Annotated in this window: 47 protein-coding genes and 3 pseudogenes (1 of these 50 running past the window's edge); 19 read left to right on the top strand and 31 right to left on the bottom strand. The window is 66.3% G+C overall.

Going from position 1 to position 57671, the window contains the following annotated elements:
• Nucleotides 1–432, top strand: partial view of a TlpA disulfide reductase family protein gene (locus VFJ08_RS02440; protein ID WP_324994794.1) — the 3' portion only. It extends 417 nt beyond the left edge of the window; the window shows 432 of its 849 coding nt (coding positions 418–849); its start codon lies off the left edge, out of view; its stop codon occupies nt 430–432.
• Nucleotides 429–1205, top strand: a complete 777-nt coding sequence (gene dsbG / locus VFJ08_RS02435; protein ID WP_324994792.1) for a thiol:disulfide interchange protein DsbG — start codon at nt 429–431, stop codon at nt 1203–1205. The genes VFJ08_RS02440 and dsbG overlap by 4 nt, the downstream gene beginning before the upstream one ends.
• A 26-nt stretch (nt 1206–1231) precedes the next feature.
• On the opposite strand, the pseudogene VFJ08_RS02430 reads toward dsbG, so the two are convergent.
• The 3 genes and pseudogenes from VFJ08_RS02430 to VFJ08_RS02420 form a co-directional block, all read right to left on the bottom strand.
• A pseudogene (locus VFJ08_RS02430) lies at nt 1232–2083 on the bottom strand (MBL fold metallo-hydrolase); the annotation flags it as partial.
• A gap of 87 nt (nt 2084–2170) precedes the next feature.
• Complete coding sequence (ssb, locus tag VFJ08_RS02425) at nt 2171–2686, bottom strand: single-stranded DNA-binding protein (protein WP_324994789.1); 516 nt, start codon at nt 2684–2686, stop codon at nt 2171–2173.
• Between the two features lie 157 nt (nt 2687–2843).
• Nucleotides 2844–4214, bottom strand: a complete 1371-nt coding sequence (locus tag VFJ08_RS02420) for an MFS transporter (RefSeq protein WP_324994787.1) — start codon at nt 4212–4214, stop codon at nt 2844–2846.
• Nucleotides 4215–4674: 460 nt separating this feature from the next.
• On the opposite strand from VFJ08_RS02420, the gene uvrA reads away from it, so the two are divergent.
• Entirely contained in the window at nt 4675–7623 is a 2949-nt protein-coding gene (gene uvrA / locus VFJ08_RS02415) for an excinuclease ABC subunit UvrA (protein WP_324994785.1), read from the top strand.
• 33 nt (nt 7624–7656) lie between these two features.
• On the opposite strand, the gene VFJ08_RS02410 is transcribed toward uvrA, so the two are convergent.
• From VFJ08_RS02410 to rluD, 3 genes are all read right to left on the bottom strand, one after another.
• A complete protein-coding gene (locus VFJ08_RS02410) occupies nt 7657–9600 on the bottom strand; it encodes a PKD domain-containing protein (protein ID WP_324994783.1) in 1944 nt (647 codons plus the stop codon).
• An 84-nt stretch (nt 9601–9684) separates the two neighbouring features.
• Nucleotides 9685–10428, bottom strand: coding sequence for a peptidoglycan editing factor PgeF (pgeF, locus tag VFJ08_RS02405; protein ID WP_324994781.1), 744 nt, complete (start codon nt 10426–10428; stop codon nt 9685–9687).
• Nucleotides 10425–11399, bottom strand: a complete 975-nt coding sequence (gene rluD / locus VFJ08_RS02400; protein WP_414707034.1) for a 23S rRNA pseudouridine(1911/1915/1917) synthase RluD — start codon at nt 11397–11399, stop codon at nt 10425–10427. The genes pgeF and rluD overlap by 4 nt, the downstream gene beginning before the upstream one ends.
• 145 nt (nt 11400–11544) lie before the next feature.
• Between rluD and VFJ08_RS02395 the strand changes: the two genes are divergently transcribed.
• Nucleotides 11545–12459 carry an outer membrane protein assembly factor BamD gene (locus tag VFJ08_RS02395; protein WP_324994776.1) on the top strand — a complete coding sequence of 305 codons (915 nt, stop codon included), beginning with the start codon at nt 11545–11547 and terminating at the stop codon, nt 12457–12459.
• 7 nt (nt 12460–12466) lie between these two features.
• Here the strand turns inward: VFJ08_RS02395 and VFJ08_RS02390 are convergent, their stop codons facing one another.
• From VFJ08_RS02390 to sucC, 4 genes are all read right to left on the bottom strand, one after another.
• Nucleotides 12467–12913 carry a GFA family protein gene (locus VFJ08_RS02390; RefSeq protein WP_324994774.1) on the bottom strand — a complete coding sequence of 149 codons (447 nt, stop codon included), beginning with the start codon at nt 12911–12913 and terminating at the stop codon, nt 12467–12469.
• Nucleotides 12914–12969: 56 nt separating this feature from the next.
• Nucleotides 12970–13398, bottom strand: a complete 429-nt coding sequence (locus VFJ08_RS02385; protein WP_324994772.1) for a GFA family protein — start codon at nt 13396–13398, stop codon at nt 12970–12972.
• Nucleotides 13399–13992: 594 nt separating this feature from the next.
• Nucleotides 13993–14862 (bottom strand): succinate--CoA ligase subunit alpha, encoded by an 870-nt coding sequence (sucD, locus tag VFJ08_RS02380; RefSeq protein ID WP_324994770.1) that lies wholly within the window; start codon nt 14860–14862, stop codon nt 13993–13995.
• Nucleotides 14863–14915: 53 nt separating this feature from the next.
• On the bottom strand, nt 14916–16079 hold the full coding sequence (gene sucC / locus VFJ08_RS02375; RefSeq protein ID WP_324994768.1) for an ADP-forming succinate--CoA ligase subunit beta: 1164 nt from the start codon (nt 16077–16079) through the stop codon (nt 14916–14918).
• 182 nt (nt 16080–16261) lie between these two features.
• Here sucC and VFJ08_RS02370 point away from each other — a divergent pair, with 182 nt between their 5' ends.
• The 8 genes from VFJ08_RS02370 (at nt 16262) to VFJ08_RS02335 (ending at nt 23470) form a co-directional block, all read left to right on the top strand.
• The gene (locus VFJ08_RS02370) at nt 16262–16504 is read left to right on the top strand and encodes a hypothetical protein (RefSeq protein WP_324994766.1); all 243 of its coding nucleotides are present in this window, start codon (nt 16262–16264) and stop codon (nt 16502–16504) included.
• Entirely contained in the window at nt 16501–18102 is a 1602-nt protein-coding gene (locus VFJ08_RS02365) for a sensor histidine kinase (RefSeq protein WP_324994764.1), read from the top strand. Before VFJ08_RS02370 ends, VFJ08_RS02365 begins: the two co-directional genes overlap by 4 nt.
• Nucleotides 18099–19478 (top strand): sigma-54 dependent transcriptional regulator, encoded by a 1380-nt coding sequence (locus tag VFJ08_RS02360; RefSeq protein ID WP_324994762.1) that lies wholly within the window; start codon nt 18099–18101, stop codon nt 19476–19478. The genes VFJ08_RS02365 and VFJ08_RS02360 overlap by 4 nt, the downstream gene beginning before the upstream one ends.
• A 41-nt stretch (nt 19479–19519) precedes the next feature.
• Nucleotides 19520–20746 carry a type II secretion system F family protein gene (locus VFJ08_RS02355; RefSeq protein WP_324994760.1) on the top strand — a complete coding sequence of 409 codons (1227 nt, stop codon included), beginning with the start codon at nt 19520–19522 and terminating at the stop codon, nt 20744–20746.
• Nucleotides 20746–21621, top strand: coding sequence for an A24 family peptidase (locus VFJ08_RS02350; RefSeq protein WP_324994758.1), 876 nt, complete (start codon nt 20746–20748; stop codon nt 21619–21621). Before VFJ08_RS02355 ends, VFJ08_RS02350 begins: the two co-directional genes overlap by 1 nt.
• Nucleotides 21622–21715: 94 nt before the next feature.
• Entirely contained in the window at nt 21716–22357 is a 642-nt protein-coding gene (gene coaE, locus VFJ08_RS02345; protein WP_324994756.1) for a dephospho-CoA kinase, read from the top strand.
• 98 nt (nt 22358–22455) lie between these two features.
• Nucleotides 22456–23226 carry a cell division protein ZapD gene (gene zapD, locus VFJ08_RS02340; RefSeq protein ID WP_324994754.1) on the top strand — a complete coding sequence of 257 codons (771 nt, stop codon included), beginning with the start codon at nt 22456–22458 and terminating at the stop codon, nt 23224–23226.
• A gap of 28 nt (nt 23227–23254) precedes the next feature.
• Entirely contained in the window at nt 23255–23470 is a 216-nt protein-coding gene (locus tag VFJ08_RS02335; RefSeq protein WP_324994752.1) for a DNA gyrase inhibitor YacG, read from the top strand.
• A gap of 182 nt (nt 23471–23652) precedes the next feature.
• Here the strand turns inward: VFJ08_RS02335 and VFJ08_RS02330 are convergent, their stop codons facing one another.
• The 3 genes from VFJ08_RS02330 to secA form a co-directional block, all read right to left on the bottom strand.
• The gene (locus tag VFJ08_RS02330; RefSeq protein ID WP_324994750.1) at nt 23653–24609 is read right to left on the bottom strand and encodes a Nudix family hydrolase; all 957 of its coding nucleotides are present in this window, start codon (nt 24607–24609) and stop codon (nt 23653–23655) included.
• Between the two features lie 124 nt (nt 24610–24733).
• Nucleotides 24734–25945 carry a bifunctional glutamate N-acetyltransferase/amino-acid acetyltransferase ArgJ gene (gene argJ, locus VFJ08_RS02325; protein ID WP_324994748.1) on the bottom strand — a complete coding sequence of 404 codons (1212 nt, stop codon included), beginning with the start codon at nt 25943–25945 and terminating at the stop codon, nt 24734–24736.
• 48 nt (nt 25946–25993) lie between these two features.
• Nucleotides 25994–28831: a preprotein translocase subunit SecA gene (secA, locus tag VFJ08_RS02320; protein ID WP_324994746.1), complete on the bottom strand. Its 2838-nt coding sequence runs from the start codon at nt 28829–28831 to the stop codon at nt 25994–25996.
• Between the two features lie 223 nt (nt 28832–29054).
• Between secA and VFJ08_RS02315 the strand changes: the two genes are divergently transcribed.
• Complete coding sequence (locus tag VFJ08_RS02315; RefSeq protein ID WP_324994744.1) at nt 29055–29447, top strand: DUF721 domain-containing protein; 393 nt, start codon at nt 29055–29057, stop codon at nt 29445–29447.
• Nucleotides 29448–29475: 28 nt separating this feature from the next.
• Here VFJ08_RS02315 and VFJ08_RS02310 read toward each other — a convergent pair whose 3' ends face one another.
• Nucleotides 29476–31188 carry an ABC transporter ATP-binding protein gene (locus tag VFJ08_RS02310; protein ID WP_324994742.1) on the bottom strand — a complete coding sequence of 571 codons (1713 nt, stop codon included), beginning with the start codon at nt 31186–31188 and terminating at the stop codon, nt 29476–29478.
• A gap of 149 nt (nt 31189–31337) precedes the next feature.
• Between VFJ08_RS02310 and VFJ08_RS02305 the strand changes: the two genes are divergently transcribed.
• The gene (locus tag VFJ08_RS02305) at nt 31338–32354 is read left to right on the top strand and encodes a glycosyltransferase family 2 protein (RefSeq protein WP_324994740.1); all 1017 of its coding nucleotides are present in this window, start codon (nt 31338–31340) and stop codon (nt 32352–32354) included.
• Nucleotides 32351–33568, top strand: coding sequence for a glycosyltransferase (locus VFJ08_RS02300; RefSeq protein ID WP_324994738.1), 1218 nt, complete (start codon nt 32351–32353; stop codon nt 33566–33568). The genes VFJ08_RS02305 and VFJ08_RS02300 overlap by 4 nt, the downstream gene beginning before the upstream one ends.
• Before the next feature lie 250 nt (nt 33569–33818).
• On the opposite strand, the gene VFJ08_RS02295 is transcribed toward VFJ08_RS02300, so the two are convergent.
• The 11 genes and pseudogenes from VFJ08_RS02295 to VFJ08_RS02255 form a co-directional block, all read right to left on the bottom strand.
• Nucleotides 33819–34826 (bottom strand): hypothetical protein, encoded by a 1008-nt coding sequence (locus tag VFJ08_RS02295; RefSeq protein ID WP_324994736.1) that lies wholly within the window; start codon nt 34824–34826, stop codon nt 33819–33821.
• Entirely contained in the window at nt 34819–35541 is a 723-nt protein-coding gene (locus VFJ08_RS02290) for a hypothetical protein (RefSeq protein ID WP_324994734.1), read from the bottom strand. Before VFJ08_RS02290 ends, VFJ08_RS02295 begins: the two co-directional genes overlap by 8 nt.
• 30 nt (nt 35542–35571) lie before the next feature.
• Nucleotides 35572–36648: a mitochondrial fission ELM1 family protein gene (locus VFJ08_RS02285; protein ID WP_324994733.1), complete on the bottom strand. Its 1077-nt coding sequence runs from the start codon at nt 36646–36648 to the stop codon at nt 35572–35574.
• The gene (locus tag VFJ08_RS02280) at nt 36638–39067 is read right to left on the bottom strand and encodes an ELM1/GtrOC1 family putative glycosyltransferase (RefSeq protein WP_324994731.1); all 2430 of its coding nucleotides are present in this window, start codon (nt 39065–39067) and stop codon (nt 36638–36640) included. The genes VFJ08_RS02285 and VFJ08_RS02280 overlap by 11 nt, the downstream gene beginning before the upstream one ends.
• 62 nt (nt 39068–39129) lie before the next feature.
• Nucleotides 39130–40068 (bottom strand): hypothetical protein, encoded by a 939-nt coding sequence (locus tag VFJ08_RS02275; RefSeq protein WP_324994728.1) that lies wholly within the window; start codon nt 40066–40068, stop codon nt 39130–39132.
• 137 nt (nt 40069–40205) lie between these two features.
• Nucleotides 40206–40976 carry an aspartyl/asparaginyl beta-hydroxylase domain-containing protein gene (locus VFJ08_RS02270; RefSeq protein ID WP_324994727.1) on the bottom strand — a complete coding sequence of 257 codons (771 nt, stop codon included), beginning with the start codon at nt 40974–40976 and terminating at the stop codon, nt 40206–40208.
• 32 nt (nt 40977–41008) lie between these two features.
• Entirely contained in the window at nt 41009–41788 is a 780-nt protein-coding gene (locus VFJ08_RS02265) for an SDR family NAD(P)-dependent oxidoreductase (RefSeq protein WP_324994725.1), read from the bottom strand.
• 59 nt (nt 41789–41847) lie between these two features.
• Nucleotides 41848–43026 (bottom strand): annotated as a pseudogene (gene spt / locus VFJ08_RS15690) (serine palmitoyltransferase); the annotation flags it as partial.
• An 11-nt stretch (nt 43027–43037) separates the two neighbouring features.
• Nucleotides 43038–43157, bottom strand: a complete 120-nt coding sequence (locus VFJ08_RS15685; protein ID WP_349256937.1) for a hypothetical protein — start codon at nt 43155–43157, stop codon at nt 43038–43040.
• A gap of 391 nt (nt 43158–43548) precedes the next feature.
• Nucleotides 43549–44232 (bottom strand): annotated as a pseudogene (locus VFJ08_RS15680) (NAD-dependent epimerase/dehydratase family protein); the annotation flags it as partial.
• A 6-nt stretch (nt 44233–44238) separates the two neighbouring features.
• Nucleotides 44239–46020, bottom strand: a complete 1782-nt coding sequence (locus tag VFJ08_RS02255; protein WP_324994721.1) for a fatty acyl-AMP ligase — start codon at nt 46018–46020, stop codon at nt 44239–44241.
• Nucleotides 46021–46558: 538 nt separating this feature from the next.
• Here VFJ08_RS02255 and VFJ08_RS02250 point away from each other — a divergent pair.
• The 4 genes from VFJ08_RS02250 (at nt 46559) to VFJ08_RS02235 (ending at nt 50586) form a co-directional block, all read left to right on the top strand.
• A complete protein-coding gene (locus VFJ08_RS02250; RefSeq protein ID WP_324994719.1) occupies nt 46559–47707 on the top strand; it encodes an N-acetyltransferase in 1149 nt (382 codons plus the stop codon).
• Nucleotides 47704–48534 carry a nucleotidyltransferase family protein gene (locus tag VFJ08_RS02245; RefSeq protein ID WP_324994717.1) on the top strand — a complete coding sequence of 277 codons (831 nt, stop codon included), beginning with the start codon at nt 47704–47706 and terminating at the stop codon, nt 48532–48534. The genes VFJ08_RS02250 and VFJ08_RS02245 overlap by 4 nt, the downstream gene beginning before the upstream one ends.
• A gap of 89 nt (nt 48535–48623) precedes the next feature.
• Nucleotides 48624–49628, top strand: coding sequence for a diacylglycerol kinase family protein (locus VFJ08_RS02240; RefSeq protein WP_324994715.1), 1005 nt, complete (start codon nt 48624–48626; stop codon nt 49626–49628).
• Nucleotides 49629–49635: 7 nt separating this feature from the next.
• Nucleotides 49636–50586: a hypothetical protein gene (locus VFJ08_RS02235; protein ID WP_324994713.1), complete on the top strand. Its 951-nt coding sequence runs from the start codon at nt 49636–49638 to the stop codon at nt 50584–50586.
• Between the two features lie 54 nt (nt 50587–50640).
• Here the strand turns inward: VFJ08_RS02235 and lpxC are convergent, their stop codons facing one another.
• The 6 genes from lpxC to murG all read right to left on the bottom strand — a co-directional run bounded on the left by lpxC (nt 50641) and on the right by murG (nt 57669).
• Entirely contained in the window at nt 50641–51570 is a 930-nt protein-coding gene (gene lpxC, locus VFJ08_RS02230; RefSeq protein WP_324994711.1) for a UDP-3-O-acyl-N-acetylglucosamine deacetylase, read from the bottom strand.
• A gap of 264 nt (nt 51571–51834) precedes the next feature.
• Nucleotides 51835–52986 carry a cell division protein FtsZ gene (ftsZ, locus tag VFJ08_RS02225; RefSeq protein WP_324994709.1) on the bottom strand — a complete coding sequence of 384 codons (1152 nt, stop codon included), beginning with the start codon at nt 52984–52986 and terminating at the stop codon, nt 51835–51837.
• Between the two features lie 85 nt (nt 52987–53071).
• Nucleotides 53072–54307, bottom strand: coding sequence for a cell division protein FtsA (gene ftsA / locus VFJ08_RS02220; RefSeq protein WP_324994707.1), 1236 nt, complete (start codon nt 54305–54307; stop codon nt 53072–53074).
• Nucleotides 54304–55041 (bottom strand): cell division protein FtsQ/DivIB, encoded by a 738-nt coding sequence (locus VFJ08_RS02215; RefSeq protein WP_324994705.1) that lies wholly within the window; start codon nt 55039–55041, stop codon nt 54304–54306. The genes ftsA and VFJ08_RS02215 overlap by 4 nt, the downstream gene beginning before the upstream one ends.
• Nucleotides 55042–55153: 112 nt before the next feature.
• The gene (gene murC / locus VFJ08_RS02210) at nt 55154–56548 is read right to left on the bottom strand and encodes a UDP-N-acetylmuramate--L-alanine ligase (RefSeq protein ID WP_349256936.1); all 1395 of its coding nucleotides are present in this window, start codon (nt 56546–56548) and stop codon (nt 55154–55156) included.
• A gap of 56 nt (nt 56549–56604) precedes the next feature.
• On the bottom strand, nt 56605–57669 hold the full coding sequence (gene murG, locus VFJ08_RS02205) for an undecaprenyldiphospho-muramoylpentapeptide beta-N-acetylglucosaminyltransferase (protein WP_349256934.1): 1065 nt from the start codon (nt 57667–57669) through the stop codon (nt 56605–56607).
• Nucleotides 57670–57671: the final 2 nt, after the last annotated feature.

Below are 57671 nucleotides of genomic sequence, written 5' to 3'. Positions count from 1 at the left end.
GCCACCCTGCAGGCACTCGACGGGCGGACCACCACGCTGGACGCGCTCGCCCGGGCCTGGCCCGGCGCGCCGATGGTGGTCAATCTCTGGGCGAGCTGGTGCCCGCCGTGCCGTGCCGAAATGCCGATGTTGACCGCGGCACAGCGCGAACATCCGGAGGTGATCTTCGTATTTGCCAATCAGGGCGAATCGCCGGCGACGATCCGGCATTTCCTGCGCACCGAATCGCTGACGCCCGAGCATGTGCTGGTCGATCCCGGCCGGCGGATCGCGCGGGCCGTCAACGCCCAGGCATTCCCGACGACGCTGTTCTTCAACGCCCAGGGGCGCCTGGCGGCGCGTCACCTCGGAATGCTGTCCCGAGCCACGCTCGCCCGCGCGCTCGATCGCCTGTCATCCGATACCGTAGCCGAGGAATCCAAGATCCAATGAAAGTACTGTTACCTGCCCTTCTGGCCTGCCTGGTCGCCGTTTCGTTCACGACCGCGGGTGCCGCCGACAAAAACGACACGCCCGCGCCCATCAAGGCACTGAAAAAACAAGGCCTGACTCTGCACGGCACGTTCGCCGCCCCCGCGGGCATGACCGGCTATGCCGCGAGCTATCGGGGGCATCCGATCGCGATCTATCTGCTGCCGGGCGGCCGGAAAGCGCTCGTCGGCTCGCTCATCGATGGCCAGGGCCGGGATCTGAGCGCCGAGCCGTTGCAGCGGCTGGTCGTCGGCCCGAGCCGTCAGAAAGCCTGGGCGAAGCTGAAAAAGGCGACCTGGGTCGCGGACGGTTCCGACCAGGCCGAGCGCGTGATCTATATGTTCACGGACCCCAACTGCCCCTACTGCCACCGGTTCTGGCAGGCCGCACGGCCCTGGGTGAAAGCCGGCAAGATCCAGATCCGGCATGTGCTGGTGGGCCTGCTCAAACCCAGCAGCCTGCCCAAGGCCGCGGCGATTCTCGCGGCGGACGATCCAAGCGCGGCCCTGGATCGATCCGAGCGCCACTATGACGATGGCGGCATTACGCCGCTGAACGATCCGCCGGCCGGTCTTGCAAAGAAAATCAAACAGAACACCGATCTGATGAAATCACTCGGGCTGTTCGCCACGCCGACGCTGTTCTATCGCGACGCCGACGGCGACATCGCGATCAAACAAGGCCTGCCTCGAGGCGACGCACTGACCGACGTCATGGGCTCGCCGCGTCCGTAATGGGCGCGAATCAGCCTACTGGTGGCTCAGAATTGATTCACGGGAATCTTGAGATAACAACGCCCATTGTCCTCGGCCGGCGGCAGACGCCCGCCGCGAACGTTGACCTGGAGCGCTGCCAGCATCAGCGTCGGCAGCGGCAGTTCGGCGTCCCGCAATTCGCGCAAGACCACGTAGGCGTCTTCGTCGACGTTCTGCAGATGTGGATTGTGCGCGCGCTGCTGAGCGACCGTCGATTCCCACTGCGGCCCGCGTCCGCGGGGCTGATAGTCGTGGCCGGTGAACAGGCGGGTGTCGTCGGGCAAATCGAGGATTTGCTGGATCGAACGATACAGCGTGCGCGCGTCGCCGCCGGGAAAATCGGCGCGGGCGGTACCGGAATCCGGCTGCAACAGCGTGTCGTGCACAAAGGCCGCATCGCCGATCACGTAGGTGATCGAGGCCAGCGTATGGCCCGGCGAGAACATTACTCGCGCGTCGATATCGCCGATCTTGAACGTATCGCCTTCCGCGAACAGTCGATCCCATTGCTGGCCGTCGGCGACAAAGTCCTCGCCAAAATTGTAGATATCTTTCCAGAGCTTCTGGGCTTCGACGACCTTCTCGCCGATGGCCCGCGGCGCGCCGCACCGCTCGGCGACAATCACCGCGGCCGAAAAATGATCGGCGTGCGGATGGGTATCCAGAATCCAGTCCACCGCGAGGCCGCGAGCGCGCACGAAGTCAAGTATTTCATCGGCCCAGCCAGTCCGTGTGCGCCCGGCGTTTTCATCGTAATCCCAGACCGGATCAATGATCGCGCAGCGCCCGGTCCCGTTGTCGATCACCACATATTGAATGCTGCCGGTCTTTTCATCGAAAAAACCGACCACTTCGGGATATTTGCAAGACATTTGGAGCACTTTCTCCAAGAATACCTAGCGAGCTTTCCGCCACGGAATCGATGGCTTTGACTCCGACAGGCTCTAGAACGGAATATCGTCGTCCAGATCGTCGTCGAAACCGGGATCGCCGCTGGCCGGCTGCGGCTGCTGGTACTGCGGCTGGCCACCACCACGCTGCCCGCCACCCTGGTTCTGTCCACCGCCCTGGCTGCGTTGGCCGCCGCCACCGAACGGCGCGCTCGAGCCCTGGCCGCCACCACGCGAATCCAGCATCTGCATTTCGTTGGCCACGATCTCGGTAGTGTAGCGGTCCTGGCCGTCCTGGCCCTGCCACTTGCGGGTCTGGATACGGCCCTCGACGTACACCTTGGAACCCTTGCGCAGATATTCGCCGGCGACCTCGGCCAGCCGCGCGAAGAACACCACGCGGTGCCACTCGGTGCGTTCCTGCATCTCGCCCGAGTTCTTGTCGCGCCAGCTTTCGGAGGTCGCGACGTTGACGTTGGTCACGGCCGTGCCGCCCGCGGTATAGCGCGTTTCCGGGTCGGCTCCCAGGTTGCCGACGATGATGGCCTTGTTGACGCCTCGACTTGCCATGGCAGGACTCCGTGTGCAGTGATTGCTTTGAGGGATGCCGAATCGCATCGATTCTACACGGCACGGCCCGATCGCGATGTCCGGGCGCGTTATGCCGTGATGCGGCTGCCCCGCTTTCCCGATCGTGCGCTTCGGCTGCGCGGAGCGGAGCCGAAGCCTAGGCGCTCGCGACGGCCCGCGCGGCGAACGGGTCGAAGACTTCCGTGCCGACGACTTTGCCATCGTACTTGATGTAGGCCACGCCGTCGTCGGGCACGACCACGGCCTCGAATACGCCTTCGATCGCCTCGATTTCGCCCGCCAGCCGGCGCGCTTCGGCGTCGTCGATGCGGCCGACGTTGACCATATGCGTCCGCGCGAAGCGCGGTTTCGGCATGCTGGCGGCCACCAACAGCCAGATGAGCGCGGCCACGGCGCAGAACGCAAACACACCGGAGTATCCGCCCACGCTGAATGTCCAGCCGCCGACGGCGCCGCCGACGAAGATGCCGAAGAACTGGGCGCTCGAGTAGACACCCAGCGCCGTGCCCTTGGCGTCGGCCGGCGCGACCTTGGAGATCAGCGACGGCAGCATCGCCTCCATGACGTTGAAGGCGGTGAAGAACACGACCATCATCACCACCAGTTCGACGATGCTGCCGTGATAGAAGGTGAGAACGATCTGGCTGACCAGCAGCGCCGCGATCGAACCCACGAACACCGGCTTCATCCGGCGCTTGGCCTCGGCGACGATGATCGCCGGCATCATGGCCGCCACCGATACCGCCAGCACCGGCAGATAGACCACCCATTGATAGTCCTCGTGCACACCGCCGACGCTGTGGAGCAGCTTCGGCAACACGATGAAGCTCGCGGTGAGGATCGTATGCAGGGTGAAGATCGCGAAATCCAGCCGCAGCAGTTCGCCGTCGCTCAAGACGCGCTTGAACAGCGCCGGCACCGCTTCGGCGTCCCGGTGCGACCGGGCCGCCTTCGGCTCGGGCGTGGCGCCGTAGAGCACGAACAGGCCGAGCAGCGACAACAGCGCGGTGAACCAGAAGATGCCCGGCACGCCGACCCAGCCGCTGATCAACGGCCCGATCACCATCGCGACCGCGAACGCCAGCCCGATGCTGATGCCGATCATGGCCATGGCCTTAGTTCGGGTGTCCTCGCGCGTCAGATCGGCGTTCAGGGCCAGAATGGTCGAGCCGACCGCGCCGGAGCCCTGCAGAATCCGGCCGAGAATGACCCCGTAGATGGAGGTCGACAATGCGGCCACCACGCTGCCGACGGCCAGAATCACCAGGCCGCCGGCGATAATGTGCTTGCGGCCGAACCGGTCGGAGGCAAAACCCAGCGGAATCTGCAGCAATGCCTGCGTCAGCCCGTAGGCGCCCAGCGCCAGTCCGATCAGAACCGGCGTCGAACCCGTGAGCTGCTGCTGCGAATAAAAGGTGAACACCGGATAGATCATGAACAGGCCGAGCATCCGCAGGGAAAAAATGCTCGCCAGCGCGATGGCCGCGCGTTTTTCTAACTGGTCCATACGTCGCCCGTGGTTTCGGCAGTTCGGCCGTGGCGCGTCGTGCCCAACGCGTCCGGCGACAAGGCGCGCAAGATTAGCACAGAGCCTTCCGTTACATCCGGGAATCCGGCGATTACGACGCGGTTGCCGCGCTGGGTATACTCAGCGGTTGACCCTTTCCGATGCAGCCTCCAAGGAACCTCTGAATGAATCCTCGCGGATCGCGTTTGAGACCCAAAAGCCGTCGGTACAAGGCGCGTGGCGCAGCGTCCGGGTCATTCCCGGATCAAGCCACGCAACGCCGTAGCGGCGGCTTTTGGACCAAACTTTTCTCGCCGCGCGAGAAAAGCCGGGGCTTTGCGCGCGTCTGGACGGCGTCAGCGCTCGCTACCGTGCAACAAGCACGCCACGCTCGCGCTTTCTTGCCAGTCGCGCGCAAAGCACGCCGGCGCGACCGTGACGATTCAATCAGAGGTTCCTAATGGAAAGCCATATCCGCATCCGCGGCGCGCGCACGCACAATCTCGCCAACATCGATGTCGATCTGCCCCGCGATCGACTGATCGTGATTACCGGTCTGTCCGGTTCGGGCAAGTCGTCCCTGGCCTTCGACACCATCTACGCGGAAGGCCAGCGCCGCTACGTCGAATCGCTGTCGGCCTACGCGCGCCAGTTCCTGTCGATGATGGAAAAACCGGACTTGGACGCCATCGAGGGGTTGTCGCCGGCGATTTCGATCGAACAGAAATCGACCTCGCACAATCCGCGCTCGACCGTGGGCACCGTCACCGAGATCCACGACTATCTGCGTCTGTTGTTCGCGCGCGCCGGCACGCCCTATTGCCCGCACCACGGCGAACCGCTGGCCGCGCAGAGCGTATCGGAGATGGTCGATCAGACGCTCACGAAAGAAGCCGAATCGGCCTGGATGCTGCTCGCGCCCGTAATCCGCTCGCGCAAGGGCGAGCACCGCGAGATCTTCGAGCAGATGCGCGGCGCGGGCTTCGTGCGCATGCGCGTGGACGGGGCGATCATCGAACTCGACGAGGGCGTGCCCGAACTCGACCCGAAGAAAAAGCACGACCTGGAAGTCGTGGTCGACCGCTTCAAGGTACGCGACGGCATCGGCCAACGGCTGGCCGAATCGTTCGAGACCGCGCTCAGGCTGTCCGAGGGCATCGCCTGGATCCTGCCCTGGCGTGGTGAAGCCGAGCCGGAAGTGTTTTCCTCCCAGTTCGCCTGCCCGATCTGCGGTTATTCCATCAACGACATGGAACCGCGGATGTTCTCGTTCAACTCGCCGCACGGCGCCTGCCCGACCTGCGACGGGCTGGGCTCGCAGAGCGTGTTCGACGTCGACCGCGTGATCACCGACGACACCTTGAGCCTGGCCGGCGGCGCGGTGCGCGGCTGGGATCGGCGCAACCCCTATTTCTTCGGCCTGATCGAAGCGCTGGCCGAGACCTACGGCTTCGATGTCGATCAACCCTGGCGCGAGCTGCCCGAAAAAGCCCGCAAGGTGATCCTGAACGGCTCCGGGTCCAAAAAGATCGAATTCCGCTATATCAATGCCCGCGGCCGCACCCGCGTGCGCAAACACGCCTTCGAAGGCGTGCTCGACAACATGTCCCGCCGCTACGCCGAAACCGATTCGATGGCGGTCCGCGAGGAACTGGCCAAGTATCTTTCGGACAAGGCCTGTCCGACTTGTAACGGGGCGCGTCTGAACGAGGCCGCGCGGCATGTTCGCGTGGCCGACCAGACCTTACCGGCGATCAACGCGGCGAGTATCTCCGAGGCCTACGAGATTACCGAGAATCTGACCATCCCCGGCCATCGCGCGGAGATCGCCGCGCCGATTTTCAAGGAGATCAACCAGCGGCTGAAATTCCTGCTCGATGTCGGGCTTAATTACCTCACGCTGTCGCGCTCCGCCGAGACGCTGTCCGGCGGCGAAGCCCAGCGCATTCGTCTCGCCAGCCAGATCGGCGCCGGCCTGGTCGGTGTGATGTATGTGCTCGACGAACCGTCGATCGGCCTGCATCAGCGCGACAATCGGCGCCTGCTCAATACCTTGGAGCGTCTGCGCGATCTCGGCAACACGGTGATCGTGGTCGAGCACGACGAGGACGCCATCTGGGAAGCCGATTACGTGGTCGACATGGGCCCCGGCGCCGGCGATCACGGCGGCCGGCTCATCGCCCAGGGCACCGCGGCCGAGATCGCCGCGCATGCCGACTCGCTCACCGGCCAGTATCTGTCGTCCAGGCTGACGATCCCGATCCCGGAAGAGCGGATCGCCTACGACAACAGCCGCGAGATTCATATCCGGGGCGCGCGCGGCAACAATTTGAAGCGCGTCGACGCCGCGTTCTCCATGGGGCTTCTGACTTGTGTCACCGGCGTGTCCGGTTCCGGCAAATCCACGCTGATCAACGAAACGCTGTTTCCGGCGGCGGCCCGTCAGGTCAACCGCGCGGTGGCGCGCGCCGCGCCGGTCACGGCGATCGACGGCCTCGACCATCTGGACAAGGTGATCGATATCAATCAAGCGCCGATCGGGCGCACGCCCCGATCCAATCCGGCGACCTACACCGGCCTGTTCGGCACCATCCGCGAGCTGTTCGCCAACACGCCGGAGGCCCGCGCCCGCGGCTACAAGCCGGGCCGGTTCTCGTTCAACGTCAAGGGCGGGCGCTGCGAAACCTGCCAGGGCGACGGCGTGATCAAAGTGGAAATGCACTTCCTGCCGGATATTTATGTCACCTGCGAGACCTGCCACGGCGCGCGCTACAACCGGGAAACACTGGAGGTTCGCTACAAGGGCCAAACCATCGCCGACGTACTCGATATGCGGGTCGAGGCCGCGCTGGAGTTCTTCTCGCCGGTGCCGAGCTTGAAACGCAAGCTGGAAACGCTGATGGACGTCGGCCTGTCCTACGTCAAGCTCGGCCAGAACGCGACCACGTTGTCCGGCGGCGAAGCCCAGCGCATCAAGCTCGCGCGCGAACTGTCCAAGCGCGATACCGGGCGCACGCTATATCTGCTGGACGAGCCGACCACCGGCCTGCATTTCCACGACATCAAGCATCTGCTAACCGTGCTGCTGCGCCTCAGATCCGCCGGCAACGCGGTGGTGGTGATCGAGCACAACCTCGATGTGATCAAAACCGCGGACTGGATCATCGACCTCGGCCCCGAAGGCGGCGCCGGCGGCGGCGAAATCATCGCCACCGGCACACCGGAAGACGTGGCCGGAATCGAGGCCTCGCACACCGGGCGCTTCCTCAAACCGATGCTGGGCGAAACGCGGCCGGGCATCGGCCACAACACCGCCGGCGATAAACGGGATCTGGCGTTGCCGCCGAAAAAAGAGAAGAAAGCCAAGAAATCCGCCGGCCTACGCAAGAAAAACGCCACCGCGAGCTGACGCCGCCGGCTGAGGCGCCGGCGGCGGCTTAGGTCAATCGATGGTCACGTCGTAGGCGAGCCGATACCGCTTGCCGCCCGGGTTGACGGTGAACCGCAACTCGACCTGATACTTCCCTGGCGCATCCGGCACCGAACGCAGCCCCGCCGCGAAGTCGCGGTGATCGCCATTATCGATCACGTCGCCTGACGACAAACCGTCGAGGTACAGTTCGAGCGTCTGGCCGTCGGGGGTGGTGGCCAGCATGGTCTGGACGTTGGCAATGGTGAAATCGCTCCCCAGCGCCTCGACCCGAAAATGGTCCAGCAACACATTCTTGCCGCCGATCGGTACCTGGATCGAAGCCGTTCCCCCGTTGCCGTCGACGCGCCGATAACTATCGTTCTGACGCACATACAGCGCAAGCGTTGGGGTGGCTGTGATCACCACCAGATCGGGCTCGCTGTCGGTCCGGCCGTCGTTGACGGTCAGCGTCATGGCATAGAAGCCCACGACATCCGCGGTAAAGTCCGGCGTGGCGGTATCGGCGTCGGTCAGCGTCGCCGCGCTGCCGGCCGGGCGCGAGACCAGCGTCCAGTGATAGGCGAGCGTATCGTTGTCGGCATCCGAGCTGGCGCCGCCGTCGAGCGTGACCCGGCTGCCCACGGCCACGTTGCGATCGCCGCCGGCCTCGGCCACGGGCGCGCTGTTGGCCGAGGCCGCGCTCACCACGACGGTGTCGGCCGTGCTGTCGATCCGGCCGTCGTCGACCACCAGTTGGAGCACGTACTGCCCCGCCACATCCGGCGTGAACGCGGGCGTCGCGGTGGCGCCGCCGGTCAGCGCGGTCCCGCTGCCATCAGGGATCGATACGAAACGCCAGCGATAGTTCAGCTCGTCGCCGTCGGGATCGCTACTCGCGCTGCCGTCCAGCTCGACGACCAGGCCGGTCTTCACGTTCCGATCGGCTCCGGCATCGGCCGTGGGCCGCACATTGGGCTTAGACGCGGTCACGATCACGGTGTCCGGCCGGCTTTCGGTCTGGCCGTTGGCGACCGTGAGCGAGACCACATAGGTCCCCGCCGCATCCGGCCGAAACACCGCCTGCGCCGTATCGGTGCCGGTGATCGCGGCGGCGCTGGCCCCAGGCTTGGATACGAAATGCCAGTGGTAGGAAATGAGCCGATCCTCCGGATCGCGGCTGCCCGTGCCGTCGAGCCGGACGAGCGAATCGACGCGCACCGATTGATCCGGTCCGGCGTCGGCCACCGGCCGGGCTTCGCCACCGGCCGCGGCCACTACCGTGATCGTGTCGCGCTCGCTGGTCGCCTTACCGTCGGCCACGCGCAAGCCCACGACATAGGTGCCGGCCTTGTCGGCCTTGAACGACGGCGACACGGTCTTTGCGCCGGCGAGCTTGGCGCTGCTGCCGTCCGGTCGCGACACGAATTGCCACGCATAGCTCAGCGTATCGCCGTCCGGATCATGGCTGTTCGCCCCGCTGAGCTTGACGCCCGCGCCGACGCCCACACTCTGGTCGGCCCCGGCGTCCGCCGTCGGCACCGCGTTGGTACCCGGCGCCGTGGCGGTGACGGTGACGCGATCGGTTTGGTCGTCGCAGTCGTTCTTGCCGTCGATCACCAGTTGCACGACGTAGCGGCCAGCCTGATCGGCGGTGAATTGCGGCGCCGCGCTGGTCGCGCTGGTCAGTTGGGCGCCGCTGCCGTTGGGCCGCGAGACGAACGACCATTGGTAGCTGTCCGGCCGATCGCCGCCGGCGCCGCGGCTGGCTGTGCCGTCGAGCTGCACCACGGTATTCGTCTTGACGTTTTGGTTGGCGCCGGCCTCATCGACGAACCCCGAGGGCGTGGTACAGGGGGTGGGCTCGCTGGCCTTGTCGTTGCTGTTGTCGTCGTCATCGCCCCCGCCGCCGCAGGCGGCCAGCGCGACGGTCAGACACAGGCATGCCGCGAGGCACGGGATTCGATTCAATGACATGGGTTTTCCCCCCAATCATGCCGCTCCGGGCGTCGGCGGTTATTGTTGTTCGCTTCGCCGTTCCGGTGTCGATCCCACCCGGTCTCAGCGAGCCGACCAGATCAGGGTTGCCATCCGCCCGGTCGACCCGTCGCGACGATACGAGTAGAAGCGCGCCCTGTCTGTCACTGTACAATACCCGCCGCCGTGCACGTTGGCTACGCCCGCGGCCTGTAGACGCCGGCGCGCCAGGGCGTAGATATCGGCATGATATTTACCCGTTTTTTCGGCCGGCGCAAATAAATGCGTGCAATCGGGATCGGCCGCCGCAAACGCATCCAGCACATCGCGCCCGACCTCGAAGCGGTCCGCGCCGATCGCCGGCCCCATCCACGCCATCAGATCGACCGGACCGGCGGGCAGGGCCGCGACGGTGGCTTCGAGCACACCGGCCGCCAGTCCGCGCCAGCCGGCATGTACCGCGCCCCAGCAGCCCCCCCGCCTGTCGCACAGGACCACCGGCAGGCAATCGGCGGTGAGCACGGCGGCCACGCGATCGGGCCGGCCGGCGATCGCCGCGTCCGCCGGGCCGGCATGACCGGCATCGAGATCGGCCACTGTTTTACCGTGGACCTGGGTCAGCCAGACCGGCTCGGCGGGAAGATCGAGCGCGCTGCACAACCGCGCCCGGTTTTGTGCCACCGCTGCGCTGTCGTCGCCGGTATGCGCGCCGAGATTGAGCGCATCGTACGGGGGCTCGCTCACGCCGCCCGTGCGCCGCGTGGTCCCGGCCCGGATATGCGCCGGCGCCGGCCAGTCGGCGGCTAGAAAGTCGCGCGCCGGGTTCATCCGTCGTGCTCGGCCGCATCCGTGGCCAGCGCATCGAGCAAACGCTCGAAATCGGCCGGTCGCGGCGCGCTCCACTGCATGGCCTCGCCGGTGGTCGGATGGGTAAGCCCCAGCGTGGCCGCGTGCAGCGCCTGGCGCTTGAAACCGCGCAACGCGTCAGCGAACGCCGTCCCGGAATCCCTGGGTATGCTCAGCCGGCGGCCGTAGACCGGGTCCCCGAGCAGCGGGTAGCGCGCATAGGCCAGATGCACCCGAATCTGATGGGTGCGCCCGGTCTCGAGCCGGCAACGGATATGGGTATGCGCGCGATAGCGCTTGATGACGCGGTAATGGGTGATCGCCTCGCGCCCCCCCTCGCGCACCGCCATTTTCTTGCGATCGACGGGATGGCGGTCGATCGGCGCGTCGACATGGCCGCCGGCGGTCATCACGCCGATCGCCACGGCCTCGTATTCGCGCTTGACCGTGCGCGCGGCGAGAGCGGCGATCAGTTGCTTGTGGGCGGCGAACGTCCGGGCCACCACGAGGATGCCGGAGGTGTCCTTGTCCAGCCGGTGCACGATGCCGGCGCGCGGCAACGCGGCCAGTGCGGCGTCGTATGCGATTAACGCATTGGCCAGCGTGCCGTCGGGGTTGCCGGCGCCGGGATGCATGACCAGTCCGGCGGGCTTGTTGAGCACGAGGATGGCATCGTCCTCGTGGATGACATCGAGCGCGATCGCCTCCGGTTCGACTTCGGCGTCGTGCGGCGCCGCCGGCACGATCAGGCGCACGGCCTCGCCGCCGGCCACGGCGGTCCTGGGCGCGGGCGTTGCGCCGTCGACGGTCAGATCGCCGGCGGTCAGCCATTGCTTGAGCCGCGACCGGGAATAGTCCGGCAACAGTTCGGCCAGGGTCTTGTCCAGCCGCTTACCGGTATGGCTCGCGGGGATGACGAGTTCGATGCGCGCGTCGGAGGATTCGTCGCTCATGGTGTCGTGGCCCGCGTCGCGCTCAAGCCGACCGCGGCGCTGTTGCGCCGCCATGATTCGTATGACTCGTTCGCCGGTTCATAGGTATACTTCGGCCTTGTTTTGCATATCAAAAACGCGCGGCATCACGCGCTTTGGGGCTCGCATGCGAAAAATCGTTCTCGCGCTGGGCGTGATCGCCATCTTGGTAATGGCCGGTTGCGCCTCCGACAAGGGGATCAGCGAAACCGGCTACAGCAATAAACCGCTGACCGACCGGCAGGGCCACAAGCTCGAGTCGGCCGACGCCAAGCGGCTCTACGAGTCGGCGCGCGATTTTCTCATGCACGGCCAGCCCTCCCGGGCGCTGCCATTATATGCCGAGGTCAGCGCGCGGTTCCCATTTTCCGAGTACGCGCCGCAGTCGGAATTGGAAACCGTGGCCGCGCATTACGAGGCCGGCGATTACGACCAGGCGATCGACGCCGCCGATCGCTTTATCAAGCAGCATCCGCGCAACCCGCACGTCGACTATGTCTATTATATGCGCGGGCTGTCGAATTATGCCCGCAACAACCCGGGCCTGCTGGGCTCGAACCCGGACAAGCGCAATGTCGACTACCTCAAGCAGGCGTTCAACGATTTCAGCCTGCTGGTCGAAAACTACCCGAACAGCGATTACGCCAAAGACGCCCAGCTGCACATGATCGACATCCGCAACCGGGTGGCGGCGTTCGATTTGCGCATCGCGGAGTATTACTACAAGCGCCGCGCCTATGTGGCCTCGGCGCGCCGGGCCGAATCCATCGTCAAGCACTATCAAGGCTCGGATTCCGTGCCGCGCGCACTCGAAATCATGGAGCAGTCCTACGCCAAGCTGAACCTGCCCGATCTGGCCGAGGACACGCGCGCCATCCTGCAGGTCTCGTATCCGAACTATCTGCTGCACCGCGACGAGTTCTACCGGCAACAAGCCGGCGAGGCTCCGAACTATACGCTGCCCGATCTGGGCGCCCCGCCCGCCGCCGGCAAACCGGCCAGCGACCCGGCCAGCGACGACGACTCGTCGGACAACGGCTAGTTCCCGACTACTTCCCGGGCGTTTCCGGGTAAACGCCTCCGGTATCGGCGGCATGTTTGGGCAGATCGTCCGCAATATCGAGCACGCGCTGGTTGTAGAAGAAATGTTCACTCGGCGCCACGCCCGCCGGCAGCCGCCCGCGGCCCGCTTCGCGGAAGCGTTCGTTGGGAATCACGATATAACCGCGCCGATTGCGTCCGTGTACGAGCCGTCCGCAGTGCGAGCAGTGATAGCGCCACATGCGCCGGCCGGCCAGCCGGTGGCCGATTAGCGTGGCCTCGTCGGACACGGTGCGTTTGATCGCCTCGTTCGGCCACGCGCTGGCCGACAGCACTTCCACACCGTAGAGCTTGCGACAGCTCTCGCAATGGCAGAACGCGCTGACGATCGGTTCGCCCCGGGCGACCAGCCGGACCGCGCCGCAGTCGCAGGATAATTCGTAAACAGTCGCCAAAACGGACTCCGGATCCGGGTCGAGCTTCGACACTTAACAATCGACGCGGCCGAGTTTCAGCTTTTCAGCCCGACCGCTTCGCCGCCCTGAGATTTTTCCAAATCGTCGTCGACGTCGATCACCCGCTCGCGGTAGAACAGATGCAGCGTGGGCGTAAGCGCGGCCGGCAGTTTGCCGCCGTTGGCCTTGCGGAACACGCCGTGCGGGATCACCGGAATTCCGGGCTTGTGACGCCCGTACATGGTCATGCCGCACTTCGGGCAGCCGTAGCGGGTCATGTCCTTGCCGTCCATCTTGTGCACGAACATCTTCGATTCATCGGGCAGATCGACGTTGTCGTCCGCCCAGCCGGTCGCCGACAGCATGTCGGTCGAATACAGCGCTCGGCAGCTGCCGCAATGACAATACAGCGACAATTCGGGATCGCCGTGTGCCGTCATCGTGACGCGGCCGCAATCGCAGCTCAATTCGTAGGTTTCGCTCATGGTAATCACAACTTATTTGATCGTGACGGCATTCAAGCACGGCCCCTCGATGTAACCCTATAACATCGGACCGGCGCCGTTTCGATTTTCGCTGGCTTAAAGAAGGCTTGTCCGCAAATGAACGCGGATGAGCGCGAATAGCGGTCCGGCTCTTGCCGCGTTGCCGGATTCGGGCGCTATCAACTTGGGTGGCTTCGTTCCTTAAAGAAATTTGTCCGCAGATCGACGCAGATTCACGCAGATGGCGGTCGTACGATGAGAAGGTCAGATTGGCCAAGGGCGCCAAGAACGTTCTGCGCTCCGTTCGGTAGCAAGACATCGGAAACATGATTCCTGACCGGGCGTCGAGCCGTTCGACTCAGTCGCCGGTTGGCGCCTCGATCCATCTACGCCGCGAAAGCCAAACCGCATCTGCGTGAATCTGCGTCGATCTGCGGACAATTTTTAAGGAACAAAAGCGCCGGGATATAACGGCGCCCCGATCCAGCCATGTCTAGAAGGCCGGACCGCCATTCACGTTTATGTACGAAGAACCTAAAAAGCCGGCACCGCGAACTGCGATGCCGGCTCAATGAGTCAGGAGCGTTTAGGCGATTAACCCAGCACTTCCTGCATTTTGGTGCCGATCTCGGCGGTCGAGCGCACGGTGGCCACACCGGCGGCCTCGAGTGCCGCGAACTTGTCGTCGGCCGTGCCCTTGCCGCCGGAGATGATGGCGCCGGCATGGCCCATGCGCTTGCCGGGGGGCGCGGTCACGCCGGCGATGTAGGCCACGACCGGCTTTTTCATGTTGTGCTTGATGTACTCGGCGGCGGCTTCCTCGGCGGTGCCGCCGATCTCGCCGACCATGACCACGCCTTCGGTCTGCGGGTCGTTCTCGAACATCTCCAGCACTTCGTCGAAATCCAGCCCGTGGATCGGATCGCCGCCGATGCCGACACAGGTCGACTGGCCGAGACCGTTGTGGGTGGTCTGGAAGACCGCCTCGTAGGTCAGCGTGCCGGACCGGGACACGATGCCGATCTTGCCCTTCTGATGGATATGCGCCGGCATGATGCCGATCTTGCACTCGCCCGGGGTGATCACGCCGGGGCAATTCGGGCCGATCAGCACCGAATCCGAGTCGTCCAGGGCGGCGCGCACGCGCAGCATGTCCAGCACCGGGATGTGCTCGGTGATGCAGATGATGGTCTTGATGCCGGCATCCGCGGCTTCGAGGATCGCGTCGGCCGCGAACGGGGCCGGCACGTAGATCATGGTGGCGTTGGCGCCGGTTTCGCGTACCGCTTCTTCACAGGTGTTGAACACCGGCCGGTCGAGGTGGGTCTCGCCGCCGCGGCCCGGTGTGACGCCGCCCACGATGTCGGTGCCGTATTCGATGCACTGCTTGGAGTGGAAGGTGCCCTGGCTGCCGGTGAAGCCCTGGACGATCAGCTTGGTGTCGTTATTGACGAGAATGCTCATGACTTAAAATCCTGCTCGGTAAATCCTTGGACGGTCGATGACGGGAGCCGCGCTCAGCCGCGGGCCTCGGCCACCACCTTCTTGGCCGCGTCGGTCAGATCCTGCGCGGCGATGAGGTCGTATTCGGACTCGTCCAGCAGCTTGCGGCCCTCCTCGGCGTTGGTGCCTTCCAGGCGCACAACCACCGGCACGCTGATGCCGACGTCCTTGGCTGCGGTGATGATGCCCTCGGCGATCAAATCGCATCTGACGATGCCGCCGAAGATATTGACCAGAATGGCCTTGACGCCTTCGCCGGCGGTGATCAGCTTGAACGCCTCGGTCACACGCTCGGTGGTCGCGCCGCCGCCGACGTCCAAAAAGTTGGCCGGCTCGCCGCCGTGCAGCTTGACCAGATCCATGGTGCCCATGGCCAGCCCCGCGCCGTTGACCATGCAGCCGATGTTGCCCTCGAGCTGGATATAGTTGAGATCGTGCTCGGCGGCCTGGGCTTCGCGCTCGTTCTCCTGGCTGATGTCGCGCATCTCCGCGAATTCCTTGTGCCGAAACAGCGCGTTATCGTCGAAGTTGAGCTTGCCGTCGAGCGCCACGAGACCGCCGTCGCCGGTGGTGACCAGCGGGTTGATCTCGACCAGCGAGGCGTCGGTTTGCATAAACATGTCGTACAGGCCCTTCATGACCTTGACGAATTCGCCGACTTGTTTCTTGTCGAGTCCCAGAAAGAAACCGAGCTGACGGCCCTGATAGGCCTGAAAACCGGCCGCCGGGTGGATCGCCATTTGGGTAATCTTCTCCGGGGTGGCCTCGGCGACTTCCTCGATGTCCATGCCGCCTTCCGGCGAGGCGATGAAGGTGACGCGGCGGGTGGCCCGGTCGACCAGCACCGACAGATACAGTTCGGTTTTAATATCAGCCGGCTTTTCGACATAGACCGCATTGATCGGCAGCGCCACGCCGCCGGACTGATGCGTGGTCAGCGTCGAACCGATCATTTCCGAGGCGACTTTCTTGACGTCATCCACGCTGTCGCAGATCTTCACTCCGCCGGCCTTGCCGCGTCCGCCGGCATGCACCTGGGCCTTGACCACCCAGCGCTCGCCGCCGAGCTCCCGGGCCACCGACACGGCATCATCGGCCGATCGGGCGACCTTGCCCTCGCCGGCCGGCACGTTAAAGCGTGCGAAGATTTCCTTGGCCTGGTATTCGTGAACGTTCATGGCATCGCCTCGGTTGCAAACAAACTTAAAAAGCGGAAAGTGGCGCGCATTGTCGCGTCTCACGGTCTTGATCACAACTTGGCCCGGGCGCCGGGCGCACGCCGCGCGGGCTGGGGGCTATTGCCCCTTGGTGCAACGAAAAAAACACTCGTGAGCCGCGCCCGGCTTGCGTATGCTCATAGATGGGGAGTATCAACAACGACACGGTCATGGCACGCCTGATTCTGATCATCTGCGCCATCGGCGTGGTCGGGCTGCTGCTGCGGCGATTCATGCCGCGGCGGCCGGCCCGCAAGCAAAACCCGGGGCGGGACCACTTCACGTCCACCGTGCGCTGCCACGTCTGCGGCGCCTATCTGGACCGCCGGCTGGCGCGCGAGGATACGCACGGCTACTGCTGCGACAGCCACGACCAAAACCCATGAACCGCGACGCGCGGCGCGCTCACGTCGTGCATACCGGCGCGACCTGGCACGCCGCGCTCACGCTGTCGGTCTATCGCGCCGCCATCGCCTTCGGCCTGGTCGCCACATTGAGCGCGGGCGACGGCCACGGCCTGTTCGCCCCCGATTTTCCGGCGCTGTTTCGTGTCGTCTGCCTGATTTATCTTGCCCTGGCGGTGTGTCTGGGCGGCGCCGCCCTGGTGCGCCGGCCGCACCTGGCCGCGCATATCTTTATCCAGATCCTGGTCGACGTGGCGATCATCGTGCTCGCCTGCTATGCCGGCAACGGCGCCTCGGGCGGGCTCGCCATGCTGCTGCTCGCGCCGCTGGCCGCCGCCGGCATCCTGTTGCCGGCGCGGCTGTCCGGCCTGCTGACCGCCTGCGCCGCGCTGGCCCTGATCGGCCAGGAGATCCTGCGTCACTGGCAACTCGTCGACGCCCAGACCGACTTCGCGCAATCCGGCATTCTGGGCGCGCTGTATTTCGCCACCGTGTTCGCAGCCTACGGGTTGGCGCGCCGTATCCGCGTGAGCGATGCGTCGGCGGCCAGCCATGCCAGTCAGGCTCGCGACCTGGCCGAACTCAACCGCCGCATCATCGATCATATGCAGACCGGCGCGATCGTGATCGACGCGAACGATCGCATCCAGATCCTCAACCACGCCGCGCTGGAACTGCTCGACCACACCGAGGGAGCGCCGCCTCCGACCGGGCTCGCGGATCTGCCGCCGGCGCTGATGAAAACGCTGACGGCATGGCGCGCCCGACACGCCGTGCCGGCGCTGATCGAGGTTGCCGGCCGGCCGTTGCAGCCGCAGTTCACGACCCTGGGCGGCGACCAGACGCCGACCCTGATCTTTCTCGACGACGCCCGGCGCGCCAGCGAACAGGCCCAGCAGATGAAGCTGATCTCGCTGGGACGACTCACGGCCAGCATCGCCCACGAGATCCGCAACCCGCTCGGGGCGATCAGCCACGCCGAGCAGCTGCTCGCCGAGTCGCCCCGGCTGATCGCCGACGACACCCGCCTGCTGGCGATGATCCACCGCCACTGCCAGCGCATCGACCGCATCATCTCGGATGTGCTGGGCCTGGCTCGACGCTCGGCCCAGCAACCGCGCATCCTGGAATTGGCTTCCTGGGTCGCGGAGATGGTCGCCGACTACTGCGAGACCCGCGAGGACCCGCCGCGTCTTGCGCAGATCGGAGACTGGCCGGCCGCCCGCCTGCGCTTCGACCCGGGCCAGCTACGCCAGGTGCTGTTCAATCTCTGGGATAACAGCAACCAACATGCCCGGGGCGCGCTCGCGCCGCGAATCGAGCTGCACGCCAATGTCGACGTCAATCGCAATCTGGTGCTCGATATCGTCGACGACGGGCCCGGGATCGTGCCCGATCTGCTCGACCGTATCCTCGAACCGTTCTTCACCACGGCGGTCGACGGTACCGGCCTCGGGCTGCATATCGCGCGCGAGCTGTGCGAGGCGAACGGCGCCCGTCTCATTCCGATGAACCACGCGCGGGGCGCCTGCTTTCGTATATTGTTGCCACGCACGACCAACGAGGGTCCGAGTTCATGAACGCCGCTATCCAGAACTCCGCACGCGCTCTGATCGCCGATGACGAGGCCGACATCCGCGAGCTGCTGGAGATCACGCTCGGCCGCATGGGCATCGAGACCGTGGCTGTCGCCGATCTCGCCACGGCTCGACGCACGTTCGACGGCCAGCACTTCGATCTGTGTCTGACCGATATGCGCTTGCCCGACGGCGAAGGCATCGATCTGGTCCGCCATATCAACGAACGTTCACCGGAGTGCCCGGTGGCCGTGATCACCGCCTACGGCAGCGCCGATGCCGCGGTGGCCAGCCTCAAGGCCGGCGCCTTCGATTTCGTATCGAAGCCGATCGACGTGGCCGGGCTGCGCGCGCTGATCGCCCAGGCGCTCAAGCTCGCCGGGCTGGATCACGACGCCCCGCCCCACCCCTCGCTGGATGTGTCGCCCCGGCTGGTCGGCCAGACCGAAGCGATGGGCAAGCTGCGCCAGACCATCGCCAAGCTGGCCCGCAGCCAGGCGCCGGTCTATATCACCGGCGAATCCGGCACCGGCAAGGAACTGGTCGCGCGCATGATCCACGCCGAAGGCCCGCGCATGAGCGGCGCCTTCGTGCCGGTCAACTGCGGCGCGATCCCCGCCGAGCTGATGGAATCCGAATTCTTCGGCTATCTGCGCGGCGCCTTCACCGGCGCGACCCGCGACACCCCGGGCCTGTTCGCCCGCGCCGACGGCGGCACGCTGTTTCTCGACGAAATCGCCGATCTGCCGATATCGGTGCAGGTCAAGCTGCTGCGCGCGATCCAGGAGCGCTCGATCCGGCCGGTGGGCGCGACCCTGGAAACCGCGGTCGACGTGCGCGTGGTCAGCGCCAGCCACCGCGATCTGTCGATCGAGGTTGCCCGCGGGCGCTTCCGCGAGGATTTGTATTACCGGCTCAACGTCATCGAGGTGAAGGTGCCGCCGCTGCGCGAACGGGTCGACGATATCCCGGCGCTGGCCGAGCGGATCCTGGCCGGGCTGACCCGCAAGATGCGTCTGGAACGCGTACCAAGGCTGTCCGAGCAAGCGCTGTCGGCCCTGATGAATTACAACTTCCCCGGCAATATTCGCGAACTGGAGAACATCCTGGAACGCGCGGTGACGCTGGCCGAATCGCCGGTGATCGAGCGCGAATACCTCAGGCTGTATTCCCCTTTGGCCGACGCGGCCGCGGCGAATCCCGCCGACGCCCTGCCGGATGAATCCGTCGATCTCGAAAGCCAGCTCGAGGCCCTCGAACGCGAGCGCATTCAAAGTGCGCTGGAAGCCTGCCGATATAACAAAACGAAGGCCGCGCAGCGGCTGGGCATCACCTTCCGGGCGCTGCGTTATCGCCTGGCCAAGCTGGGCATGGAGTAGAGGAGCGGAACGGGCCGCGCGAGCCGTCCGACCGACGATACATGGCAGAAACACGCACCGAAAACCACACCTTCTTCTGGATCGGCACCGACCGCAACGGCACCCGGGTCAAGGGCCAGACCGAGGGCCCGAACGAGGCCATGGTGCGCGCCATGCTACGGCGCCAGAACATCAATCCGCTGCGCGTGCGCAAGCCGACGAAACTGTTCGGCATCGGCGGCCAGCGCAAGAAAAAGGTCGGCGCCAGCGATATCGCGATTCTCTCGCGCCAGCTCGCGACGATGCTAGCCGCGGGCGTGCCATTGGTGGCCTCGCTCGATATCGTGGCCAAAGGCGCGTCCAACCCCAGCCTGACCGATCTGGTGCGCACCATCCGCGACGACATCGAGTCCGGCCTGCCGCTGGCCGAGGCGCTGGCCCGGCATCCGCGCCATTTCGACGAACTGTTCGTCAATCTGGTGGCCGCCGGCGAACGCTCCGGCGCGCTCGAGGCGCTGCTGGACAAGATCGCGTCCTACAAGGAAAAAACCGAAGCGATCAAAACCAAGGTCCGCAAGGCCCTGTTCTACCCGAGCGCGGTGATCATCGTGGCCATCATCGTCATGGGCATTCTGCTGTACTTCGTCGTGCCCCAGTTTCAGTCTCTGTTCCGCGGCTTCGGCGCCGATCTGCCGGCTTTCACGCTCATGGTGATCAGCCTGTCGAAGGTGGTGCAGCACTGGTGGTGGCTGATTCTCGGCGGCGTGGTCGCCGCCGGCTATGGGTTTATCGTGGTCCGCCGCCGGTCCCGGCGCTTCAAACGCGCGCTCGATCGCGCCGTGCTCCGCCTGCCGGTGGTCGGCGCGATCGTCTATAACGCCGCCGTGGCGCGTTTCTCGCGCACGCTCTCGACCATGTTCGCGGCCGGCGTGCCGTTGGTCGAGGCGCTGGACTCGGTCGCCCGCGCGGCCGGCAACGTCGCTTTCGAGGAAGCGATTTTCCAGATGCGCGCCCAAGTCGAGTCCGGCCAGCGGCTGGAACTGGCCATGGCCAACACCGGGCGCTTCCCCGGGATGGCGCATCAGATGGTCAAGGTCGGCGAGGAAGCCGGCGCGCTCGATGCCATGTGCTCGCGCGTGGCCGATTTCTACGAGGCCGAGGTCGATGCGCAGGTCGATGGGCTGTCGTCGTTGCTCGAGCCCATGATCATGGCGGTGATCGGCGTGCTGGTCGGCGGGCTGGTGATCGCCATGTATCTGCCGATCTTCAAGCTCGGCTCCGTGGTTTGATGGCCGTCGCCGGTCTGCCGCCCGCCTTGCTGTATGCCGCGGCTGCCGTCATCGGCCTGATCGTGGGCAGTTTCCTCAACGTGGTGATCCTGCGCGTGCCGGCGATGCTCGAGATGCGCTGGCGTCAAGAGGCCGCGGATATTCTCGATCGCCCGGAAGCCGACGGCGGGCACGAGCGCTTCGACCTGGTCGCGCCCGGTTCGCGCTGTCCGCATTGCGAAACGCCGATCAAACCCTGGCACAACCTGCCGGTGATCGGCTATCTGCTGCTCGGCGGCCGCTGCGCGGCGTGCCGCGCGCGTATATCGTTGCAGTACCCGGCGATCGAAATCGCCGCCGCGCTGCTGGCGATAATCGCCATCGCGCGCTTCGGCGCGACCCCTTGGGGCGGCTGCATGGTCGGTTTGTCCTGGACGCTGCTCGCCCTGGCGGCCATCGATTTCCGGACCCAGCTACTGCCCGATTCGATCACCCTGCCCCTGCTTTGGGCCGGGCTCGTCGCCAGCACGCTGCATCTCGCGCCGGCCGCGCCGACGCCGGTTGCCGCCATTCTCGGAGCGGCCGCCGGCTACGGTGTGCTGTGGACGGTGTTTCAGGGTTTTCGCATCGCCACCGGCAAGATCGGCATGGGCTACGGCGATTTCAAACTGGCCGCCGCGCTCGGCGCCTGGTTGGGCTGGGCGCAGCTGCCGCTGGCGCTGCTCGCGGCCTCGCTTGGCGGCGCGCTCGCGGGCGGTCTGCTGATCGCGTCGGGGCGCATGTCGCGGGACACGGCGATGCCGTTCGGGCCGTGGCTGGTCTTCGGCGGCTGGCTGGCGATGGTCGCAGGCGATACAATCGGCCGCGCCTACTTGACGCTATCGGGATTGCGCTAGTGCCTGTGCTCGACGCTATCGGCCATTCACGACAAATTGATGACAATGCGGCCGTATGCCGCGAACACGCCCGCGCGGTTGCCGGAGTCGCCGTATGAGCCGAAAACTCAGCGTCGGCCTGACCGGCGGCATCGCCAGCGGCAAATCGGTGGTGGCGGCGGCGTTCGAACGCCTGGGCGTGGCCATCGTCGATGCCGACACGGTCGCCCGCCGGATCGTCGAACCCGGCCAGCCCGCGCTCGACGAGATCGTCGCCCGTTTCGGCGCCGGGATCGTGGATGACGAAGGCTGTCTAAAACGCCACGAGTTGCGCCGTATCGTGTTCGACGACGCCGGCGCGCGCGGCGATCTGGAAACGATCACCCATCCACGTATCCGCCGCGAACTCGCCGCACAGCGCGACGCCGCGGCCTCGGATTACTGCATCCTGGTGGTGCCGCTGCTGGTGAAGTCGAGCATGACCGATCTGGTCGATCGCGTGCTCGTGATCGATGCGCCGGAAGCGGTCCAGCTCGAGCGCCTGAAGGGCCGCGACGAAATCGACGACGCCCTGGCACAGAAAATGATCGCGGCCCAGGAATCGCGCGCCGAGCGCCTGGAACACGCCGACGACGTGCTCATCAACACCGGCCCGCGCAAGGACATCGCCGACTTGGCCGCGGCCCTGCACGCGGGTTATCAGCGGCTGGCCCGCGGCGAAATCAACGATCTGCCGCCGCTTCATCTGCCGGGTTAGCGCCGCACCCCGGCATTGCCGGCTGCTGGCCATTACGGCTTTGACCAGCGGCCGCGCCGGCATAGACTGGCGTCGGAATTTGGACACGGGAGGCCGGCGTGGCCGATGACGGGGTGCTCTGTTACGAACAGCCGCTCAACGAACGGATACGCACGTTCCTGCGCGTCGAGCATCTGACCGCCCGTCTGCATCACCACCGCGCGGATGCCAGCCTCTGGGGCCGACGCGCGACCATGGGCGCCCTGCTGGATATCCTCAACGTCATGTCGCGCCACGATATTCGCGGCCAGGTCAGCAAGGAGATCGAACAGCGACGCACGGCCCTGGGGCACCTGGGCCAGCGCGAAGATATCGACCGCAATGCGCTCGACGATGTGCTGACCGAACTCGACACGGTGGGCAGCCAGATGGCGCAGATCCCGCCGCAATTCGCCTCCTATCAGCTACGCGACAACGAACTGCTCAACAGCGTCAACAACCGGCATGCGATCCCCGGCGGCACCTGTAGCTTCGATTTACCGGCCTATCATCACTGGCTCGCCCAGCCCGCCGAGCGCATAGAAGCCGATATCGCGCAATGGTATCGTCGCGTCGAGCCGGTCGAGCGCGGCGTGCGCGTCCTGCTGCGGCTGCTGCGCGACAGCGCCGAGCCGATGCCGGAGATCGCCGACAACGGCGTGCTTGTGCACCACACCGTCGCCGGGACGCAGATGATCCGGGTATTACTGGATGATCCCGGTGTTTTTCCCGAAATCAGCGGCGGGCGGCATCGTGCCACTGTACGCTTCATGCACCATCAGGACGCACAACTGCACCTGCGCCAGACCGAGACCAGCATCGCCTTTCGCATGGCCTGCTGCCGCTTCTAGCCTTTACTGCCCGCCCCGCGTTTTCTTCATGACTTCGAAACAACATGCGCCCTGCCCGCAATGCGGCGAATTGGCCGACATGACGTCGAACAATAGCTACCGGCCCTTCTGTTCGCGCCGCTGCAAGCTGATCGATCTCGGCGACTGGTTGGACGAATCGAATCGTATCCCCAATCCCGAGGGTTCGGCCGATCCCTCGGGCCTGCCGCCGCTCGGCTACGGCGAGGACGACTCGAAACATTAGCGGTTGTTGCTCCTAGAGCAATTTCCACCTTTTTAAAGTTATTTATCCGCAGATGAACGCAGATTTACACAGATTGAATAAGCGTCAAATCAGCTTTCCAGCGGATGTTCAGGCTGTATTCTCTTGCCAGAAAGCGGTTACGACTGTTCGCTAAAAGTGCAAAATGCTTTAGCAATCGGCGCTTAATCGGCGGTTTCCGGCCAGAGGCCGCGGATTGCGGCGATACCCTGCGCGTTGTGCGCAATCGCATCGTCTTGATCGGCTGCTTCCAGCCCGCCGAGCGCATACACCGGTAGCGCCCGATCCGCGCGCAACGACTCGAAGCCGGGCCAGCCGAGCGGGCGCGCTCGCGGGTGGGTCGCGGTCGCGACGACCGGCGAAAGGGCGGCGAAATCGGCGTCGGCCGCGAGCGCGGCCTCGAGTTCGTCGCGATCGTGCGCCGAGGCCGCGAACCAGTGGCGGCGGCCGACCGGGCGGCGGGTGGCCGCCGCGATGCGCGAGGCGCTCCAATGCAACCCGTCGGCGCCGAGCGCGGCGACCATATCGGCGTCGCGATCGAGCAATACCGCGGCGCGGTGGCGATGGGCGCGCTCGATCACCGATTCCGCCAGACGCGCGTAGTCCTCATCCGCGAGATCCGGATCGCGCAGGCGCAGCAGCCGCGTTCCCTGCGCCAGCGCCCGATCGAGCGCGGCGAACCAGTCGCCGTGGCCGGACTCGGCTAGGCGCGGCGTGATCAGATAGCGCCGCGGCAAGGCCAGCGCGGCCAGGATGACATCCGTCGCCGGCAGCAGCTCGACCTCGTCCAGTGCATCGGCCGCGACCCAGCGCACCCGCTGGCCTTCGCGCCCGCCCGGCTCGCCGGTCCAGCCGTGGATACGCCAGACGTGCAGCCGAACCGGCCGCGGCCCACGATCGTGGGCAAAACGGATCAACGGCGCGCCGACGAGATCGGTCACGCCGATCTCCTCGGCCAGTTCCCGGGCCAGACAATCGAACAGCGGCTCGCCGGGCTCGCGCTTGCCGCCGGGAAACTCCCAATAGCCGGCGCCCGGCGTATCCGGACGGCGTTGGGCGATCAGAACACGCCCTTGGGCGTCGACCAGCACGCCGACGGCGATATCCAACGGTTTATTCATTAATACCCCGCGGCTTGCCGCGGACACCTTAACAATGGGGTTTCCAAAGGGGAGAGGCGTTAGCTCTCCCCTTGGGTCGATCGCGCGGTTTCATGCCGCGCGGTCGAAAGACATTTGATTATCCTCAGCTACGGTACTCGGCGTTGATGCGGACATAGTCGTAGGACAGATCCGAGGTCCAGACGGTTGCCGTGGCCTCGCCGCGGCCCAGCCCGATCCGCACCCTGAACTCGGGCTGGCTCATCACGCGGGCCGCATCGGCTTCGCGATAATCCTCGCGCGGCTGGCCGCCGGCGACGACGGCAACCTCGTCGAGCGCGATATCCACGCCGTCGATGACCAGATCGGCCACCGGCGCCCGCCCCACCGCCGCCAGTATCCGGCCCCAGTTGGGATCGCCGGCGAAAGCGGCGGTCTTGAACAGCGGCGAATGGGCGACCGTGAACGCGACCTGCCTGGCTTCGTCGGCATCGGCGGCACCGGACACGGCGAGCGTGATGAATCGCGTCGCCCCCTCGGCGTCGCGCACGATCGCACAGGCCAACTCGATCATCAGATCGCGCAGCGCGGCGACGAAAACCGGCCAATCGGGATGATCGCGATCCAGGGCGGCGCCGGCCCCGGTGGCGCAAAGCATGGCGGCGTCGTTGGTCGAGGTATCGCCGTCCACCGTGATGCTGTTGAAAGACGCGCCCACCGCCGCGTGCAGGGCCAAATCGAGATCGGCCGCGGGTACGGCGGCATCGGTGGCCAGGAACGACAGCATGGTGGCCATGTCCGGCCGAATCATGCCCGAGCCCTTGGCGATGCCGGTCAGGGTGAGTTCGCCGGCCTCGAGTCGTACCCGGCGACTGGCGCCCTTGGGCACGGTATCGGTGGTCATGATCGCGCGGGCCGCGGCCAGCCAGCCGTGGCTATCGAGCGCCCGGGTCAGTCGCGGGATGGCGTTGTCGAGGCGCGACATCGGCAGTTTTTCGCCGATCACGCCGGTCGAGAACGGCAGAACCTGATCCGCCGCAAGACCGAGTTCCTCGGCCACGCGGGCACAGCAGGCGGCGGCGTCGGCCTCGCCTTCGCGGCCGGTGCCGGCGTTGGCGTTACCGCTGTTGATCAACAACGCGCGCGGCGCCGCGCACGCCATATGGTGCTTGGCCAATGCGACCGGAGCGGCGGCGAAGGCGTTGCGCGTGAACACGCCGGCGACCGTCGCGCCTTCGTCGAGCACGAGCAGCGCCATATCGTCGCCGCCGGGCTTCTTGATCGCGGCGTCGGTACTCGCCCAGCGCGCGCCGGCGATCGGAATGAGCGCCTCGGGCGCACGGAGATTGACCGCCATGCTCAGCGCTCGTCGTACCGGCCCGGGGCGAATGGAATGGCCGCGGATTTATGCATCGCGGCCGTGGCAATGCTTGTACTTCTTACCGGACCCGCAGGGGCAGGGCTCGTTGCGACCGATCTTGCGGGACTCGCGCACGAACGTATCGGGACGCTGCGCCTGATCCTCGCCCACCGCCGGGCCGGAGCCGACCGGTTGACCCGCGCCCGGCAGGTTGGCCTGCGCGGCCGCTTCGGGAACGATGCCCGGTTCGCCGGCCGCACCGGCCTCGGCTTGCGCCTGGTCTTGGGCTTGGGCCTGAGCCTGAGCGACCGCCTGCTCGGCGGCCGAAGCCGCGTCTTCGTGCTGGAACTGCATGTCGGCCATCTGGCGGCGCCGGTCCTCGCGCGCCTCGTCGGTGATCTGGCTGTCGATGCGCCCGCGCGCGAGCACGGTCACGGCCTCGTGCTTCAAGCGCGTGAGCATGTTGTTGAACATCTCGAAGGCTTCGCGCTTGTATTCGTTCTTCGGGTCCTTCTGGGCATAGCCGCGCAGATGGATGCCCTTGCGCAGATAGTCCATCGCGGCCAGATGCTCGCGCCAGAGCGAGTCCAGCACCTGCAGCACCACGGCTTTCTCGATCTGGGCCATGTTCTCGGCGCCGGCGGCCTCGCGTTTTTCGTCGTACGCCGTCTTGAGATGCGTGCCGATACGCTCGCGCAGGCCTTCCTCGTCGAGCTGGTCCTCTTCGTCCAGCCATTTCCGGACCGGCAGTTCGGCGCCGAAGTCGCGCTCGATGGCCTGCTCCAGGCCTTCGACGTCCCATTGTTCCTCGAGACTGGCCGGCGGAACATATTCCGAGATCGCCCCGTCGACCACGTCGGCCCAGATATTTTCGACCAGGTCCGAGATGTTCTCGGCGTCCATGATCTCGTTGCGCTGCTCGTAGACCACCTGGCGCTGGTCGTTGGCCACGTTGTCGTACTCCAGCAGCTGCTTGCGAATATCGAAGTGGTGGCGCTCGACCTTCTGCTGGGCGTTTTCGATCGCCCGGGTGACCCACCTGTGCTCGATCGCCTCGCCGTCCTCGAGGCCCAGGTTCTGCAGCATCGAGCGCAGCCGCGGCGGCGTGAAGATACGCATCAGGCTGTCTTCGAGCGACAGATAGAATCTGGAGGCGCCGGGATCGCCCTGGCGGCCGGAACGCCCGCGCAGCTGGTTGTCCACGCGCCGCGATTCGTGGCGCTCGGAGCCGATCACGTACAGGCCGCCGGCTTCCACCACGGCCTCGTGGGTTTTCGCCCATTCGTCGCGCAGACGCTGACGTGTCGCCTCGTCGTCTTCGTCGAGCGCTTCCAGTGCTTCTTCGATGTTGCCGCCGAGCACGATGTCGGTGCCGCGGCCGGCCATGTTGGTGGCGATGGTCACCGCGCCCGGCCGGCCGGCCTGGGCGATGATCTCGGCCTCGCGCTCGTGCTGCTTGGCGTTCAACACTTCGTGCCGGATGCCGCGCTGGCCGAGCAACTGCGACAGCACTTCCGAGGCCTCGATCGAGGCGGTGCCGACGAGCACGGGCTGGCCGGTTTGGCTGGCGGCCTGCGCCTCGTCGGCGATGGCCCCGAACTTCTCGCGGCCGGTCATATAGATCTGATCCGGCAGATCTTTACGCTGCAACGGACGGTTGGTCGGAATGACCACGACTTCCAGATTATAGATCGAGGAAAACTCGAAGGCCTCGGTATCGGCGGTGCCGGTCATGCCAGCGAGCTTGTCGTAGATCCGGAAGAAGTTCTGAAAGGTGATCGAGGCCAGCGTCTGATTCTCTTTCTGAATCGGCACGCCTTCCTTGGCTTCGATCGCCTGATGCAGGCCGTCCGACCAGCGCCGGCCGGGCATGGTGCGCCCGGTGAACTCGTCGACGATGACGATCTCGCCGTCCGCGATGATGTATTCGATGTTCTTGGTATAAAGCGTGTGGGCTCTGAGGGCCGCGTTCATGTGGTGCATGAGCGCGACGTTGTTGGCATCGTACAGCGACTCCTCGGCGTCCAGCAGGCCGGCCTCGCGCATCAGGCCCTCGACCTTCTGATGGCCGTCCTCGGTCAGATGGACCTGCTTGTTCTTCTCTTCCCGGGCGTAGTCGCCCGGCCCGTCCTCTTCTTTCTGCTCGGTCAGGTGCTTGACCAGCTTGTCGACGCGCTGGGAGGTCTCGGGGTCGTCGTCGGTCGGTCCGGAAATGATCAGCGGCGTGCGCGCCTCGTCGATCAGGATCGAGTCGACCTCGTCGATAATGCAGTAATTGAGCTTGCGCTGGACCCGGTCCTCCGGGGTGAAGGCCATGTTGTCGCGCAAATAGTCGAAGCCGAATTCGTTGTTCGTGCCATAGGTGATGTCGCAGGCATACGCCGCGCGCTTGGATTCGGTGTCCTGGCCGGAGAAGATCACGCCCACGCTCAGGCCGAGGAAGCGATACAGACGGCCCATCCATTCGGCGTCGCGCGCGGCCAGATAGTCGTTGACGGTGATGATGTGTACGCCCTTTTGCTCCAGGGCGTTGAGATAGGTCGTGAGGGTGGCGACCAGGGTCTTGCCCTCGCCGGTTTTCATCTCGGCGATCTTGCCCTGGTGCAGCACTTGGCCGCCGACCAACTGCACATCGAAATGGCGCATGCCAAGCACGCGCTTGGCGCCCTCGCGCACCACGGCGAAGGCCTCGACCAGCAGATCGTCCAAGGTTTCGCCCTGAGTCAGCCGTTGACGGAACGCTTCGGTCGCCGCCGTCAATTCGTCATCCGACAATTTCTCGTAATCGGCTTCGCGGGCGTTGGTGGCATCCACGACGCGGCGCATGCGCTTCACCACGCGCTGGTTGCGACTGCCGATCAGTTTGGTCAGGAAATTGCTCATGAACCCTCGTGGTCTGGCCCGGCCGGCGGCCGACGGATTGCCGTCAAAAGCCGGATGATAACGCAGCCGGTGCAACGCTTTAAGACTGGCGACCTCAGGCATTGGTCGCGAACGCCACCCTGTGCGAACTGCTAACATTCCGAGCTTATGGCTCAATGCGGCATAGAACATGGGGTCGGCACCGCAATCAATCCAGTCCCTGTTGCATATCGCGGCGCCGGACATGGCCGATATCCTGGGCCGGGCGCGTTTTTTGGCGCGCATCCGCGCCGCGTTGCTGGAGATCCTGCCCGCGGCGGCCGCGCCGCAACTGCAGGTCGCCGCCTACGAGGATTACCAACTGCGGCTGCATGTGGCCAGCGCGGCCTGGGCGACGCGTCTGCGCTATATGGAACCCCAGTTGACCCGGGCATTGGCCCAGCGCATGCGCCTGCAGGTCGACGGCGTCCGCATCAAGGTACGCCCGGTCGCACTCGGGCCATTCCAGGCCGAACGGCGCGCCCGCTATATATCGGCCGCTACGCGCTGTCATCTGGAACAGACGGCCGGCTATATCGAGGACCGGGCGCTGGCCGAGGCGCTGCGCCGTCTGGCCGCCGCCGGACGCCGCGAGTAGAGCGTACGCGGATTGGGGCTGTTGCCGCTTAGGCGCTGGCGCGGGCCGGCGCCGCGACCGGGCGTGCCCGCCCCTGATCCAACTGATACACGCGGTGCGAGCGCTCGGTGAGCGCGCTGCGGTGCGATACCGCGAGCACGGTATAGTCCTTGCCCAAATCGGCCAGCGTGGCGCTCACCGCCGCCTCCGTCTCGGGGTCGAGCGCGCTGGTGGCTTCGTCGAGAATCAGCAGCCGCGGCTGATGCACCAGCGCCCGGGCAATAACCACGCGCTGGCGCTGCCCGCCGGACAGGCGGCCGCCGTGTTCGCCGACACTGGTATGGATACCGTCGGCCAAAGCGCTGACGAAGCTCCAGGCGCCGGCGCGCTTGAGCGCGTCGATCGCGGCTTCTTCGGACAAGCTTTGGTCGCCCACCACGACGTTGTTGTAGATGCTGTCGTGCAGCAGAATCGTGTCCTGCGGCACATAGCCGATCATCGAACGCCAGGCCCGGATGTCGATGGCGTCGATCGGCACGCCGTCGATCAGGATACGCCCTTCGTCGGCGCGCAGCAGACCGATGATCAAATCGATCAGCGTCGTCTTGCCCGCGCCCGAGAAGCCGATCAGCGTCGTGAATCCACCGGCCGGGATTTCCAGATCGACCGCGTGCAACACCGAGCGCCCTTCGTAGCCGAAACTCACGCGCTCGACGGTCACGCCCCGTTCCAGCGTCGGCCGTCGATCGCCGAACGCGGTCTCCCGGGCCGCGCGGGCATTATCGATCTGCTCGTTCATCGCCCAATAGAACGCCTCGCGCGAGGCGAGCTTCTGATATTCCTGCTGGACCTTGCTCAGACGCGTCAGCATGCGCGCGAGCACGATGGTCAACACCATGATCTCGGACAGCTGCAGATTCCAGACCAGCAGCGACGCGCCGACGCCGGCGATGAGCACCACCCCGATCAACAGCTCCTGCAGCGCCTTGAGCGTCTCCTGCGCCATCACCCGGGTCCGCAACGCGCCGTTGAGCTCGCGCGTCTGGCGTTCCAGCATGCGATCGATCTGGCCTTCCCGCGCCATCGACTTGAGCGGCTTGAGCGAGGCCAGCGAATCGGTCAGCAGCGCCATCAGATGCTGGAACGAATTCTTCTGCCGCCCGCCGGCCTCGCGCGAGATCGAGACCATGACCTTGAGCACACCGAAGATCGCCGCGCCGATGAGCACGGCCATCACCGCAATCTTCCAGTTGATGAGCAGCGCGACCAGCAGGAACACCACCGACTGCGACGCCAGCGACGCCAGGTTGGCCATGCTCTGGAAGGCGTCCGCGCTGTTGGAGGCTTCGGTCGAAATCGTGTTGGACAACCGGCCGGTGCGCTGGCTGAGGAAATATTCCCAGCGCGACGACGACAACGCGCGCAGAAAATTCAGCCGCCCCTCGGTGGCGATCGCGGCCACGGTATAGCCCACCTGCCGATAGGCGATCAGCGTCAGCACCGCCTTGAACACCAACCCGACCAGCACGATGCTCATCATTGCGCCGATGGTGGGATCGATCGACAGCCGGTGCAGCCACTGGCTGAGGAAATCCTGGGTCTTGGCATCGACCATCGGCGACTGACTGCCGGTGGCGATCGTCAGGATCGGCAAAAGCGTCGACAGGCTCAGGCCTTCGGCAATGCTGGCCACCACCAGGCAGGCCCAGACGATCAGGCACTGGCCCGGATAGCGTTTGAAGAAATCTTTGATCAGTTGCACGCGATCAGCTCATCCATTGCCCGCATGTATTATACAAACGTTTTCGGCCGTCGCGGCAGCGCCGGACTGCCCGTTCGACAATGCGGCAGGTTATCCTAGCGTGTTTTTTGCACCGGCGTCGCCGGGCCGGACAGCGCCATACTCCAAACATGCCCGAAATAAGCATCGTCATTCCCGTGTACAACCGTGTCCGCTTCATCGGCGACGCGATCGAGAGCATCCTGGCCCAGACCGTGACCGACCTGGAACTGATTCTGGTCGACGACGGCTCGACCGACGGCAGCCAAGCGCGTATCGCGGCCTACGACGATCCCCGTATACGACTACTCGAAAACCCGCGCAACCTGGGCATCGCCGCCAGCCGCAATCGCGGCATCGCACAAGCGCACGCGCCTTATACGGCGTTTCTGGACAGCGACGACCGGGCGCTGCCCACGCGGCTGGAAAAACAGATCGCGTTCCTAACCCGCCACCCCGACCACGCGGCGGTGGGCAGCTGGATACGCTGGATCGATACCACCGGCGCCAGCCGCGGGGTCACCAAGCGCAAGGCGGCCGATGCCGACCAGATCGCGGCCGAGCGGCTGTTCCGCTCCGGATTGGAGAACGCCACCGCCACCGCGCGCACGGAAATCCTGCGCGCCTATCCGCACCGCGAGGACTTCCGCCTGGGCTCGGACTACGAACTCTGGGCGCGCATCAACAACGACTACCGTCTGGCCGCGCTGCGCGAGGTGCTGGTCGAGCGCCGCCGGCACGACGACCAGGCCAGCGACGAGCGCAGCCCCGAGACCATGCAATGGCGCCTCGATGTTTTTGCCGCCCAGCTCGATCGTCTCGGCATCGACTACGACCGGCGCGATCTCGAGCGTCATTATGCGCTGCGCCGCATGCACAAGGAAGGTTTCGCGCCCGGGCCGGATTTTCTGGACTGGGCGGAGCATTGGCTGGATCGGCTGCACCACGCCAACGCCGCGCGCCAACTCTATCCCGAACCGGCGTTTTCCCGCGTGCTCGGCCTGTTCTGGGCCAAGAGTTGCTGGTTCGCGCTGGGCGAACTCGGCCCGCGGGCGCTATGGCGCTGTCTCGCCTCGCCGCTGCGTTCGACCATCGCGCCCGGCCTGCGCGCCGAATTGCAGACCCGGCTGCGCCTGGGCGCGCGATGAGCCGTCTTGCGTTGTTTACATCGGCGCTGACCGGCGGCGGCGTCCAGCGCTCGATGGCCAACCTCGCCGTGGTGCTGGCCAGGCGTGGGCATGCTATCGATCTGGTGGTCTGCCACGGCGACCGGGAAACCGAAGCCGCGCTCGCCGCGGCCGGCGTACGCGTGGTCGTGCTCGCCGCCACAAGCAGCCCGCGCGCCCGCATCCTGGCGCTGCGCGCCGCGCCGGCGCATTGGCGCGAACTCGGGCCGACCGTGCTCTGGCCCGTGGCCACTTGGTCCAAGCTCGCCTATCTGGCGGCCCTGCGCGATTATCTGGTCGAGCGCCGGCCGGACGCCATGCTCTCGGCCATGACCCAGTGCAACCTGGTCGCGATTTGGGCTCGCACCTTGGCCGGCGTCCACACGCGGCTGGTGGTCTCCGAACGCAACATGCTGTCGCGCTTCGCGCATCCGCGCGCAAAGAAACAGCGCTGGCGGCATACGGCCCGCCTGGTTGGCGTCACCTATCCCCGGGCCGATGCGATTGTCGGCGTCTCGAACGCCGTGGCCGACGATCTCGCCGCCGCCACCGGTCTGGCGCGCCCGCGTATCGTCACCGTGGTCAATCCCACGGTCGACGATACGCTGCGCGTCGGCGCGCTCGCGCCCTGCCCGCATCCCTGGTTGGATCCCCGGCTCGGCGGCGACGGCCCGCCGGTCGTGCTCGGCGTGTCCCGCCTGGTCGAACAGAAAGACCCGAGCACGCTGCTGCGCGCCTTCGTCCGCTTACGCCGCGGGCGCGACGCGCGTCTGATTCTGCTCGGCGACGGCCCCCTGCGCGAGCCGTTGCGGGCGCTGGCCGAGTCGCTCGGCGTGGCCGCCCACGTCGATCTTCCCGGCTGGGACGATCGACCCTTCGCCTACATGGCCAACGCCGACGTGTTCGTTCTGCCCTCGCGCTGGGAAGGCCTGCCCGGCGTGCTGATCCAGGCGCTGGCCTGCGGTTGTCCCGCGGTCGCGACCGACGCGCCGGGCGGCTCGGCCGAGATTCTCGAACACGGCCGCTACGGGCGGCTGGTGCCGGTGGGCGACGCCGTCGCGATGGCCCACGCGATCGCGGCCACGCTCGATGATCCGCGCGATCCCGGACGGCTGAAGGCCCGGGCCGAGGATTTTTCCGCCGACGCCTCGGCCGACGGCTATCTCGCGCTCATGCTCGGCGCCGGCGAACGCTAGCTATTTTTCCCTTTAACATAAGTTATTTTAACCGCAGATCGACGCAGATTGACGCAGATGAAATGAGCGCTTGATCGGCTTTGCAAGATCTTTTCCGGCTGTATTCTCCCGGAAAAGCCGTCAAACGTATTCATCAAAAAATGCAAAATCGCGCAATTTTTATGAAATTTTCTTTTATCATCTGCGTCAATCTGCGTTGATCTGCGGTTTGTCTTTTCTGCCTTCCCGACGTGTTCTCGCCGCACGGGTGTCACTTGGCCTTGAGGTCGCGCCAGATCTGGCGCATCTCCTCGACCGGGCTGACCGGGTTCCAGCGCGCGCGTACCGTAGCCGCGCGCATATGATCGAATTCGGCCAGCAACGGGCCGAGATCGTCGACGGCGGCTTCGATATCGGCCCAGCGCCGGGTGAAGGCCGGCGAATCCAGCGTCAGATCGTCGGCGGCGACTTCGTCGAGCAATGCATAACCCTCGGCGGTCCAGCGATTGACCCGCGGGTCGGCGAACAGATCGTCGCGGGTGAAGCGCGATGCCGGTTTGTCCTTCTGCAGAAACCGGTTCGCGTATTCATCGACGCCGGCCTGCCGGGCCGGCCCGAGGGTCAGACCGAGATCGCGCGCCACGCGGGCGAGCTGGCCTTCCGGATCGGCCATCAACCGATCGAAATCCACCACCGCGCGCGGGCGCCCCGCGGTGCGATGAAAATACGGCACCACGTTGACCAGCCATTCCATATCCGACCACACCTGGCGCCCGCGCTGCGGATTGATCTTGGACCTAGAGCGGGCGACGGACAGCGGATTGCGCAGCGCGATCAGATAGCGCACATCCAGGTCGAGCGCTTCGTGGACGGCGGCCCAGAACGGCATGGTGCGCAGCGTGCGCGAGTATTTGTAGCCCCACAGCGGTACCGCGTCGAAACGCTTGCCGAGCGTATCGATCGCCCGCGCCTGAATCGCCTTGAGCCGCGGCGTTTCGAACTCGGCGTCGTCGAGCAGGCGCACGCTGTGGCCGCGGATTCCGAGCGCCCGCTTGAGCTGCTTGCTGATCGCGAGGATGTCGTTGTCCTCGAAAAAGCCGGTCGGATTCTTGCCGCCCGGCCGGCGCAGCTTGTCGCCCAGATCGACCCCCAACGCGGCCAGCCCGCGGGTGATCGCGCTGGTGCCGCTGCGCCCGGCGCCGAGCACGGCGATCACGGTCGAGCGATTCGGGTCCGGCGCGGGCACGATCGGGGCCCGGCCGGCCGTCGTACTAGACATCGCGAATTTCCTCGCCCTTGAGCCGGCCCTTGAAGCGCCGCACCGCCGCGCGCACGCGATCGTTGATGACCACAATGAACACCTTGCGATACATGCCTTCCGGGCAGGTGATCTCGCGAACGCCGTGCCAGGATTTGGACTGGCGTTGGAACAGCAGGCTGTAGTTGCCGATGCTCTCGCCCTCGAAGGCGTCGGGGAAATCTTCGAATAGCGGCGCCGACTTGCGGTCAAAGGCGCCGTGATCGTCGAGAATCACCGTATCTCCGCCCCATTCCGGCGACCAGTTCTCCGGCGAACTGAAATAGAAGATATGCGACCCCAGCTTGCGCTGCGCGTCACAGTGCGGCGAGACCGAGGCCCCCCGGGGCGCGTAATGCCAATGAAAGTTCAGCTTGAACAGGCCCCGCCCGAACAGGCGCTTGATGAAATCGTGGTAATGGTCGCTCTGCAATTCGTCGATGAAAGCCTGCCATTCGGGCGCAATATCGAGGCCCGGCCGGTATTCCAGCGAATAGCGATCGTGCGGCTTCTGCCCGTGCGACCGGGCCTGGCCGAACTGCGGCGTCATCTGGTCGGTGGTCGGTAGCGTTTCGAGCAGCCGTCGATAGCCTTCGTCGGTCAGAAGCTGTGCCGGATTGGCCCAGGGGTACGGCTGGGTGGCGCGAAAGGCTTTGCCGTCCATCGCGTCCAAGCGGTCGAAGTCCAGATACGTCATGACGACTCCAAATCTCGTTCGTGGCAGGTCTCATTCGGGGGTTGTCTCGGGGCGATCCGAAGCGGACGCAGAATAACCCATGAGCGCGCGGATACGAACGACGGTCGCGCCCATGTCGTCGGGCACGGGCGCCGGCGTCGCGGCGTCGACCAGACCGGCGTCGCGAAGACGCGCGTGAAACGCCGCAAAATCGCGCCGCGGCTTGCGCCAGCCGGCATAGACCAAGCCGCGATGCAGACGGCCGGCGAGGCCGGACAGCCGGCGCGCCGGTCTTTTCGCCGGCCACTCGAATAGCCGCACCGGACGCCCGGTGGCCACCGCCTCGGCGGCCAGCGAGGCGGAATCGCCGGTCACGATGAAACGATCGGCCAGCGCCAGAAAGGCGGGATACGGGTTATCGGCATCGTCGGCCCGCCAGCGATAAATTTCGGCGGGACAATCGATGGCCGCGATCAACGCATCGGCCGCGGCCGCCGGCGTGCGCTTGCTGGTCGTGATCAGCAGGCCGCCACCGGCTTCATGCGCGGCCCTGGCGGCTTCGCGGCCGAGCCGTGCCGCGGTCGCCGCATCGAGCGTATAGCTCGAACTGTCGCCGCCCACCAGAACCGCGATCCAGGGCCGCGGCAAACACGCCAGCCGGCCGCGCCAACGTTCGGCGGCCTCGGCCTTGCGCGCGCCATCGATCACGTTGAGCGGCAGTGTATTGCGTTGGACGTTGGCCGCCTCGGGCACCCGAAACTGCGCCAGGGTGACCACCAGATCGAAGTGATGCAGCGGCATCTGGGTGTGTAGCAGGTGCACGAGTTTCGTGTTGCCGCCGGATTGTTTCTTGATCCAGCGCGCGATCGGCGCCGAACGACGCGAGGCGGCGATCACCAGATCGGGCCACGGCGGCTGCAATGCATCCGCCTCGCGATCGAGGGTGAACGCGCGCGCGCCGATCACCGGGTTGGGCAGATGATTGAACGCGTTCCACGACAGCTGGCGGGTCTGGTAGGGCCAACCGAGCGCCTCGGCCAGCGCGATCATCTGCGCGTTGCCGCCGGCGCCCGCGCCCAGCAGCACCCAGACCCGCGGTGTGCGATGGCGGCCCCGATCAACCGGCACGAACGGCCGCGATCGGCTCGGCGTCGACTGCCACTACCCGGCCGTCGGGATCGGGCAGGCGTAGCATGGCCCGTATGCGCTGAGCCAGCCATTCGGTTTCGTGCCATGCCGGCGGCCGCCAGGATTCCAGCGCGCCGTCGAGCAGGCGCGCCACGCCATGCGCGACCAGCGCTTTATGCAGCGCGGCCATATCGCGCCGCGGCAGCAGAATGCGTCGATCGACCAGGCGGGCGCAGGCATACTGCAGGCCCTGCTGCGGCCGGCGCGAGCCGCGCGCGTTGAACCGGTCGCGCTCGGCCTGGTCGGCCGCCCAGTCGGCCACGCGCCGGCGCAGGTCGGGGCGGGCGGCCGGCAGCGGCGCGATATACACCGGCTTGCCGGTGGCCACGGCCTCGGCGATCATCGATTCCGACTCGCCGGTCACGACCAGGATATCGGCCGCCGCCAGATAGCCGAGATAAGGATTGTCGGCCTGGTCCGCCGGCTGCCAGGGCACAAACCGGCTCGATTCGGCGAGCCGGGCGTTGATCGCCCGGCCCGCCTGTTCGCGCGTACGCCGGCTGGTCAGCACCGCGAGCGTGCCGCCGGCCGCGTCGGCCTGGGCTTGAATACGCGCCGCGAGTTCGCCGGCGGTATCGGCATCCAGCGCGTGCTGGGCGTTGTCGCCGCCGACCAGCCAGACGATATGCGGCGCGGCTGCGTCGCCGAACAGGTCCGGCCACCGCTGGCGCGCCGCGGCGAGCCGGCCGGCGGCGACCTTGTTGGGCGGCAGGATCGTTTCGATCTGGCGCGGATTGGGCGGCAGCCGGAAATGACGACAGACCACCGCGATGTCCTGACTTTCGCCCACGCGGCCGCCGCGCCGGCCCAGCAGAATCAACCGCGTCGCGCCGTGGCTGCGCTTTTGCAGCGCGCGCGCCGCCACCGCGGGCAGCCACCCCGACGCCACCACCACATCCGGCCAGGGCGCATTCAGCCCGCCCGGCCAGCCCGCTGCGCCCAGGCCGAGCGCATCGCGCGCCATCGCCAGCCCGTAACGCAGCGGCTTGCGCGCGATCTCTTTTTCCTCGACCCGCCAACCGAGCGCTTCGCTCAGGCCGAGCGTCTGGCTGCGATGGCCGGTCTTGTAGTGCAGCAGCGCCCACACGAGGGGCTTCGTGGACAACAGGGCCCCGCCCGACCAGCACCGGGCCCTCGGCGCTCGGCCCAACCGGGGTTTACGCACGACCAGGCGCCAGTGGCGCGTCGGCGCCCGGCGACCGGCCGCTTCGAGTTGCTGGTACCACCAGATCTCGTCCGCCGGCGTGGCGCGATGCGCGCTGTCGTCCATGGTGACGGCGACAATGACCGCGCGGCGCGCCTGGGCGAACAGCGAATCCAGCACCCAGGCCACATCGGGATCGGGCAACTGGGCGAGCCCGTCGGCGGCCACCACGTCCACCGGCTCGCGCACCGCGCCGTCGGCCAGATCCTCCGGCCGGGCCGTGCGGCAGGCGATGGCGCCGAGCCCGGACAGGCTCTCGGCCCGGTCGTAGCCGTAGTAGGCCATTGAGGTCGCGCCGGCATCCTCGACCAGGCGCTTGAAATCGGCCAGCCGGCTCGCCGAGGGTGTCTCGAAACGACGCCGCGAGGCGCGCGCGGCGAAATCCGGCGTCGGGTGGCGCGGCCCGAACACCTGGAAACCGGCGGTATCCGCCTCGCGCTCGATGCCCAGCCAAATCTCGCCGGCCGGATTGGCGCGATAGACGAAATCCTGCGGTGTCGGCCGCCAAGGCTGACTATGGATCGTGGTGTAGTGCACCAGATACGACTCGCCGGGTGCGTACTCGGCATCGCGGGCGTTCCAGCCGTTGTCCAAATCGCCCCAGAGGCCGGCGCGGCGCATCCGTTTCTCGAGTTCGCGGTTGCCGACCTTGCGGGCGGTGCGCCCGTTCCAAAGATCGATCATCTTCGCGCAGTCGATCAGCATGACCGACGTATCGCGGTCGTTGATCGACAACACCCCGGCGTCGCCCATATCGAGGTCGAACAGCTCGGCCGGATCGCGCAGATAGATCTGATCGGTGTCGTTATAGATCGCGCGCCCACGCGCGCCGGCAAGTTCCGGAATCAGAAAGCGATAATTGGTGAAACCGGTCAACCACAGGCGGCGCTCGAAGCCGGTGAAATCCTTCATGAGATGAATTTCATAGCTGCGCGACGGATCGCGCACCCGCTCGACCGACCATACGAACGCGCGCTCGGCCCGGAACTGCACCGCCTCGGTGCCGAGAAAGATACGCACCGGCTGCTTGTCGCTGGGCGTCACGCCGGGCTTGGGCGGCAAGGTCAGGCACAACGGGCGTGTCTGGGCCGATTCGGCATGGCGCAAATCGCCGGCCAGAAACGTCTCAATCACCCGCTTGCTTCGAATCGCCACGTTCGCTACCTCTGCCGTGCCCGGTTCTCGCCCCTATTATGACGCAGCCGGTTCCGGCCTGTTCAAGCGTATTGCCGATGCACCGTTTTCGGCCAGCGGCGCTTGAGGCAAAGCCATTGGCCCGGATGGCGCACGATCGCGGCCTCGAACAAAGCGTTGATCTGCCGGCTCATGTCCAGCACCTTCTCGTCGCGCGTCGTCGCTGGCCGGTCGGGCGTGACCGGCGGATGAATGTTAACGCGAAAACGCCCGCCGGGCAGGCGTTCGGCCAGCACCGGCACCAGATCGCAGTCGAAGCGCAGCGCGAGCCGCGCCGGCGCGGTGTTGGTCATTGCCGGATGCCCGAAGAACGGTACCGCTTCACCGCTGTCCAGTCGGGTGTCCACGGTCATGCCGATCGACTCGCCGCGCGCCAGCGACCGCATGAACATGCGCATGCCGCCGTCGCGCGAAACCAGCGGATTGGCGAACACGGCGCGCAGCCGGTTGAGCGCCCGGTCGACATAAGGGTTCTGCTCCGGCGCATAGATCACCGGGAGCGGGACATCGTAGTAGCGCCCGATCAGCGGCGTGAGCTGCCACGGGCCGAAATGCGCGGTCACGAATATCGTCGGCCGCTCGCGGTTCGGCACGTTCGCCCCGGACATCACGTTGAATTCGATGCGCGCGTCGCGCTCGCGCCATAGCCGATCGAGATTGGCCAGCTCGACCATCGCGACCCCAACATTGGCGAACGAGGCCCGCGTGATCCGTTCGAGCTTTTCGCCGCGAGCGTCGGGAAACACTACCTGGAGATTGCGCCGCACTTTGTCCACCCGCGGCGACAGCCGGCCCAGGGCGTCGCCGAGGGTCGCGCCGATGGCAAGCCCGGCCTTGAGCGGCAACACGCGCAGCAGGCCGATCAGGCTCTTGAGCACGGCGGCCTCGGCCCACCACGTCAGGCGCCGGCGCCACGCCGCCACTTCGTGGCTGCGTCGGCCCGAAAAATAGAATCGTGCCATTATATGTCCCCTCTTTGATCGGCCCCTCTTCGATCGGCTGTTTTTCTTGTCGACCGGTGCCTGAAATTCGTCCTCTCCTATTGATGCAGTCTGACAAACCGACCGTGTTAAGCGCGTGCGATGAAACCAGGCATCACTCAGGCATCACGGCCGGCGGCCGCGCGGTAGCGCTCCTCCCAGGCCCGCTGATTGGTCATCGCGTCACGGAAATAAGCCGTGCGCTTGAGTGCCGCGATCATGGCGCGCGACACGGCGCGGCCGGGCAGGCCCATCGGCCGCTCGATATCGAACAGCAGCACCGCGCGTTCGCCGTCGGTCCGGTTCCAGACCTCGTGCGGATAGGTGTCGTCGAAAAAGAACATGCCGCCCTCTTGCCAGTGGCAGTCCACATCGTCGACCTGAATCAGGCACGGCTCGGGCGAATCCGGCACGCGCAGCCCGATATGGCAACGCACCAGCCCCTTGGTCACGCCCCGATGCCGCGGTATGTGCTTGCCCGGACCGAGAATCGAAAAGAACGCATTCGACAGCCCCGGGATCTGGTCGAGCGCGGCCGAGGTCGCCGGGCACATCTTGCGCCCGAACTCCATGCGTTCGCCGAACCCGTGCAGCCAGAAAGTCTTCCACTGGTCGTCGGTGGAAATGCGCGCCTGATCGGGGCTGATCTCCTGGAAGCTCGGCAACGCGCTGCGCCGCTCAAGCAGCGCATCGAGCTCGTCGCGCATCGCTTTCCACTGCAGGCGCACGCCCTCGGCCCAGGGAAAAAGCGCGTTGTCGAGCACCGGCTTATCGGGAATACGCGACTGAGCGGACAGGAAGTCCATCAGCGTACCGCGAAACAGCTTCTTGCCGAAACGCTTGACGGTCTTGCGTCGAAATCCGGCGACGCCGGACGAATCAGCACCCATATTAGCCTCGCTGTTGTAACCGGACTGCGCGCTCAAGCATCGGCGGGCCGACCTTGGTTAGCGAGCACCCGGCTATATAGGGAAAACGGTAGCAACCGCAGTATACCGGCGGCAACCACCAGACTCGACGGCCCCCGCCAGCGGCGCCGGCGCGCCAGGATCGCCGCCGCCATGCGCTCGGTCGCGGCCTCCATCGGCATTCGCAGGCGGCGTTTTCGCGCCCCGGGTCGGGCTATGAACCCCGGCTCCAGTAGCGTCACGTCTACCCCGCTGCCGCGCAGATCGATGGCCAGACTTTCCATAAAATTGGCGACCCCGGCCTTGGCCGCGGAATAGGCCGCGGCCGTGGGCAGACCGCGCATCGCGGCCAGACTGCCCATGGCGACCAGATGCCCCTGCCGGCGCGCCAGCATATCGTCGATCACCGCGCCAACGGCGTTGGCGGTGCCGATCAGATTGAGCCGGATCGTCCGCTCGATCGTCTCGGCGTCGTAGGCCGAAACATGCGTCGGCGTACCACCGCCGGCATTGGCCACCAGCCGGGTGACCGGCCCGAATTCGGCGCGCACCCGATCCACGGCCGCGGTCAGCGCCGTACGGTCGGTCACGTCGGCGGCGACCGCCATGGCGCGGCCGCCATCGGCGCGAATCCTCGCTACCAGTTCGTCGAGTTCGGGCCGGCGGCGCGCCAGCACGGCCACGGCCTCGCCGCGACGGGCGAGCTGTCGCGCCAAGCTATAACCGATACCCTGCGAGGCGCCCGTTATCAACGTGACATTTTCGTTGCCGATGCCGGGGCTGGAGCCGCTCATCGCTGTCGAAACCGGCAACCGATCAGGGGCGCCGGCGTGTGGAGCATGAACACGAGCGGTTATACCGCCCGGGCCGGCGGCGCGCCGATCGCGGTGAACGCCGCCACAATGCTATCGATCTGCTCGCGGCTGTGCGCCGCGCTCAGACTGGCGCGTATCAGGCACTTGCCGCCCGGCGTGGCCGGCGGCAGCATCAGGTTGACGTAAACGCCGCGATCGAGCAGCCCCTGCCAGAAACCGAGCGCGGTCTCGCGGGAATCGAACACCGCCGCCACCACCGGCCCGGGCGGCGCCGCCAGCGTGAAGCCGGCCCGCGACAAGCCGCGGTGCAAACGCCTGGCGTTGTCCCAGATGCGCCCGCGCAGACTGTCGTCGTCGCGCAGGCGGACCAATGCGGCGCGAACCGAGGCGATCACCGACGGCACCGGCGACGCCGTGAAGATATACGGGCGGCTGGCATAGCGGATCATATCGAGTTGTTGATGGCGACTGACACAAAAACCGCCGGCCGCGCCGAGGCTCTTGCTGAAGGTGCCGACCACGAAATCGACATCGCCCATAACGCCCGCGGACTCGACCACCCCGCGCCCGCCGCGCCCGACGATGCCCATCGAATGCGCTTCGTCGACCAGAATGGCGGCGCCGTGCTTTTTCACCACCGCCACGATCTCGGCCAGCGGCGCCATATCGCCGAGCATGCTGTAGATACCCTCGACCACCACCAGGGTATGCCGCGCGGCCTCGCCCAGCCGGCCAAGCCGCTTGTCCAGGTCGGCCGGATCGTTGTGCTTGAACAACAGCGTCTTGGCGCCGCCCAGCTTCAGGCCGTCGTAGATGCTGGCATGGCAATCGGCGTCCAGCATGATCGTATCGCGCGGGCCAGCGAGGGCCGCGAGCACGCCGAGATTGGCCTGATAGCCGGTGGAAAACACGATCGCCTGCCCCACGCCGTAAAAATCGGCGAGTTCGGCCTCGAGCGCGACATGCCCGTCGTAGGAACCGTTGGCCATGCGCGAGCCGGTGGTACCCGTGCCCTGGGCGCGCACTGCGGCGACCGCCGCTTCGACACAGTCGTCGTCGAAGGTCAGCCCGAGATAGTTGTTGGTGCCGGCCAGAATCATGCGCCGGCCGCCGATCACGCCCTCGGTCGCCGAAATGATGCGCTCGATCGGCACCCCCAGCGGATCGATACCCGAGGCCTCGATATCGCGACGCACGCGCACGATCGGCTCGAACTTGTCGAACAGGCTCAGGCCACGATGCTCGCATCCATCGCCTTGACCAGATCGTCCATGGTCTCGACGTCCGGCAGAAAGTTCATCGGAATGGCGGCGTCCAGCCGATCCTCCAGTTCCATGAGCACTTCCATCACCTGCACCGAGTCCAGACCCAGATCGTCCACCAACCGCGTCTGCGGCTGGATCTGCCCCCCGGCGGGCGCGTAGGGCGCGAGCAATGCGTGCAGATGGGCGTAGATATCGTCGTAGCGGTTGCTCATCGTTTGATCCGTTGTCTTTCGGCGCTTGGGCCCAGGCACAGGTCGCGGCCAGCCCGTCGCGCAGTTCCAGCCGCGGCCGCCAATCGATGATACCGCCCAGCGACGTATTGTCGGCGACCCAGTCGGCATGGCGCAGTTCGCGCAGTTTGCCCGGCGTGAGCATCGGCGCGCGCCCGGCGATGCGGGCCCAACCGGTATTGAGCGCGGCGGTGGCGCGCATGGCCGTTGCCGGCAATACCACGCGCCGGATCGGCGCTCCGCGCAGCGATTCGGCGATCGACACGACGTCGTTCCAGCTGTAGCCGCCGTGGCGGCCGTCGTGGATTTCGTGGATACCGGCCGCGCGCGCGCCGGCATTCACCCACGCGACGATCGCGGCCGCCAGATCGTGGACGTGAATGAGCGACACCCGCGCCCGCGGGTTTCCGGGAATCGGCGCGAAGCCCCGGCCCATGGCATCGAACAGGGGCGCCAGCTCACGATCGCCCGGGCCATAGACGGCGGGCGGGCGCAGCACGAAGGCCGGCGCCGGCGCATCGGCCTCGGCGAGCAGGCATTCCATCGTGCGTTTGCTCATCGCATAGTGCGACAACGACGGCTCGCGTGCGGCCAGCGAGGACAACGCGAGCACCGCACACCCGGCCTGGCGCGCCGCCGCGAACAAGCGCGCGCTGCCGGCCACGTTGACGCGGTCGAAATCGCGCCGGGTCGCGCCGCGAACCTGGCCGGCGGCGTGCACCAGCGCATCGGCCCGATGGATCAGTTCGGCCAGCCGCGCCGGCTCGGACAGGCTGCCGCGGATCGGCACGCCGCCCAGGGCGCGCACGGTGCCCGCCGCTTCCGGCGAGCGCACGAGCGCCTGCACGCGGTGTCCGGCCGCAATCAATGCGGCGACGGTGGCGCGACCGATGAAACCGGTGGCGCCGGTGACTGCGACGACCGCCACAGGCTCCTAGCCGGCCTGACGATCGCTTTCGGCCGCGGCCGCCGTCCCCGGCGACGCCGATTGCCGCTTCCGTAGCCGTTCGGCCAGGCGCTCGATGTAGTCGCGGCGCGCGCCGGCGCGCGACAACTTTCCAGAGGAAGTTCGCGGCAGGGTATGCGGCGCCACCGCCTCGACCAGGCATTCCACGCCACATTCGCGCCGCATCAGCCCCTCGAGCCGCTTGATCAACCGCTCGCGGTCGGCACGATCGCGCACCCGGCACTGAATCACCAGCACAGCTCCGTCGCTGCCCGACTCGAACGGCGCGGCGAAGGCCAGCGCATCGCCCGGCCGCAGTTCGGGCTGGGATTCGGCTAGCCATTCCAGATCTTGCGGCCAGATGTTGCGGCCGTTGACGATAATCAGATCCTTGGCGCGACCGGTAATGACGACCCGGCGGCCAATCCGATAGCCCAGATCGCCGGTATCCAGCCAACCGTCTTCCGACAGCACGCGCGCGCTTTCCTCGGGCCGCTCGAAATAGCCGGACATCACGCTCGGCCCGCGTACGTGCACGGCGCCTACCACGCGCTCGCCGAGCACTTGGCCGGCCTCGTCGCGGATTTCGAACTCGTATTCGGGCAGCACTTCACCGCAATCGACGAAGCGGGCCACGCGCTGCGCGCCGTCGGCGGCGGCCGGCGTCGCCCGGCCGGTCTCGGCCAGCGCTTCGGGATCCACGTGATCGACCTGCAGCCCCTCGTCCAGCGGGGCAAAGCTGATCGCCAGCGAGCACTCGGCCATGCCGTAGCAGGCCACGAACGCGCGCGCATCGAACTTTCCCGGCGCCAGCGTCTCGGCGAACCGCGCCAGCGAGTCCGGACGAATGGTCTCGGCCCCGGCGCCGGCGATACGCCAGCTCGACAGGTCGAAATCGTCGGCGTTGTGCCGGATACGACGCGAACACAATTCGTAACCGAACGACGGGCTGAAGGAAATCGTGCCGCGGTTGCGGCTGATCAGCGCCAGCCACTGGCGCGGCCGCATCGCGAATTCGCGCGTGGCGAGATAATCGACCGAGCGCTGCGAGGTGAGCGCGGCGAGCATGAAACCCACCAGACCCATGTCGTGGTACAGCGGCAGCCAGGAGACCAGACGGTCGTCGGCGCGCATCTGCACGCCCAGCTCCAGAATGCTCGACAGGTTCTGCATCACCTGCCTTTGCGAGATCACCACACCGCGCGGAAACTGGGTACTGCCCGAGGTGTACTGCAAATAAGCCGTGCGCGTTATGTCCTGAGACGGCCATTCGGCGTCGCTGAGCGGCAATTCGCCGAGCGACTCGTAGCTGCCCAGATGCGACAGCGCCAGCCCTTCAGCCGCCGCATCGAGGAAACTCATGAAAGGTTCGGGCGCCAGCGCGACATCGGCATGGCATCCGATCAGCAGCGAGCGCAGTTGGCGCGTATAGGCATCCCGGCTACCCAGCCCCACGATCACCGGCAGCGGCACCGGCACATAGCCGGCGTACTGGCAGGCGAAGAAACACACCATGAAGCCCGGCACGGTATCGGCAACCAGGGCCACGCGCGCGCCTTCGCCCAGATTCAGCGACATCAGCCGCTTCGCCGTATCCTGCGCGCGGGCGCGCAAGTCGGCGTAACTGAGCACGTCCGACAGTTCGCCCCGCCCGGTATAGAAGTTGAACCCCGTCTCGCCTTCGCCCGCATAGTCGAGCGCGGCGCCGAGCGTGGCGAAGTCGGCTCGACGCATCGACAGCCAGTGTTCGGTGGGCGTTGGCTTGATCATCGATTTACCTGTTTTCTGAACGAACGCGGGGCGCCCACAGACGTCAGTGGCGTTGTCGTATCGAAAGCATGGGACGCGCCGGCCCCTGCGGGGACCGCAACTTGCCCGGAGGCCCCATCCAACGGGCGGGCCACCCTGGCGACGGACGCTCCAGCCGACGCATTATTTATCGAGAACCGTAGCTGCATATCGTGTGCTCGGCCCGGCCCCCGCTCGATCATTGTTGCACGTGCCATCAATCCTGAAATCCTACTGTAAACCGGCCATCTTTGCACTAAGCACAAGCGGCCACGAACTTGTTGGCAGGTGAGATTCGGGCGCTCCGCGAGCGAACGGGTCGTTGGCGTCGGCATTGCATTGAATGGGCGCCGCCCGACCGCGCGCGGAGGTTGCCAGACCCCGCGTATGCGTTTCGTTAAGATCGACCAACATAAAGATCCGCGCGGCGCGACCAGCCGGATCAATTATAGCCCGGGCATTGGTCGCTCGCCAGGCTCCTGGCGTATATTGCCGAGCGCGAGACCGACCGGGACCCATCATGGCCGCCACTGCAAAAACTTCCTCCATCGAGATCACGCCGATTGAATCGACACGCGATCTCAAGCGCTTCATTCGACTGCCGCACGATATCTACGCCGGGCGCGACGAGTGGCGGGCCCCGCTTCATATCGAGCGGCGCATGCACCTGTCCCAAAAGCATAATCCGGCGTTCGAGCATCTCGACTGGCGGGCTTGGCTGGCCTGGATCGACGGCCGCGCGGTCGGCCGCATCACCGCCCAGGTCGATCGCTTGCGGGAAACAGAACACGGCGACCGCGTCGGTTATTTCGGCATGCTCGAAGCGATCGACGACGCCCGTGTGTTCGCCGGGCTGCTGACCACCGCCGAAACCTGGCTGACCGAACGCGGCATGACCGCCGTCCACGGCCCGTTCAATCTGACCATCAACGACGAATGCGGGCTGCTGATCGAAGGCCTCGATACGCCGCCAATGATGATGATGGGCCACGGCCGCGAATATTACGCCCCCTATGTCGAAGCCGAAGGCTACGACAAGGCGGTCGACATGCTGGCCTACTGGATCGACCTCGCCTTCGAGCACCCCAGGCCGATGCGGCGGCTGCTCGAGCGATACCGATCGCGTATACATATTCGCCCTATAGAGCGCTCGCGTTATACCGAGGAGCTCGACACGCTGCGCGACATATTCAACGACGCCTGGGCCGACAACTGGGGCTTCGTGCCGTTCACCGAAGCCGAATTCCGCGACATGGGCAACACGCTAAAGCTGCTCATCGCCGACGATCTGGTGCAGATCGCCGAGGTGAACGGCAAGCCGGCCGCCTTCATCGTCGGCCTACCCAATCTCAACGAGGCCGCCCGAGATTTGAACGGGCGCCTGTCGCCGATCGGCATCGGCAAACTGCTCTGGCGGCTCAAGGTACGCTTCCCGCGGACCGCGCGCGTGCCGCTGATGGGCGTGCGCCAGCAATATCAGGACGGCCCGCTCGGCGCCGCGCTGGCGTTCGGCGTGATCGCCGCGATGCAAAAAAGCCTGCGCGCGCACGGCGCAACCGGCTGCGAACTGTCGTGGATTTTGGAGGACAACAAAGGCATGCGCGACATCATCGAGCGACTGGGCGCGCACGCCTACAAAACGTATCGGATCTACCGGAAGACGCTTTGACCTCGGGCGGCGCGAACGATTGCAGCGGCGGCGGCAGCGGGCGCGCCGGCTGGGTCGCCGTCGTTCTTGCCGGCGATCGCGGCCGTAACGACCCCGTCGCCCGCGCGACCGGGGCGCGCTGCAAGGCGATGGTCGACGTCGCCGGCGCCCCCCTGCTCGGCCGGGTGCTGGACACGCTGGCCCGTTGCGACGACATCAGCGAATGCTGCGTCGTCGGCCCGGACGGCGCCATCGTCGATGCCAATCCGGCGCTGCGCGCGTTGGTCGCCGCGGCCGGCGTGCGTTGGATCGCGCCCGGCGCGTCTCCGGTCGCCAGCGCCTTGGCGGCGCTCGACTCGATTGCGGCCGAGCGCCCGGTCTTGATCACCACCGCCGACCACGCGCTGCTCACGCCATGCATGGTCGCGACCATGTGCCGATCGGGCGGCGATTTGGATCTCGGCGTCGGCCTGGTCGAACACGCCCGCGTGCAGGCGGCTTATCCCACCAGCCGGCGCACGGCCACGCGCCTCGGCGCGCACGCCTACTGCGGCTGCAATCTGTTTGCGCTGTATCGACCGGCCGGGCGTACCTTGGTCGAGCGCTGGCGGCGCGTCGAGAACGAACGCAAGCACCCAGCGCGCATCGTGGCCGGCATGCTCGGCTGGCCCGTGCTGATCCGCTATGCGCTGCGCGCGCTGTCGCTGGAGAGCGCCTTCGCGCGGTTGTCGAAACGCCACGGGCTGCGGGCCGGCCCGGTGCTGCTCGACGACCCGAATGCCGCCGTCGATGTCGATTCGCTGGCCGATCTGCGCCAGGTCGAGGCGATTCTTCGCGCCGACGACTGAACCTGGCCGTCCGGATCACCGGCGTACCCCGGCAATTGCCGCGATAGACTACGATAGACTAAGCACTTTTACCGAGCGCCGACCCGCCGATGGCCGAACCCGAACGATCGTCCGCGTCGCCCGCGCCGCGGCGACTGGGCATCATCTACAACTCGCAGAGCGGGCGCCACCGGCGGCGCTGGGGCCGGCATCCGGTGCCCACCGACGTGCCCGCCATCGAGGCCAACCGGCCGGACGAGATCGGCGCCGCGGTGGCCGAACTCGCCGCCCACGGCGTGAACGCGCTCGCGGTGGCCGGGGGCGACGGCACGGTGCAATGCGTGCTGAGCCACGTATTGCTCGCCGACCATTTCGATACACCGCCGGTGCTCGCGCTCGTGCCCACCGGCAGCACCAACATGACCGCACGCGACGTCGGCTTCGTCGACGTGCGTCGGCACGGCTGGCAGCCACTGCTGGATTGGGCGGCCGGAGGGACATCGGCCCGGGCGACCACCCGGGCGACAATCGCCGATCGGGCGGTACTGCGGATCCAGGCCTCGGACGGCCAGGCCCCGATCTGCGGCATGTTCTTCGGCGCCGGCGCGATCCATCACGCGGTCCAGTACACCCAAAACCGTCTGCATAGCGTCGGCCTGCGCGGCGAGGTCGGTCCGAGCCTGGCCTTCCTGCGTTTTCTCAAATCCGTGGCGCTACGGGACCGGCGCTACTTCGCACCCACGCGGGTGCGTCTGACCGACGACGCCGGCCGCGCGCTCGACGATCCGACGTTGTTGTTCGTGGCCTCGACTCTGGGCCGGCTGGTGTTGGGCTTTCGTCCGTTCTGGGGCGCCGAATCCGCGCCGATCGCCTGGACCGCGGTAAGCCAGAATGCTTCGCGTTTTCTGCTGCGTCTGCCGTTCGTGGCCCGTGGCTGGTCGCCCGGGCTCGGCGGGGGCGCGAAAGATGCCGGCTACGTCAGCCACAACAGCCGCGAACTGCGGCTCGAGTTCGACGACGGTTTCATCGTCGACGGCGAGTTTCACCACAGCCGCCCGGGCGATGGCCCGGTGCGCCTGTCGGTGGCCGGCCGCCTGCCGTTTCTGAGCCTGTAGGCGCGATATGCCCGAACTGCCCGCCGATAGCGCCGCCTACCGGGAGATTGCCGGCCCTTGCGAGACGGATCAGGCCGAAGCGCTGGCCCCGCTCATCGACATGATCCGGCGCCGGCATCGTCAGTCGGTACGCGCCGTCGTTTACTACGGCTCGTGTTTGCGCAGCGGCAATCCGAGCGCGGGGCTGGTCGATTTTTATGTGCTGGTCGATCGCTATCGGGCGGCCCACGTCAGTCCGGTGTCGGCGGTGGCCAATCGATTGCTGCCGCCCAACGTCTACTACCTGGAATGCCCGACGAAAACCGTCACGCTGCGCTGTAAATACGCGGTCGTGGCGCTCGACGATCTGCGCCACGGCGTGGCGCACGGGCGCTTGTCCAGCCTATGGGGCCGTTTTGCGCAGCCGGTCGCGATCGTCTACGCCGCCAACGACGAGATTCGCCGGACCGTACGCGCCTGCTGCGGCCGGGCGGTGATCACGCTTCTCGATGAAAGTCTGCCCGCCCTGCAACCGCCGAGGCTGCCCGCCGAGGCCTTCGGCGCCGCGCTGGCGCTGAGCTACGGCGGCGAACTGCGCACCGAAAGCGGCGAGCGCGGGCTGCGTATCGCCGGGCACGACCGCCCGGAGTACGCGCGCCGGCTGCACGCGGCACGACCCCGGCTCGCCTTTCCGGTCGTCCAGCGCGATGACGGCCGCATCGAATGGAAACCCACTGCGGGCCAGCGCCGGCGCGCGCTACGCGCCTGGCGTGTTCGAGCGCCGGCCGGGCGTGTGGTATCCGTGTTGCGCCTGGCCAAGGCCTGCTTCACTTTCGACAACGCGGTGGACTACGGCGCCTGGAAACTCGAGCGTCACACCGGCGTGGCCATCGAGGTCACGCCCCGCCTGCGGCGCTATCCCTTGATCTATGCCTGGCCGCTACTCTGGCGGCTCTACCGCGACGGCGTGCTCCGCTAGCCGGCGCACCTAAAGAGTCGGCGCGGGCCGCAGGCGAGCGGAATCGAGGCGCGCTCAGGCCGCGGCGGCGGCCGCCGCCGGGCGTGCGTTGATGTAGGAGATGGGCAAGGCCTCGCTGTCTTCGTAGGTCGTTTCTTCCCAGGCCTTGTCCTGCTTCAGCAAGGCGCGGACGAGCTTGTTGTTGAGCGCATGACCCGACTTGTAGCCGGAATAACTGCCGATCAGGCCGCTGCCCAGCAGATACAGATCGCCGATGGCGTCCAAAATCTTGTGGCGGACGAACTCGTTGTCGTAGCGCAAACCGTCGGCGTTCAACACGCGATAATCGTCCAGCACCACGGCGTTATCCATCGAGCCGCCACGCGCCAGATCGTTCGAGCGCAGATACTCGATATCCCGCATGAAGCCGAAGGTGCGCGCCCGGCTGACTTCCCGAACGAAGGACGTGGTGGAGAAATCCACCGTCGCGGTCTGGGTTTCCTCGGCGAACGCCGGATGATCAAAATCGATCGCGAAGCTCACCTTGAAGCCGTCGAACGGATCGAAGCGCGCCCACTTGTCGCCGTCGGTGACTTCGACCGACCGTTTTACGCGAATGAAACGCTTGGGTGCGTTAAGCTCCTGGATGCCCGCGGACTGGATCAAAAACACGAACGGCCCCGCGCTACCGTCCATAATCGGTAATTCGTCGGCGGACAATTCGACGATTGCATTATCGATTCCGAGGCCCGCCATGGCCGATAATAAATGTTCCACTGTCTTGATACGCACGCCTTTTTCGTTGACAAGCGTGGTGGCCAGCATGGTATCGCCGACCGTGAAGGCGCCGGCACGCACGTCGACAACCGGCTCGAGATCGGTGCGACGGAAGACGATGCCTTGATCCGCGGCGGCCGGGCGCAACGTCATATAGACCTTCTGACCCGTGTGCAGGCCGACGCCGGTGGCGCGGATCGGATTCTTGAGCGTACGCTGTAAAAGCATGTGCGTCTTCCCTGGCCATTCTTCTGGCGATTTATGGCGGGCGGTTCCGGTGCGGCCGTCATCAGCCCGTCACAATGATTTGTTATGTATTGCTTATCAGTCTAGAAACAGTGCATTAACTCGGACTTAATCCGGTTGTATTCGACTGTTTTCGATTTATGTCGCGGCGAAAAAGCCGTGTAGTGTAACACTTTGGTGGCACGCCACCGCCGGTTCATGAGAATCGGCGGCGGCGTGCCGGCAACGCAGCAGAGTCGTATCGTGTCAGTCGGCCTGGTTACGCAGGAACGCCGGCACGTCGAAATAATCCATGTCGACGGCCGTGCTCTCGCGATTGCCCTGGCGCGGCGACTGCCGGATCACCGTCGGCCGGTCCAGATCCTCGTAACGCATCTGCCCGGCGGCATCGCGCTTGATCGCCTGCGGCGCCGGCGCCTCGCGCTCAATCTGCTGCTGGCCGAGACCGGTCGCGACCACCGTGACCGTGATCTCGTCGCCGGCTTCCGGATCCTCGGCCATGCCGATGATCACCTCGGCGTTGTCGCCGCCCATTTCCGCCACCACCTCGTTGACGATCTGGAACTCGTGAATGCCGAGATTCTCGTCGCCGGTGACGTTGACCAGCAGGCCTTGCGCGCCGTGCAGCGACAGATCGTCGAGCAACGGGGACGCCAGCGCGGCTTCGGCCGCCTCGCGGGCCCGATCCTCGCCCTTGGCCGAGGCCCGGCCCATCATCGCCATACCCTGTACGCTCATGACCTTGCGCACGTCAGCGAAGTCGACGTTGAGCATGCCCGGACGGGTAATCAGGTCGGAAATACCCTGCACCGCGTTGTGCAGCACGTTGTTGGCGGCCTGGAAGGCGTTCTTGAGCGTGATCGAACGGCCGAGCGCGGTCAGCAGCTTCTCGTTTGGAATCACGATCAGCGAATCGACGAAACCGCCGAGCTCATCGATACCGCGCTGGGCCACTTCCATGCGCCTGCCGCGCTCGAACGGAAACGGCTTGGTGACCACGGCGAGCGTCAGAATACCCATCTCGCGCGCGATCTCGGCAACCACCGGCGCCGCACCCGTGCCGGTGCCGCCGCCCATGCCGACGGTAATGAACAGCATGTCGGCGCCCTCGATGGACTCGCGGATGCGATCGCGGTCCTCTTCGGCGGCCTGACGACCGACGGCCGGATCGGCGCCCGCGCCGAGGCCGCGGGTGACGTTCAGGCCGAGTTGCACCAACACGTCGGCGTTACAGCGCTCCAAATGCTGAGCGTCGGTGTTGGCACAGATGAAATCCACACCCTGGATACCGCCGGCGACCATCTGGTTTACGGTGTTGCTGCCGCCACCGCCGACACCGATGACCTTGATGACAGCCTGGGTATTGGTCTGATCCGCGAACTCGAATACTTCTGGCATGTTGTACCTCTTGCGTTGCCCTGCTTTTTCCTTGCGGAAAATCGTTTGCGTCCCTCGTGCCCCGAACGATCGTCCCGGAAACCCTCTAGAAATTGCCCTGGAACCAGGCCTTCATGCGTTCCCAGACCTGGGCGAATGTGTTGTCCTGGACCGGCATGTGCATGCCGCCCTTGGATTGCGTGCGATGACCGAACTCCAGCAGCCCCACCCCGGTGGCGTGGATCGGATTGCGCACCACGTCGGACAGGCCCTGCACCTTTTGCGGCGTGCCCAGTCGCACCGACATATGAAAGACCTCTTCGGCCAGATCGGTCAGCCCTTCCATCTTGGAGGAGCCGCCGGTGATCACGACGCCGCCGGCCAGCAAATCCTCGAAACCGGAACGTACCAGTTCCTTGTGGATCAGCATGAACAGTTCTTCGTATCGGGGCTTGATCACCTCGGCCAGGGTGTAGCGCGACAGCCGCCGGGGCGGGCGCTCGCCGACGCTGGGCACCTCGATGGCGTCGTCGTCGGCGATCAGCTCCGGTAGCGCGCAGCCGTAACGGATCTTAATCTGCTCGGCGTGCTGGGTCGGCGTGCGCAGCGCCACCGCAATATCGTTGGTGACCTGATCGCCGGCAATCGGAATCACCGCCGTGTGGCGGATCGAGCCGTTGACGAACACGGCTATATCCGATGTCCCGCCGCCGATATCGACCAACGCCACGCCGAGATCCTTTTCGTCCTCGGTGAGCACGGCGTACGACGAGGCCAATTGCTCCAGCGACAGCTTGGAAACCTCCAGCCCGCAGCGCGCGACGCATTTCTGGATGTTGTGCGCCGAAGTCACCGCACCGGTCACGATATGCACCTTGGCCTCGAGCCGCACCCCGGACATACCGACCGGCTCCTGGATGCCCTCGTTATCGTCGACCGCGAATTCCTGCGGCAGGACATGCAGTATCTTCTGATCGGCCGGAATCGCGACCGCGCAGGCCGCGTCGATCACGCGCTCGATATCCGATTCGGTGACTTCCTTGTTGCGTACCGCGACGATGCCGTGCGAGTTGAGCGAGCGGACATGCGCGCCCGAGATGCCGCAGTGCACCGAGGCGATACGGCAGCCGGCCATCAACTCGGCTTCCTCGACCGCGCGGCGAATCGAATCGGTGGTCGATTCGATGTTGACCACCATGCCCTTCTTCATGCCCTTCGACGGCGCGCTGCCCAGGCCGATGATCTCGAGCCTGCCGTCATTGGACTCGGCGACGATGCACGCCACCTTCGACGTACCGATATCCAAGCCGACGATGAGATTCTGTTCCGGGCGTTTGCTCATCCGACTGACTCCTCATGACTCGCCGAGGCGGCCTGTTGGCGGCTGCCGCCCACGGCAAAACCGTCGCTATAGCGCAAATCGACGTAGCCCGCCGTGGCCAGGGCTTGTTGAGCCAGAGGACGCGCCAACGCATAGTGCACAAAGCGCTGCATGCGGGCCGCGAGTTGTTCGCGGCCGAGGCGAAGCTCGAGTCCGTTGTCCAGGCGGGCCTGCCAGCCACCGCGCGCGTTCAATTTGAGCGACGCAATATGCACACCATGGCCGGCGAGGATACCGGATAGACGACGATATTGTGCATAGACTTTAGCGCTGTCCTTGGCCGGCCCGTCGAGTTCGACCAACCCCTTGGGGCGCGTATCCGGCGTGAACACTTGGCCGTCGGCGGCCAGCACGCTGTTGTCGCCCCAGGCCGCCACCGGCTTGTGATCGGCGACATGCACCACCACGCCGTCCGGCCAGTGGCGCGACACGCGCAGTTCGGTCAGCCACGGCTCGCGCGCCAGGCGCGCCTTGAGCGCTTCGGTGTCGACATCGAAGAACGACGCCTTGAGATAGGGCGCGGCGATCTGGGCGATCTGCCGGTCGGAGACGTGCGCCGAGTGGCCGCTGATATACAGCCGTCGCGGACCGGAACCGTCCGGCTTGATGCCTTGCCAGGTACAGGCGGCCACGCCCAGCAACACGGCCGCGCCGATGACGCCGTCCCGCAGGCGCCGTGTATTGATCCAGCTCATGTTCCTACCTCCTCGGCCCGTTCCCCAATCTCTTTGGGGCCGAGCACGCCAAACTTTGCCGCGGCGCACGCGGGCGCCGCCGGTTGTCGGTCGTACAAACGCGCCGCCCGACTCATCGCCCGGTCCCCGCGGCGCCCGCCGCCAGCCGCTGCGCCACGGCGCCGATATCGCCGGCGCCGAGGGTGAGCACCACATCGCCGTCGGCGACCACGCCCGCCAGCACGGCGGGCAACGTATGAACATCGTCGACGAACACCGGGTCCACCCGGCCGCGTGTGCGCAGCGCCCGCGCCAGCGCGCGGCCGTCGGCGCCGGTGATCGGCGTTTCGCCGGCCGGATAGACTTCGCACAGCACCAGCACGTCCAAATCGGCGAGCACTTTGGCGAAGTCCTCGAACAAATCGCGGGTACGGGTGAAACGATGCGGCTGAAACACCACCACCAGCCGCCGATCCGACCAGGCGGCCTGCGCCGCGGCGATGGTCGACGCCAGTTCGCGCGGGTGGTGCCCGTAGTCGTCGACCAGCAGCGCCGATTTGCCGCCGAAGTCGATCTCGCCGTGCACCTCGCAGCGCCGGCCAATGCCGGCGAAATTCGACAGGCTGACGCCGATCGAGGCCATGTCGACGCCCAGCTCGTGGGCCACGGCCGCCGCCGCCAGCGCATTGAGCACGTTGTGCCGGCCCGGCAGATTGAGGTGCACATCGAACCCGGCGTCGCCGTTGTGGCGCAGCGTAAACCGCGTTCCGGTACCGTCGAAGCACAGATTCTCGGCCCGGAAGTCGGCGTCGTGGTCGATGCCGTAGGTGGTGATCGGGCGGCCGACGTCGGGCAGGATTCGGCGCACGACCGGGTCATCCACGCACAACACCGCCAGGCCGTAGAACGGCAAGTGGTGCAGGAATTCGACAAAGGTGTCGGTGAGCCTGGAAAACTCGCCGCCGTAGGTCTCCAGATGGTCGGCATCGATGTTGGTGACGATCGCCATCATCGGCGTCAGGAATAAAAACGACGCGTCCGACTCGTCGGCCTCGGCGACCAGATACGGCCCCTCGCCCAGGCGCGCGTTCGAGCCCGCGGCGAGCACCTTACCGCCGACGATGAAGGTCGGGTCGAGATGGCCGTCGGCCAGCAGCGAGGCCACCAGACTCGTAGTCGTGGTCTTGCCGTGGGTGCCGGCCACGGCGATGCCGTAACGAAACCGCATCAGCTCGGCCAGCATTTCAGCGCGGCGCACCACCGGCACCAAACGCTCGTGCGCGGCCGCCACTTCCGGATTGTCGGCGGCGACCGCGCTCGAGACCACCACCACGTCGGCCTCGGCCACGTGCGCGGCGTCATGGCCGAGATAGATGATCGCGCCGAGCGCCGCCAGCGACTGCGTGGTCGCGCTGTCCTTGAGGTCGCTGCCGGTGACCTGGTAGCCGAGATTGATCAGCACGCGCGCGATGCCGGCCATGCCGACGCCGCCGATGCCCACCATATGCACCGTGCGCACGCGGCGCATCGGCCGGTGCATCAACGGCTCGAAGTTCTGGATCATCCCCGGCCCGCCCAGCGCTGTCATGCGGCCTCCAGGGTCTGATAACAGGCATCGACGATATCGTTCGTCGAATCGCGCCAAGCGACCGCGCGCGCGGCCTCGGCTCGTTCTAACAGCGCGGCGCGATCGCCGGTCAGTTCGGCGAGTTCGCGCGCGAGTCGGTCCGCGCTGAGCTCGCTCTGGTCGATCAGGCGCGCCGCGCCCGCCTCGACCAGATAACGGGCGTTCGCGCGCTGGTGATCGTCCACCGCGTGCGGATACGGCACCAGCAACGCGGCCACGCCGGCGCCCGCCAGCTCGGCCACCGTCAGCGCGCCCGCGCGACAGATCACGAGATCCGCCCAGGCGTAGGCGCCGGCCATGTCGTCGATGAACGCCTCGAGCCGAGCCTCGACGCCGTGCTCGGCATAAGCCGCCTCGGCCGCGGCCAGCGTACGCCCGGCCTGGTGCCGGACCTGCGGCCGCCGATTCGGATCGAGCCGGGCCAGCGCGGCCGGCACGCGCTCGTTGATCGCCAGGGCGCCGCCGCTGCCGCCGAGCACGAGCAGCCGGACGGCATCGTCGCGCCGCGCCCAGCGCTCGGCGGGCGCGGGCAGGCCGAGTATCTCGGCGCGCACCGGATTACCGACCGTGCGCGGGCGGCGGGCCGCGTCGAAAGTATTCGGAAACGCCTGCAGTACGGTATCGGCAAACCGGGCGAGCACGCGGTTGGTCAGCCCCGCGGCCGCGTTTTGTTCGTGAATGAGCAGCGGCGTTCCGCCGAGACGCGCCATCAGCCCGCCCGGGCCCGAGGCGAAGCCGCCCATGCCGACGACCAGCGCCGGGCGCACGGCCCCGAGCACGCGCCGCGTCTGCCACAGCGCCCGGGTCATGGTGGTGGGCGCGGCCAGCAGCGTCGTCAGATGCTTGCCGCGCAAGCCGCCGATCTCGACGGTATGCAGCGTCAGCCCCGCGGCCGGCACCAGACGGGCCTCAATGCCGGCGGCCGTGCCCAGCCACGACACCGCCGTCCCCCGCGCAATAAGCTCGCGGGCGACCGCCAGGGCGGGGAACACGTGCCCGCCGGTTCCGCCGGCCATGATCAGAA

Origin of the sequence: Salinisphaera sp., from assembly GCF_035690525.1 — a bacterium.
In the GTDB taxonomy this organism is placed as follows: domain Bacteria; phylum Pseudomonadota; class Gammaproteobacteria; order Nevskiales; family Salinisphaeraceae; genus Salinisphaera.
Note: the sequence above shows the minus strand (reverse complement) of the source record. Positions and strands in the feature narration are given on the sequence as shown.

Bases quoted from the DNA above. Each gene is read 5' to 3' on its own strand.
- VFJ08_RS02335 (WP_324994752.1), top strand. From the start codon at position 23,255: ATGACTTCGAAACAACATGCGCCCTGCCCGCAATGCGGCGAATTGGCC.
- VFJ08_RS02350 (WP_324994758.1), top strand. From the start codon at position 20,746: ATGGCCGTCGCCGGTCTGCCGCCCGCCTTGCTGTATGCCGCGGCTGCC.
- VFJ08_RS02270 (WP_324994727.1), bottom strand. From the start codon at position 40,976: ATGGGTGCTGATTCGTCCGGCGTCGCCGGATTTCGACGCAAGACCGTC.
- VFJ08_RS02315 (WP_324994744.1), top strand. From the start codon at position 29,055: ATGGCCGATATCCTGGGCCGGGCGCGTTTTTTGGCGCGCATCCGCGCC.
- VFJ08_RS02365 (WP_324994764.1), top strand. From the start codon at position 16,501: ATGAACCGCGACGCGCGGCGCGCTCACGTCGTGCATACCGGCGCGACC.
- ssb (WP_324994789.1), bottom strand. From the start codon at position 2,686: ATGGCAAGTCGAGGCGTCAACAAGGCCATCATCGTCGGCAACCTGGGA.
- VFJ08_RS02355 (WP_324994760.1), top strand. From the start codon at position 19,520: ATGGCAGAAACACGCACCGAAAACCACACCTTCTTCTGGATCGGCACC.
- coaE (WP_324994756.1), top strand. From the start codon at position 21,716: ATGAGCCGAAAACTCAGCGTCGGCCTGACCGGCGGCATCGCCAGCGGC.
- VFJ08_RS02300 (WP_324994738.1), top strand. From the start codon at position 32,351: ATGAGCCGTCTTGCGTTGTTTACATCGGCGCTGACCGGCGGCGGCGTC.
- secA (WP_324994746.1), bottom strand. From the start codon at position 28,831: ATGAGCAATTTCCTGACCAAACTGATCGGCAGTCGCAACCAGCGCGTG.
- VFJ08_RS02295 (WP_324994736.1), bottom strand. From the start codon at position 34,826: ATGTCTAGTACGACGGCCGGCCGGGCCCCGATCGTGCCCGCGCCGGAC.
- VFJ08_RS02370 (WP_324994766.1), top strand. From the start codon at position 16,262: ATGGGGAGTATCAACAACGACACGGTCATGGCACGCCTGATTCTGATC.
- sucD (WP_324994770.1), bottom strand. From the start codon at position 14,862: ATGAGCATTCTCGTCAATAACGACACCAAGCTGATCGTCCAGGGCTTC.
- VFJ08_RS02395 (WP_324994776.1), top strand. From the start codon at position 11,545: ATGCGAAAAATCGTTCTCGCGCTGGGCGTGATCGCCATCTTGGTAATG.
- uvrA (WP_324994785.1), top strand. From the start codon at position 4,675: ATGGAAAGCCATATCCGCATCCGCGGCGCGCGCACGCACAATCTCGCC.
- VFJ08_RS02215 (WP_324994705.1), bottom strand. From the start codon at position 55,041: ATGAGCTGGATCAATACACGGCGCCTGCGGGACGGCGTCATCGGCGCG.
- dsbG (WP_324994792.1), top strand. From the start codon at position 429: ATGAAAGTACTGTTACCTGCCCTTCTGGCCTGCCTGGTCGCCGTTTCG.
- ftsZ (WP_324994709.1), bottom strand. From the start codon at position 52,986: ATGCCAGAAGTATTCGAGTTCGCGGATCAGACCAATACCCAGGCTGTC.
- VFJ08_RS02265 (WP_324994725.1), bottom strand. From the start codon at position 41,788: ATGAGCGGCTCCAGCCCCGGCATCGGCAACGAAAATGTCACGTTGATA.
- murC (WP_349256936.1), bottom strand. From the start codon at position 56,548: ATGCGCCGCGTGCGCACGGTGCATATGGTGGGCATCGGCGGCGTCGGC.
- VFJ08_RS02410 (WP_324994783.1), bottom strand. From the start codon at position 9,600: ATGTCATTGAATCGAATCCCGTGCCTCGCGGCATGCCTGTGTCTGACC.
- VFJ08_RS02275 (WP_324994728.1), bottom strand. From the start codon at position 40,068: ATGGCACGATTCTATTTTTCGGGCCGACGCAGCCACGAAGTGGCGGCG.
- VFJ08_RS02255 (WP_324994721.1), bottom strand. From the start codon at position 46,020: ATGATCAAGCCAACGCCCACCGAACACTGGCTGTCGATGCGTCGAGCC.
- VFJ08_RS02330 (WP_324994750.1), bottom strand. From the start codon at position 24,609: ATGAATAAACCGTTGGATATCGCCGTCGGCGTGCTGGTCGACGCCCAA.
- VFJ08_RS02290 (WP_324994734.1), bottom strand. From the start codon at position 35,541: ATGACGTATCTGGACTTCGACCGCTTGGACGCGATGGACGGCAAAGCC.
- VFJ08_RS02250 (WP_324994719.1), top strand. From the start codon at position 46,559: ATGGCCGCCACTGCAAAAACTTCCTCCATCGAGATCACGCCGATTGAA.
- lpxC (WP_324994711.1), bottom strand. From the start codon at position 51,570: ATGCTTTTACAGCGTACGCTCAAGAATCCGATCCGCGCCACCGGCGTC.
- ftsA (WP_324994707.1), bottom strand. From the start codon at position 54,307: ATGAGCAAACGCCCGGAACAGAATCTCATCGTCGGCTTGGATATCGGT.
- sucC (WP_324994768.1), bottom strand. From the start codon at position 16,079: ATGAACGTTCACGAATACCAGGCCAAGGAAATCTTCGCACGCTTTAAC.
- pgeF (WP_324994781.1), bottom strand. From the start codon at position 10,428: ATGAACCCGGCGCGCGACTTTCTAGCCGCCGACTGGCCGGCGCCGGCG.
- argJ (WP_324994748.1), bottom strand. From the start codon at position 25,945: ATGGCGGTCAATCTCCGTGCGCCCGAGGCGCTCATTCCGATCGCCGGC.
- VFJ08_RS02385 (WP_324994772.1), bottom strand. From the start codon at position 13,398: ATGAGCGAAACCTACGAATTGAGCTGCGATTGCGGCCGCGTCACGATG.
- VFJ08_RS02360 (WP_324994762.1), top strand. From the start codon at position 18,099: ATGAACGCCGCTATCCAGAACTCCGCACGCGCTCTGATCGCCGATGAC.
- VFJ08_RS02240 (WP_324994715.1), top strand. From the start codon at position 48,624: ATGGCCGAACCCGAACGATCGTCCGCGTCGCCCGCGCCGCGGCGACTG.
- VFJ08_RS02305 (WP_324994740.1), top strand. From the start codon at position 31,338: ATGCCCGAAATAAGCATCGTCATTCCCGTGTACAACCGTGTCCGCTTC.
- VFJ08_RS02235 (WP_324994713.1), top strand. From the start codon at position 49,636: ATGCCCGAACTGCCCGCCGATAGCGCCGCCTACCGGGAGATTGCCGGC.
- rluD (WP_414707034.1), bottom strand. From the start codon at position 11,399: ATGAGCGACGAATCCTCCGACGCGCGCATCGAACTCGTCATCCCCGCG.
- VFJ08_RS02420 (WP_324994787.1), bottom strand. From the start codon at position 4,214: ATGGACCAGTTAGAAAAACGCGCGGCCATCGCGCTGGCGAGCATTTTT.
- VFJ08_RS15685 (WP_349256937.1), bottom strand. From the start codon at position 43,157: ATGGAAGTGCTCATGGAACTGGAGGATCGGCTGGACGCCGCCATTCCG.